The sequence below is a fragment of the Streptomyces sp. NPDC101151 genome (assembly GCF_044768335.1).
Lineage (GTDB): Bacteria > Actinomycetota > Actinomycetes > Streptomycetales > Streptomycetaceae > Streptomyces.
In genome coordinates this window covers 147135-200709 of sequence record NZ_JBIWPP010000018.1, presented here as the reverse complement: position 1 = coordinate 200709, position 53575 = coordinate 147135, and the positions used below count along the sequence as shown (strand labels likewise).

52 protein-coding genes and 3 pseudogenes (1 of these 55 running past the window's edge) are annotated in these 53575 nt (G+C 72.5%); 16 read left to right on the top strand and 39 right to left on the bottom strand.

The genetic code is table 11. The features are described from left to right. Positions 1-66, bottom strand: a pseudogene (locus ACIRU3_RS29310) (superoxide dismutase); the annotation flags it as partial. A gap of 109 nt (positions 67-175) precedes the next feature. Next, complete coding sequence (locus ACIRU3_RS29305; protein ID WP_404062246.1) at positions 176-1144, bottom strand: helix-turn-helix transcriptional regulator; 969 nt, start codon at positions 1142-1144, stop codon at positions 176-178. 40 nt (positions 1145-1184) lie between these two features. On the opposite strand from ACIRU3_RS29305, the gene ACIRU3_RS29300 reads away from it, so the two are divergent. Together ACIRU3_RS29300 and ACIRU3_RS29295 are read left to right on the top strand one after the other, a co-directional pair. Then, positions 1185-1664 carry a hypothetical protein gene (locus ACIRU3_RS29300; RefSeq protein ID WP_404062243.1) on the top strand — a complete coding sequence of 160 codons (480 nt, stop codon included), beginning with the start codon at positions 1185-1187 and terminating at the stop codon, positions 1662-1664. After that, positions 1661-2164: a hypothetical protein gene (locus tag ACIRU3_RS29295; protein WP_404062240.1), complete on the top strand. Its 504-nt coding sequence runs from the start codon at positions 1661-1663 to the stop codon at positions 2162-2164. Before ACIRU3_RS29300 ends, ACIRU3_RS29295 begins: the two co-directional genes overlap by 4 nt. Here ACIRU3_RS29295 and ACIRU3_RS29290 read toward each other — a convergent pair. Genes ACIRU3_RS29290 through ACIRU3_RS29280 form a run of 3 tightly spaced genes read right to left on the bottom strand, consistent with a single transcriptional unit; the run spans position 2142 to position 4338 of the window. Continuing rightward, positions 2142-2891, bottom strand: coding sequence for a class I SAM-dependent methyltransferase (locus ACIRU3_RS29290; RefSeq protein WP_404062237.1), 750 nt, complete (start codon positions 2889-2891; stop codon positions 2142-2144). The genes ACIRU3_RS29295 and ACIRU3_RS29290 overlap by 23 nt on opposite strands. 5 nt (positions 2892-2896) lie before the next feature. Then, positions 2897-3202, bottom strand: a complete 306-nt coding sequence (locus tag ACIRU3_RS29285; protein WP_404062235.1) for a 4a-hydroxytetrahydrobiopterin dehydratase — start codon at positions 3200-3202, stop codon at positions 2897-2899. Between the two features lie 47 nt (positions 3203-3249). Beyond that, complete coding sequence (locus ACIRU3_RS29280; RefSeq protein WP_404062233.1) at positions 3250-4338, bottom strand: ADP-ribosylglycohydrolase family protein; 1089 nt, start codon at positions 4336-4338, stop codon at positions 3250-3252. A gap of 70 nt (positions 4339-4408) precedes the next feature. Between ACIRU3_RS29280 and ACIRU3_RS29275 the strand changes: the two genes are divergently transcribed. The 8 genes and pseudogenes from ACIRU3_RS29275 to ACIRU3_RS29240 form a co-directional block, all read left to right on the top strand. After that, the gene (locus tag ACIRU3_RS29275) at positions 4409-5257 is read left to right on the top strand and encodes a helix-turn-helix domain-containing protein (RefSeq protein ID WP_404062230.1); all 849 of its coding nucleotides are present in this window, start codon (positions 4409-4411) and stop codon (positions 5255-5257) included. Between the two features lie 96 nt (positions 5258-5353). Next, entirely contained in the window at positions 5354-6217 is an 864-nt protein-coding gene (locus ACIRU3_RS29270) for a helix-turn-helix domain-containing protein (RefSeq protein ID WP_404062227.1), read from the top strand. 34 nt (positions 6218-6251) lie between these two features. Then, on the top strand, positions 6252-7064 hold the full coding sequence (locus ACIRU3_RS29265; protein ID WP_404062225.1) for an SAM-dependent methyltransferase: 813 nt from the start codon (positions 6252-6254) through the stop codon (positions 7062-7064). Positions 7065-7142: 78 nt separating this feature from the next. Continuing rightward, positions 7143-10838, top strand: coding sequence for a nitrate reductase subunit alpha (locus ACIRU3_RS29260; RefSeq protein ID WP_404062222.1), 3696 nt, complete (start codon positions 7143-7145; stop codon positions 10836-10838). Beyond that, positions 10838-12442, top strand: coding sequence for a nitrate reductase subunit beta (gene narH, locus ACIRU3_RS29255; RefSeq protein ID WP_404062220.1), 1605 nt, complete (start codon positions 10838-10840; stop codon positions 12440-12442). The genes ACIRU3_RS29260 and narH overlap by 1 nt, the downstream gene beginning before the upstream one ends. Continuing rightward, the gene (narJ, locus tag ACIRU3_RS29250) at positions 12442-12936 is read left to right on the top strand and encodes a nitrate reductase molybdenum cofactor assembly chaperone (protein ID WP_404062217.1); all 495 of its coding nucleotides are present in this window, start codon (positions 12442-12444) and stop codon (positions 12934-12936) included. Before narH ends, narJ begins: the two co-directional genes overlap by 1 nt. Next, entirely contained in the window at positions 12933-13655 is a 723-nt protein-coding gene (gene narI, locus ACIRU3_RS29245; RefSeq protein ID WP_404062215.1) for a respiratory nitrate reductase subunit gamma, read from the top strand. The genes narJ and narI overlap by 4 nt, the downstream gene beginning before the upstream one ends. 23 nt (positions 13656-13678) lie before the next feature. After that, a pseudogene (locus ACIRU3_RS29240) lies at positions 13679-13912 on the top strand (integrase core domain-containing protein); the annotation flags it as partial. Here the strand turns inward: ACIRU3_RS29240 and dnaK are convergent. The 6 genes from dnaK to ACIRU3_RS29210 form a co-directional block, all read right to left on the bottom strand. Beyond that, positions 13909-15774, bottom strand: coding sequence for a molecular chaperone DnaK (gene dnaK / locus ACIRU3_RS29235; protein WP_404062212.1), 1866 nt, complete (start codon positions 15772-15774; stop codon positions 13909-13911). The pseudogene ACIRU3_RS29240 and the gene dnaK sit on opposite strands and share 4 nt — an antisense overlap. A gap of 140 nt (positions 15775-15914) precedes the next feature. Beyond that, positions 15915-16340: an OsmC family protein gene (locus ACIRU3_RS29230; protein WP_404062210.1), complete on the bottom strand. Its 426-nt coding sequence runs from the start codon at positions 16338-16340 to the stop codon at positions 15915-15917. Positions 16341-16407: 67 nt separating this feature from the next. Further along, positions 16408-18219 (bottom strand): hypothetical protein, encoded by a 1812-nt coding sequence (locus tag ACIRU3_RS29225; protein WP_404062207.1) that lies wholly within the window; start codon positions 18217-18219, stop codon positions 16408-16410. Continuing rightward, positions 18216-19277 carry an ATP-binding protein gene (locus ACIRU3_RS29220; protein WP_404062204.1) on the bottom strand — a complete coding sequence of 354 codons (1062 nt, stop codon included), beginning with the start codon at positions 19275-19277 and terminating at the stop codon, positions 18216-18218. The genes ACIRU3_RS29225 and ACIRU3_RS29220 overlap by 4 nt, the downstream gene beginning before the upstream one ends. 102 nt (positions 19278-19379) lie before the next feature. Further along, complete coding sequence (locus ACIRU3_RS29215) at positions 19380-21404, bottom strand: phage holin family protein (protein ID WP_404062201.1); 2025 nt, start codon at positions 21402-21404, stop codon at positions 19380-19382. A 140-nt stretch (positions 21405-21544) separates the two neighbouring features. Next, positions 21545-21976, bottom strand: a complete 432-nt coding sequence (locus ACIRU3_RS29210; protein WP_404062199.1) for a hypothetical protein — start codon at positions 21974-21976, stop codon at positions 21545-21547. A gap of 85 nt (positions 21977-22061) precedes the next feature. Between ACIRU3_RS29210 and ACIRU3_RS29205 the strand changes: the two genes are divergently transcribed. Continuing rightward, positions 22062-22835, top strand: a complete 774-nt coding sequence (locus ACIRU3_RS29205; protein ID WP_404062196.1) for an MBL fold metallo-hydrolase — start codon at positions 22062-22064, stop codon at positions 22833-22835. 20 nt (positions 22836-22855) lie between these two features. Continuing rightward, positions 22856-23476: a DedA family protein gene (locus tag ACIRU3_RS29200; protein ID WP_404062193.1), complete on the top strand. Its 621-nt coding sequence runs from the start codon at positions 22856-22858 to the stop codon at positions 23474-23476. Positions 23477-23587: 111 nt separating this feature from the next. Here ACIRU3_RS29200 and ACIRU3_RS29195 read toward each other — a convergent pair whose 3' ends face one another. From ACIRU3_RS29195 to ACIRU3_RS29185, 3 genes are all read right to left on the bottom strand, one after another. Continuing rightward, positions 23588-24688: an MBL fold metallo-hydrolase gene (locus ACIRU3_RS29195; RefSeq protein ID WP_404062190.1), complete on the bottom strand. Its 1101-nt coding sequence runs from the start codon at positions 24686-24688 to the stop codon at positions 23588-23590. Beyond that, a complete protein-coding gene (locus ACIRU3_RS29190) occupies positions 24685-25941 on the bottom strand; it encodes an aminotransferase class I/II-fold pyridoxal phosphate-dependent enzyme (protein ID WP_404062187.1) in 1257 nt (418 codons plus the stop codon). The genes ACIRU3_RS29195 and ACIRU3_RS29190 overlap by 4 nt, the downstream gene beginning before the upstream one ends. A gap of 216 nt (positions 25942-26157) precedes the next feature. After that, positions 26158-27066 (bottom strand): hypothetical protein, encoded by a 909-nt coding sequence (locus ACIRU3_RS29185; protein ID WP_404062184.1) that lies wholly within the window; start codon positions 27064-27066, stop codon positions 26158-26160. A 353-nt stretch (positions 27067-27419) separates the two neighbouring features. On the opposite strand from ACIRU3_RS29185, the gene ACIRU3_RS29180 reads away from it, so the two are divergent. Continuing rightward, a complete protein-coding gene (locus ACIRU3_RS29180) occupies positions 27420-27797 on the top strand; it encodes a DUF2795 domain-containing protein (RefSeq protein ID WP_404062182.1) in 378 nt (125 codons plus the stop codon). A 136-nt stretch (positions 27798-27933) separates the two neighbouring features. Here the strand turns inward: ACIRU3_RS29180 and ACIRU3_RS29175 are convergent. The 3 genes and pseudogenes from ACIRU3_RS29175 to ACIRU3_RS29165 all read right to left on the bottom strand — a co-directional run bounded on the left by ACIRU3_RS29175 (position 27934) and on the right by ACIRU3_RS29165 (position 30666). Then, a pseudogene (locus ACIRU3_RS29175) lies at positions 27934-28232 on the bottom strand (DUF6158 family protein). Between the two features lie 115 nt (positions 28233-28347). Beyond that, positions 28348-29967: an ABC-F family ATP-binding cassette domain-containing protein gene (locus ACIRU3_RS29170; protein ID WP_404062180.1), complete on the bottom strand. Its 1620-nt coding sequence runs from the start codon at positions 29965-29967 to the stop codon at positions 28348-28350. A gap of 42 nt (positions 29968-30009) precedes the next feature. Continuing rightward, the gene (locus tag ACIRU3_RS29165; protein ID WP_404062177.1) at positions 30010-30666 is read right to left on the bottom strand and encodes a histidine phosphatase family protein; all 657 of its coding nucleotides are present in this window, start codon (positions 30664-30666) and stop codon (positions 30010-30012) included. A 70-nt stretch (positions 30667-30736) separates the two neighbouring features. Between ACIRU3_RS29165 and ACIRU3_RS29160 the strand changes: the two genes are divergently transcribed. Next, a complete protein-coding gene (locus tag ACIRU3_RS29160) occupies positions 30737-32224 on the top strand; it encodes a bifunctional phosphatase PAP2/diacylglycerol kinase family protein (protein ID WP_404062175.1) in 1488 nt (495 codons plus the stop codon). 157 nt (positions 32225-32381) lie between these two features. Further along, the gene (locus ACIRU3_RS29155; RefSeq protein WP_404062172.1) at positions 32382-33203 is read left to right on the top strand and encodes a class I SAM-dependent methyltransferase; all 822 of its coding nucleotides are present in this window, start codon (positions 32382-32384) and stop codon (positions 33201-33203) included. A gap of 41 nt (positions 33204-33244) precedes the next feature. Here the strand turns inward: ACIRU3_RS29155 and ACIRU3_RS29150 are convergent, their stop codons facing one another. The 14 genes from ACIRU3_RS29150 to ACIRU3_RS29085 form a co-directional block, all read right to left on the bottom strand. After that, entirely contained in the window at positions 33245-33526 is a 282-nt protein-coding gene (locus ACIRU3_RS29150; RefSeq protein ID WP_404062170.1) for a gas vesicle protein K, read from the bottom strand. Continuing rightward, a complete protein-coding gene (locus tag ACIRU3_RS29145) occupies positions 33526-33711 on the bottom strand; it encodes a gas vesicle protein (RefSeq protein WP_404062167.1) in 186 nt (61 codons plus the stop codon). The genes ACIRU3_RS29150 and ACIRU3_RS29145 overlap by 1 nt, the downstream gene beginning before the upstream one ends. Beyond that, complete coding sequence (locus ACIRU3_RS29140) at positions 33708-34514, bottom strand: GvpL/GvpF family gas vesicle protein (protein WP_404062164.1); 807 nt, start codon at positions 34512-34514, stop codon at positions 33708-33710. Before ACIRU3_RS29140 ends, ACIRU3_RS29145 begins: the two co-directional genes overlap by 4 nt. Further along, positions 34511-34846, bottom strand: coding sequence for a gas vesicle protein (locus ACIRU3_RS29135; RefSeq protein WP_404062162.1), 336 nt, complete (start codon positions 34844-34846; stop codon positions 34511-34513). The genes ACIRU3_RS29140 and ACIRU3_RS29135 overlap by 4 nt, the downstream gene beginning before the upstream one ends. Next, positions 34843-35964 (bottom strand): SRPBCC family protein, encoded by a 1122-nt coding sequence (locus ACIRU3_RS29130; RefSeq protein ID WP_404062159.1) that lies wholly within the window; start codon positions 35962-35964, stop codon positions 34843-34845. Before ACIRU3_RS29130 ends, ACIRU3_RS29135 begins: the two co-directional genes overlap by 4 nt. Continuing rightward, entirely contained in the window at positions 35961-36575 is a 615-nt protein-coding gene (locus ACIRU3_RS29125) for a DNA primase (RefSeq protein WP_404062156.1), read from the bottom strand. Before ACIRU3_RS29125 ends, ACIRU3_RS29130 begins: the two co-directional genes overlap by 4 nt. Next, positions 36572-36835, bottom strand: a complete 264-nt coding sequence (locus ACIRU3_RS29120) for a gas vesicle protein GvpG (protein WP_404062154.1) — start codon at positions 36833-36835, stop codon at positions 36572-36574. Before ACIRU3_RS29120 ends, ACIRU3_RS29125 begins: the two co-directional genes overlap by 4 nt. A 29-nt stretch (positions 36836-36864) precedes the next feature. Beyond that, the gene (locus tag ACIRU3_RS29115; RefSeq protein WP_404062151.1) at positions 36865-37635 is read right to left on the bottom strand and encodes a GvpL/GvpF family gas vesicle protein; all 771 of its coding nucleotides are present in this window, start codon (positions 37633-37635) and stop codon (positions 36865-36867) included. Continuing rightward, a complete protein-coding gene (locus ACIRU3_RS29110; protein ID WP_404062148.1) occupies positions 37632-38072 on the bottom strand; it encodes a gas vesicle structural protein GvpA in 441 nt (146 codons plus the stop codon). The genes ACIRU3_RS29115 and ACIRU3_RS29110 overlap by 4 nt, the downstream gene beginning before the upstream one ends. A 71-nt stretch (positions 38073-38143) precedes the next feature. After that, positions 38144-38521 carry a gas vesicle protein gene (locus ACIRU3_RS29105; protein ID WP_404062145.1) on the bottom strand — a complete coding sequence of 126 codons (378 nt, stop codon included), beginning with the start codon at positions 38519-38521 and terminating at the stop codon, positions 38144-38146. A gap of 31 nt (positions 38522-38552) precedes the next feature. Beyond that, positions 38553-39299 carry a hypothetical protein gene (locus ACIRU3_RS29100; RefSeq protein WP_404062263.1) on the bottom strand — a complete coding sequence of 249 codons (747 nt, stop codon included), beginning with the start codon at positions 39297-39299 and terminating at the stop codon, positions 38553-38555. 263 nt (positions 39300-39562) lie between these two features. Next, positions 39563-41410: a transketolase gene (locus ACIRU3_RS29095; protein WP_404062144.1), complete on the bottom strand. Its 1848-nt coding sequence runs from the start codon at positions 41408-41410 to the stop codon at positions 39563-39565. Beyond that, positions 41407-42795, bottom strand: a complete 1389-nt coding sequence (locus ACIRU3_RS29090) for an NAD(P)/FAD-dependent oxidoreductase (protein WP_404062142.1) — start codon at positions 42793-42795, stop codon at positions 41407-41409. Before ACIRU3_RS29090 ends, ACIRU3_RS29095 begins: the two co-directional genes overlap by 4 nt. A gap of 90 nt (positions 42796-42885) precedes the next feature. Further along, positions 42886-43314, bottom strand: coding sequence for a phage holin family protein (locus ACIRU3_RS29085; RefSeq protein ID WP_404062139.1), 429 nt, complete (start codon positions 43312-43314; stop codon positions 42886-42888). A gap of 92 nt (positions 43315-43406) precedes the next feature. Here ACIRU3_RS29085 and ACIRU3_RS29080 point away from each other — a divergent pair, with 92 nt between their 5' ends. After that, positions 43407-43754 (top strand): VOC family protein, encoded by a 348-nt coding sequence (locus tag ACIRU3_RS29080; RefSeq protein WP_404062138.1) that lies wholly within the window; start codon positions 43407-43409, stop codon positions 43752-43754. Between the two features lie 8 nt (positions 43755-43762). On the opposite strand, the gene ACIRU3_RS29075 is transcribed toward ACIRU3_RS29080, so the two are convergent. From ACIRU3_RS29075 to ACIRU3_RS29040, 8 genes are all read right to left on the bottom strand, one after another. Next, positions 43763-45757 (bottom strand): DUF5107 domain-containing protein, encoded by a 1995-nt coding sequence (locus tag ACIRU3_RS29075; protein WP_404062136.1) that lies wholly within the window; start codon positions 45755-45757, stop codon positions 43763-43765. Positions 45758-45797: 40 nt separating this feature from the next. Continuing rightward, positions 45798-46697 carry an arginase family protein gene (locus ACIRU3_RS29070; protein WP_404062134.1) on the bottom strand — a complete coding sequence of 300 codons (900 nt, stop codon included), beginning with the start codon at positions 46695-46697 and terminating at the stop codon, positions 45798-45800. Between the two features lie 49 nt (positions 46698-46746). After that, positions 46747-47298 carry a GNAT family N-acetyltransferase gene (locus tag ACIRU3_RS29065; RefSeq protein ID WP_404062132.1) on the bottom strand — a complete coding sequence of 184 codons (552 nt, stop codon included), beginning with the start codon at positions 47296-47298 and terminating at the stop codon, positions 46747-46749. 16 nt (positions 47299-47314) lie between these two features. Then, positions 47315-47560, bottom strand: coding sequence for a LapA family protein (locus tag ACIRU3_RS29060; RefSeq protein WP_404062130.1), 246 nt, complete (start codon positions 47558-47560; stop codon positions 47315-47317). A gap of 59 nt (positions 47561-47619) precedes the next feature. Further along, positions 47620-49401: a CocE/NonD family hydrolase gene (locus ACIRU3_RS29055; protein ID WP_404062127.1), complete on the bottom strand. Its 1782-nt coding sequence runs from the start codon at positions 49399-49401 to the stop codon at positions 47620-47622. A gap of 130 nt (positions 49402-49531) precedes the next feature. Next, positions 49532-50455: an LD-carboxypeptidase gene (locus ACIRU3_RS29050; protein ID WP_404062125.1), complete on the bottom strand. Its 924-nt coding sequence runs from the start codon at positions 50453-50455 to the stop codon at positions 49532-49534. Further along, the gene (locus ACIRU3_RS29045; protein WP_404062122.1) at positions 50452-52416 is read right to left on the bottom strand and encodes a prolyl oligopeptidase family serine peptidase; all 1965 of its coding nucleotides are present in this window, start codon (positions 52414-52416) and stop codon (positions 50452-50454) included. The genes ACIRU3_RS29050 and ACIRU3_RS29045 overlap by 4 nt, the downstream gene beginning before the upstream one ends. Positions 52417-52419: 3 nt before the next feature. Next, positions 52420-53575, bottom strand: the 3' portion of a protein-coding gene (locus tag ACIRU3_RS29040) for a M20/M25/M40 family metallo-hydrolase (RefSeq protein ID WP_404062120.1). Its footprint extends 149 nt past the window's final position; the window shows 1156 of its 1305 coding nt (coding positions 150-1305); its start codon lies off the right edge, out of view — the gene reads right to left on this strand; its stop codon occupies positions 52420-52422.

Here is a 53575-nt window from a genome sequence, read left to right as displayed (position 1 = left end):
GGGGCTGATCACGGGGGCGAGCGCCGAGTAGTCGTACGGAAGTTCCGGGAGCGTGTAAAGCGCCATGTCCAACGTCCTCCGACGTTATTGCCAATAATATGCAGCTGCACGCTAACAGCAGGAACGGTACCTTGCGATCAGGCGTTGGACCTAGGACCCGTCTCGGGACCGGGCGTCAGCCACCGCCGAGCGCACGGGAGTCGCCATATCTGTCGGCCAGCTCGGTCGCGGTGCGGGCGATCCGTTCGCGCAGCTCGGCCGGTGCCAGAACCTCGATGTCCGTGCCGAGGCGCAGGAACTCGGCGTGCGCGTGATCTACGGACTCGACGGGGACGGTGGCCCGGATCCAACCGTCCGCTTCCGGACGCCCGTTGGCGCGTACGGCCTCGCCCGCCGGGCCGGGGAGACGGGCGCCGGGGGCCAGCCGTACGACAGCCTCGTCCCGGTGCAGACGGTCGTGGAAGTCGCGTTGGTACGCCGCCCAGTACGCGGCCAGATCGAAGGTGTCCGGCGGGATGAACTCCCTGTCCGTCACCGTCAGTTCGAGTATCTGGTCCACGCGGAAGGTGCGCGGTCCGGGGCCTGCGACCACGTACCAGCGGCCCGCCTTGAGGACCAGGCCGTACGGCTCAAGGCTGCGCCGGACATCGGTGGGCTCGCGCCAGCGGCGGTAGCGGATGTCTAGGACGCGACTGTTCCAGACGGCGTCGGCGACGGCCGGCAGATGAGGGGTGTCGTCCGGGCCGGCGTACCAGCCGGGAGCGTCGAGGTGGAAGCGGCCGCTGATCCGGTCGGCGTGGCCGCGCAGTTCGGCCGGCAGGGCGGCGCGCACCTTGAGCTGGGCGGCGGCGAGGAACGGGCCGAGTCCGAGGTCGGCGGCGGGGCCGGGGACGCCGGCCAGGAACAGGGCCTCGGCCTCGCCTGCGGTGAGACCCGTCAGACGGGTGCGGTAGCCGTCCAGGAGGCGGTAGCCGCCCGCGTGGCCCGCGTCGCCGTACAGCGGGACGCCTGCCGCGCCCAGCGCCTCGATGTCGCGGTAGACGGTGCGCACGGAGACCTCCAGCTCCCCGGCGAGCTGGGCGGCGGTCATCCGGCCCCGGGTCTGGAGCAGCAGCAGGATCGAGACGAGACGGCTGGACTTCACTGACACAGGATGTCAGTGAAGCGGACCTAGCGTCGCGCTCATGGTCTTCAGGGAGAAACTGCTCACGGTGCCGCCGCCGATCGAGGTGGCCGGGCGGCACGTCAAGCGCTACCACGTCACCGCCGACCCGGCGGGCATCGCGCCCGAGGTCGAGCGGGCGGCCTACGCGATCCTGCCCGAGCTGCTGCCGGAGCCGGACGGTACGCCGCCCGCGACGTTCGTGGTGCTGCACCGCGGCGACGACGACGGCGCCTATCTCAACGCGTACAGCTGGGTGTGGGACAACGTGCTGCACTTCCGGGGCGCCGCGGCGGGCCAGCCGGTGCTCGGCTGCCCGGACCGCGACCCCACCCGCTTCGTCCGGCCGGAGAGGCCGTGGATCGGCTGTGTCTGGGAGCTGCCGCCGATCCTGCACGAACGGGACGCCTGGGTGCGGCATCTGCTGGCCCGCGAAGTCCCCGACCTGGACGCCTACTTGACCGACAGTCTGCCCGAGGGAACGACAGGAGACCGCCCATGAGCAGCCCGCACGACTTCGACTTCTTCCACGGCACGTGGCAGGTCCTCAACCGTCGCCGTACCGACTTCCTCGACCCCGGCAGCGACTGGGAGGAGTTCCCGGCCACGAGCCACTGCCGGCCGCTGTTCGACGGCGCCGCGAACATCGACGAGATCGACATGCCCCGCCTCGGCTCCAAGGGACTCACGCTGCGGCTGTTCGACCGCGAGACCGAACAATGGTCCCTGAACTGGTCCGCCAGCGGCAGCGGCAAGCTCTTCCCGCCCGTCACCGGCCGCTTCGAGAGCGGCCGCGGCGAGTTCTACGGCGAAGACACCATCCCCCGGTCTCGGCCTCGGTCGAGCGGGGGGACCCCCACCGGCACGGACGTGCGGGTGCGGTTCGTCTGGTCGGGTGTCTCCCCGACCGGTGCCCGCTGGGAGCAGGCGTTCTCGGTGGACGGCGGGGAGACCTGGGTGACCAACTGGACGATGGACTTCAGCCGGCCGCCGGCTTCCTGAAGGCGCGCACGCTGAAGACGGGGTCCGGGCGGGGGCGGTCCTGGTCCGGCAGGCCGGCCAGGTGTGCGGCGAACTCCTCGGTGCGCGGATCACCGGGCGGCAGCACGGTGAACCAGCCGCGCCGCAGGTCCGCGACGGTGGAGCGGGGGCTGCGGCCCTGGCCGAGGCCGGGGAAGGAGGCCCGTCCGGCGGGCAGCAGCCCGTGCTCGGCCGTGTGTGCCGCGACGGCGTCGGCGGCGTCCCGGGCGGGCCTGCGCGGGCGCGGGGCGAGGACGGTGTCGATGTCGCTGCCGACGTCGTGCGCGGCGGCCTTGTCGACGGTGGTGACGTAGACCCCGCCGGGCCGCAGCACGCGGGCGCACTCGGTGACGACGGCGCGGACGTCGGCGGGGCCGGACAGCAGGTGCAGCAGCCAGACGCTGGTGACCGCGTCGAAGGTGGCGTCCGCGAACGGCAGGCGGCGACTGTCGGCCAGCAGGACCGCGCCGGGCAGCCGGGCCGCGGCCATGCGGGTCATGCCGGGGGCGAGGTCCGTGCCGGTCACCCGCAGCGCGGGGCGGGCCGCGGCGAGCCGCCGGGTCACGATGCCGGTGCCGCAGGCGAGGTCGAGGAGGCGGCCCGGCCGGTCGGGGATCAGGCCGAGGACGGCCTGTGCGGCCGCTTCGGCGCGCGGCTCGCCGCCGCGCGACGCGTCGTAGGCGTCGGCTTCCTTGTCGTAGTCGAGCACGCCCCTCAGTGTGGTCCGTGACCTGGAGCGATGTCCTCCACCCTACGGGCGAGCGCGAAGTCCTTCTCGGTGACGACTCCGCCCGCGCTGTGCGTGTTCACGCTGAGGGAGACGGTGTTGTAGCCGAGGGTGAGGTCGGAGTGGTGGTCCAGCTCGTCCTGGATCCGTGCGACGTGGACGACCAGGGCCGTCGCGGCGAAGTGCGAGCCGAGCCGGTAGGTGCGGGTGAGGCGGTCCCCGTCCAGCGACCAGCCGGGCAGTTCGGCCAGCCGGTCCTCGATCTCCTTCGGCGACAGCGGTTCGACGGCCATGGCCGGTCTCCCTTCGGGGCGGGCGGGTATGCGTTCAGCCTGCCACGTCAGCCCCGCTCGCACTCCGCCGCGAGGTCGTCCGCCAGTGCGGCGATCCGGGCGCGGCCCTCCACCCGCTCGACCCAGTCGTGGGGCAGGCCGACGTCGCCGTGCCGGGCGCCCAGCAGGTTGCCGCAGATCGAACCGGTGGAGTCGCTGTCACCCGAGTGGTTGACGGAGAGCAGCAGGGCGTCCCTGACGTGGGGTTCGGCCAGCGCGCAGTAGACGCCGATGGCGAGGGCCTCCTCGGCGACCCAGCCCGCGCCCAGGGACTCGACCTTCCGGGCGGTCGGTGATCCCCCGGCGGCCAGGTCGAGGGCCTCGCGCAGGGCGGCCGAGGTCTCGTCGTGCCCGGGGTGGCGCTCCAGCAGGCGCAGGGTGCGCAGCACGGCACCCTCCAGGGAGTCCCCGGAGACGAGGTGCGCCACGACGGCGGCCAGGGCGCCCGCCGCGTAGTAGCCGGTGGGGTGGCCATGGGTGATCTGGGCGCCGCGGGCGGCCATCGCGAAGGCCCCGTCGGCGGAGTTGACGAGACCGAAGGGTGCGGAACGCATCACCGTGCCGCAGCCCTTGGAGTCCGGGTTGACCGGCCCGGGACTGCCGTCGAGCGGGAGCTGGGGGTCGGGGGTGTACATCTGGGCGACCCCGGACAGGCAGGCGTTGCCGGGGGCGCGGCGGGCATAGAGCCAGGCCTCGGTGACCAGGCCGCCCTCGGGAGCGCCGGACTGGGGCGGTGCGGCCTCCTCGGGACCGGACTTCGTCTGGGTCCGCAGCCACCGCTCGTAGGCCCGGCGCAGCAGCAGCGCCCAGCCGCCGCCGATCCCCTTCTCCCGCTCCCGGGCATGGGCCTGGCTCAGAGCCTCGGCGGTGAACAGGGTCATCTGCGTGTCGTCACTGATGAGGCCGACCGCGCCGTGCGCGCCGGGCACGAGGCCGGTCACCCCGCGCTTGCCGTGCAGGGCGCGGATGCGGTCGAGGGAGGCGAACTCGACGGGGTAGCCGAGGGCGTCGCCGACGGCTCCGCCGAGCAGGCAGCCGCGGACCCTGGACCGGTACACGGCCGTGGCCTCCCAGGACGGCTTCCACGGCTGGTTCATGTGTGCGTGCTCCTCGAACGGGGTCGCCGGTTGCGGTGGTCGGGCGGACTCCTCGACTACGGTCGTCCGTATGACCATTGTCGCGACCGGCCTCCACGCATCCGCCGCCACCCCCGCCGACAGGACCGACAAGGCCGACAAGGGCATCGGCCCGCTGCTGCGCGCCTGGCGGGAGCGGCGCAGGGTCTCGCAGCTGGAGCTGGCGCTGCGCGCCGACTCCTCGGCCCGGCACATCAGTTTCATCGAGACCGGCCGGTCCCGGCCCAGCGAGGAGATGGTGCTGCGGCTGGCCGAGCACCTGGACGTGCCGGTGCGTGAGCGCAACGCCCTGCTGCTGGCCGCCGGTTACGCCCCGCACTACCCGGAGACCCCGCTGGACGATCCGGCGCTGGACGCCCTGCGGGACGGCATGGAGCACCTCATCCAGGGTTATGAGCCGTATCCGGCGCTGGTGGTCGACGCCGGATACACCGTCGTCGCCGCCAACCGGGGCATCGCCATGCTGCTGGAGGGTGTCCCCGAGAAGCTGATGACGCCGGCGCCGAACGCGATGCGGCTGACCCTGCATCCGGAGGGGCTGGCGCCGCGCATCCGCAATCTGCGCGAGTGGCGCGGGCATCTGCTGGCGCAGATGGAACGGGAGATCGCCCTGCACCGTTCGGACCAGCTGCGCGCCCTGTACGAGGAGGTGTCCGCGTATCCGGTGCCCGAGGACGCGCCCGGTGAGGAACCGTCCGAACCGGTGCCGTACTTCGCGCTGCCGCTGCGGATCGAGCACGACGGCCGGATCCTGTCCTTCGTGTCGTCGATCTCCACGTTCAACACGCCGATGGACGTCACGGTGGCAGAGCTCGCCATCGAGACGTTCCTGCCCGCGGACCCGGCGACCACCAAGTACCTGCACACACTGGCCGGTTGACGAGCCCTCCGAAGGCGAGTCCGCTCGACCGCGTGTGCGAGACGGCGTCACATGACAGACTGCCCGCGTACTTCGGCGCGTAGGGGAGGGCGTGGCGTGAGTGAGCGGCGGGCTGCGCCCACCGTGGGCCAGGTGGTGCTCGGAAAGCGGCTGCAGGAGCTGCGGGAGGCGGCAGGGCTCAGCCGTGAGGAGGCCGCCCGGGTGCTCCGCGTGGCGTCGGCCACCGTGCGGCGGATGGAGATGGCCGAGGTCTCGCTGAAGATCCCCTACGTGCAGGTGCTGTTGTCCACCTACGGGGTGTCGGACGAGGAGGCGGCCGCTTTCGTGCGGCTGGCCGAGGAGGCGAACCAGCCGGGCTGGTGGCAGCGGTTCCACGACGTGCTGCCGGACTGGTTCAGCCTGTATGTGAGCCTGGAGGGGGCCGCCCGGATCATCCGCTCCTACGAGCCGCACTTCGTACCGGGTCTGCTGCAGACGGAGGCGTACGCGCGCGAGGTGATGGAGGCCGGGACCATAGGGCAGACCGGCGCGGAGACCGTCGATCGGCATGTGTCGCTGCGCATGGAGCGGCAGCGGCTGCTGGAGCGGGACGACCCGCCCCACCTGTGGGTGATCATGGACGAGACGGTGCTGAGGCGTCCGGTGAGCGGCCGGCCCGAGGTGATGCGCGACCAGGTGGACCGGCTGCTGGAGTACGGCGAGCGGGACCGGGTCACGCTGCAGCTCGCCGAGTTCGCGGCCGGCCCGCACCCGGGGACGTACGCGCCCTTCACGCTGTTCCGGTTCGCCGAGCCGGAGCTGCCGGACATGGTGTTCACCGAGTACCTGACCGGCGCCCTGTACCTGGACTCCCGCCCGGAGGTCGCCGCGCATCTGGAGGTGCTGGACCACATGACGGCCCGGGCCGCCTCCGCGCAGCGCACGCTCAAGCTCCTGCGGGACTTCCGCGAGAACCTCTGACCACTCTTGTGACCAGCCAAGGAGCACACACCGCATGACCGGACCGGACGCCGCGCCACCCACCGTGATCGACACCAGCAGGCCGCACCCGGCACGGGTGTACGACTGGTGGCTGGGCGGCAAGGACAACTACCCGGTGGACGAGGAGCTGGCCCGCAGGATCCTGGCCGCGGACGGCACGGCGGTGCGCGGGGCGCGTGCCAACCGCCGGTTCATGCACCGCGCGGTGCGTGCGGCGGCCGAGGCGGGGATACGCCAGTTCCTGGACATCGGCACCGGCATCCCGACCGAGCCCAATCTGCACCAGGTGGCGCAGGGTGCGGCTGCGGAGTCCCGGGTGGTGTACGCGGACAACGACCCGATCGTGCTGCGGCACGCCGAGGCGCTGCTGCACGGCTCCGTGGAGGGCAGCACGCAGTACATCCACGCCGATGTGCGTGACCCCGACACCATCCTGCGGCGGGCCGGGGAGAGCCTCGACCTCGGCCGGCCGGTCGCGCTGTCCCTGGTCGCGCTGACCCACTACCTGGACGACGCGGCCGACGACGTGTACGGCCTGGTCGAGCGCTATGTGGCGCGGCTCGCCCCGGGCAGCTTCCTGATCCTGTCCCAGGTCACGCACGACCTCAGCCCCGAGGGGGTGGCGCGGGCCGCCGAGCTGTTCCGCCGCAGCGGTACGCCGTTCCACCCGCGGACGCTGCCCGAGTTCCGCCGGTTCTTCGACGGCCTCGAACTGCTCGGACCGGGGGTGATCCCCGTGCACGGGTGGCGTCCGGAGCCCGAGGACGTGGCGGCGCAGGCGGAGGGTGTCGTACCCGTGTACGCGGGGGTGGCGCGCAAGCTCTGACCCGTACGGGTGGCCTGAACAGGTGCGTCGCCGTGCCCGCCCCTAGGTTCGAATCACGGGGTGAGCAAGGGAGCGCTCGTGACGGACACACCGACACCACCGAGGGAGCCCGGCGCGGCGCTGCTGAACGCCGGGCGGTTCTTCCGTCCGGGCACCCCCGCACCCGACCTGCACAGCGTGACGCGGACCGGTGGCCGGGAGGGGGACGCGTTCTACCGGGACCGCTGGAGTCACGACAAGGTGGTGCACTCCACCCACGGGGTGAACTGCACCGGATCCTGCCGGTGGAAGGTGTACGTCAAGGACGGGATCATCACCTGGGAGACCCAGGAGACGGACTATCCGTCCGTGGGCCCGGACCGGCCCGAGTACGAGCCGCGCGGCTGCCCGCGCGGCGCCGCGTTCTCCTGGTACACCTACTCCCCCACGCGCGTGCGCTACCCGTATGTCCGGGGCGTGCTGCTGGAGATGTACCGGGAGGCGAAGCAGCGGCTCGGTGATCCGGTACTGGCCTGGGCCGACCTGCAGAACGACCCGGAGCGGCGGCGCCGCTACCAGCAGGCGCGCGGCAAGGGCGGTCTGGTGCGGGCGAGTTGGGACGAGGCGGTGGAACTGGTCGCCGCCGCCCAGGTGCACACCATCAAGACGTACGGCCCCGACCGCATAGCCGGCTTCTCGCCGATCCCGGCGATGTCGATGGTGTCGCACGCGGCCGGCGCCCGGTACCACTCCCTGATCGGCGCGCCGATGCTGTCGTTCTACGACTGGTACGCCGACCTCCCGGTGGCCTCCCCGCAGGTCTTCGGCGACCAGACGGACGTGCCGGAGTCGGGCGACTGGTGGGATGCCGCCTATCTGATGATGTGGGGCTCGAACGTGCCGGTGACGCGCACCCCGGACGCGCACTGGATGGCAGAGGCCCGCTACCGCGGTCAGAAGGTCGTGGTGGTGGCACCGGACTACGCCGACAACGCCAAGTTCGCCGACGAGTGGCTGCACCCGCACCCCGGCACCGACGGCGCGCTGGCGCTCGCCATGGGGCATGTGATCCTCAAGGAGTTCTTCGTCGACCGGGAGACACCGTTCTTCGGGGAGTACGTACGGAAGTTCACCGACCTGCCGTTCCTGGTGACGCTGGGCGAGCGGGACGGGGCGTATGTGCCGGACAAGTTTCTGCGCGCCACCGAGGTCGGGCAGGACGGCGAGGGCGCGGAGTGGAAGACGGTCGTCCTGGACCACGTCACGGGCCGCGCGGTCGTCCCGAACGGCTCCCTCGGCTTCCGCTGGACCGAGTCCGGCCAGGGCAGCTGGAACCTGGAGCTCGGTGAGGTGAAGCCGGAGCTGAGTCTGTACGGCAAGGACGTCGCGACCAATGTGGAGGTGTTGCTGCCGCGGTTCGACACCGAGGGCGGTGAGCACGGACAGGGGCGCGGGGAGATACTCCGGCGCAGTGTGCCGGCGACGCGGCTGGGCGGGGCGGACGGCCCACTGGTGACGACCGTCTTCGATCTGCTGCTGGCGCAGTACGGTGTGTGGCGGCCCGGTATGCCGGGCAAGTGGCCCGCCTCCTACGCCGACGCGCGCTCGCCGGCGACGCCCGCCTGGCAGGAGGAGCACACCTCGGTCCCGGCCGCCAAGTGTGTGAAGATCGCCCGCGAGTTCGCGCGGACCGCCGAGCGCTCCCGGGGCCGCTGCATGATCCTGATGGGCGCCGGCACCAACCACTGGTTCCACTCCGAGACGATCTACCGGGCCTTCCTCGCCGTGCTGCAGCTCACCGGCTGCCAGGGCCGCAACGGCGGCGGCTGGGCACACTACGTCGGCCAGGAGAAATGCCGTCCGGTGACGGGCTGGGCGACGCTGGCCGCCGCCTCCGACTGGGCGCGTCCGCCGCGCCAGATGATCGGCACCGCGTACTGGTTCCTCAACACCGACCAATGGCGCTACGACCGCTTCGGCGCCGATGTGCTGGCCTCGCCGCTCGGTGCGGGCAGGTTCGCTGGGATGACGGGGGCCGACTGTCTCGCCCTGTCGGCCCGCTCGGGCTGGATGCCGTCGTATCCGACCTTCGACCGCAACCCCCTTGAGCTGGGCGAGGCGTTCGGCGATCCGGTGGCGAAGGCGGTGGCCGGACTGAGGACGGGCACCCTGAGGTTCGCGTGCGAGGACCCGGACGCGCCGGAGAACTGGCCGCGCGTGCTGACGCTGTGGCGGGCCAACCTGCTGGGCTCGTCGGCGAAGGGCGCCGAGTACTTCACCCGGCACCTGCTGGGCACCCAGTCCTCCCTGCGTGCCGAGGAGGCCGCGCCCGGCGAACGGCCCCGGGACATCGCCTGGCGGGAGCGCGCACCGGAGGGCAAGCTCGATCTGCTGCTGTCGCTCGACTTCCGGCAGACCTCCTCCACGCTGCTGTCGGACGTCGTGCTGCCCGCGGCCACCTGGTACGAGAAGCACGACCTGTCCTCCACCGACATGCACCCCTATGTGCACTCCTTCACGCCGGCCGTGGACCCGCCCTGGCAGGCCCGCACCGACTTCGAGGCCTTCAAGGTGCTCGCCGAGAAGCTGAGCGAGCTGGCCGTGGACCATCTGGGCGTCCGCAGAGACCTGGTGGCGACCCCGCTCCAGCACGACACCCCGGGCGAGACCGCCCAGCCGGGCGGGGTGGTCCTGGACTGGAAGCGCGGCGAGTGCGACCCCGTGCCCGGGAAGACGCTGCCCCACCTGACCGTGGTGGAACGCGACTACACGGCGATCGGCGCCAAATTCGCCGCGCTCGGCCCGCTGGTGGAGGAACTCGGGCTGCCCGCCAAGGGGATAGCCCTGAGGCCGGACGAAGAGGTCGTACGCCTGCGGGAGTTGAACGGTCCGGTGCGTGGCGGGCCCGCCGACGGGCGTCCGTCCCTGGATACGGCGGTGAAGGCGGCCAACACCGTCCTGGCCCTGTCCGCAACCACCAACGGGCGCCTCGCCACCCAGGGTTTCCGCACCCTGGAGCGGCGCACCGGGCAGAAGATGGCGCATCTGGCCGCCGAGCACGAGGGCAGGCGGATCACGTACGCCGACACTCAGGCGGCGCCGGTGCCGGTGATCACGTCTCCGGAGTGGTCGGGCAGCGAGTCGGGCGGCCGGCGTTACACCGCGTTCACGCTGAACACCGAGCACGCCAAGCCGTGGCACACCCTCACCGGCCGCCAGCACTTCTTCCTCGACCACGACTGGATACACGAACTCGGCGAGGCCCTTCCGGTGTACCGGCCGCCGCTGGACATGCACCGGCTGTTCGGAGAGCCGCGGCTCGGGCCCGACGGACAGCAGGAGGTGACGGTCCGGTATCTCACTCCGCACAACAAGTGGTCGATCCACTCCGAGTACCAGGACAACCTGTTCATGCTGGCCCTGTCCCGTGGCGGTCAGAGCATCTGGATGTCCCCGCAGGACGCGGACGCCATCGGGGTGAAGGACAACGACTGGATCGAGGCGGTCAACCGCAACGGTGTGGTCGTCGCCCGCGCGATCGTCTCGCACCGCATGCCGGCCGGCACCGTCTACATGCACCATGCGCAGGAGCGCACGGTGAACGTCCCGACGACGGAGACGACCGGGATGCGCGGCGGCATCCACAATTCGCTGACCCGGCTGATCCTCAAGCCCTCCCACCTGATCGGCGGCTACGCCCAGCTGTCCTGGGCCTTCAACTACCTGGGCCCGACGGGCAACCAGCGCGACGAGGTGACGGTGATCCGCCGCCGCAGCCAGGAGGTCGAGTACTGATGCGCCCGATGGCCCAGATCGCGATGGTCATGAACCTCGACAAGTGCATCGGCTGTCACACCTGTTCGGTCACCTGCAAGCAGGCGTGGACCAACCGGCGCGGCATGGAGTACGTCTGGTTCAACAACGTCGAGACCCGGCCCGGGCAGGGCTATCCGCGCCGCTACGAGGACCAGGAGAAGTGGCGCGGCGGCTGGGAGCTGAATCGTCGCGGTGCCCTGAGACTGAAGGCGGGCGGCCGGCTGCACAAACTCGCCGGGATCTTCTCCAACCCCAGGCTGCCGGAGATCAAGGACTACTACGAGCCCTGGACGTACGACTACAAGAACCTCACCGACGCCCCCCTCGGCGACGACTATCCGGTCGCGCGGCCGGTGTCGTCCCTCGACGGCAAGCCGATGAAGATCGAGTGGTCCTCGAACTGGGACGACGATCTAGGCGGGGCACCGGCGTACGGCGACCTCGACCCGATGGTCGAACGCACCCGTCAACAGGCCTCGGAGAAGGTGAAGTTCGCGTTCGAGCAGACTTTCATGTTCTATCTGCCGCGCATCTGCGAGCACTGTCTGAACCCCTCGTGCGTGGCCTCCTGTCCGTCGGGGGCGATGTACAAGCGGGCCGAGGACGGCATCGTGCTGGTGGACCAGGACCAGTGCCGGGGCTGGCGGATGTGCGTGACCGGATGCCCGTACAAGAAGGTGTACTTCAACCACGCCACCGGCAAGGCCGAGAAATGCACCCTGTGCTATCCGCGCATCGAGGTCGGTCTGCCGACGGTCTGCTCGGAGACATGCGTGGGCCGGCTGCGCTATCTGGGAGTGATCCTCTACGACGCCGACCGGGTGACCGCTGCCGCGTCCGTGCGGAAGGAAAAGGACCTGTACGAGGCCCAGTTGGGCGTGTTCCTCGACCCGGAGGATCCCGCGGTGCGGCGAGCCTGTCACGGGGCGGGCATTCCGCACGACTGGATCGAGGCCGCCCGCCGTTCCCCCGTGCACGCGCTGATCAGCAGGTACCGGGTGGCGCTGCCGCTGCATCCCGAGTACCGGACGATGCCGATGGTCTGGTACATCCCGCCGCTGTCGCCGGTGGTGGACGCGCTGACCGGGACCGGGCACGACGGGGAGGACGCGCGGAACCTGTTCGGTGCGATCGACACACTGCGGATCCCGCTGGAGTACCTGGCGGAGATGTTCACCGCGGGCGACACCGGGCCGGTGCGGGCCTCGCTGGAGAAGCTCGCCGCGATGCGCTCCCACATGCGGGCGATCAACCTCGGCGAGGACCCCGACGCGGCGACCTCCGCCGCGGTCGGCATGGAGCCGCACGAGATCGAGGAGATGTACCGGCTGCTGGCGATCGCCAAGTACGAGGACCGGTACGTCATCCCGACCGCCGCCGTCGGCGACGCTCGCAGGCTGGAGGAGTCGGCCCTGCCCGACGGATGCAGCCTCGACTACGACGGCGGGCCCGGCATGGGCGGCGACGGCCCGTTCGGGCAGGACTCCGGCCGCAGACTGCTGCCGCTGGTGTCCGTGCAGAACTTCCATCTGCTGCGCAAGCGGCAGACCTCTGACGACGCGGACGAAGCCAAGGAGACCTGATGCCCTCGGACACGGTGCTCTACCAGGCGGCGGCGCTCTGCCTGACCTACCCGGACGACGATTTCTTCGCCCGGCTGCCACTGCTGCGCGAAGCCGCCCCGCAGCTGCGGACGTTCACCGACCACGCGTCCGTCACCGGGCCGCAGGAGCTGGCCGCGCACTATGTGCGGGTCTTCGACTTCAAGAACCGGCACAGCCTCTATCTGAGCTGGTGGCAGGACGGGGACACCCGGCGGCGGGGCATGTCCCTGGTCCGCTTCAAGGACGTCTACCGGCAGCACGGACTGCAGTTCAGCGGCGAGGAGCTGCCCGACTTCCTGCCGGCGGTACTGGAGTTCACCGCCCGCACCGGCAACACCGAACTGCTGACCGAGTACCGCGAGGGCCTGGAGCAGCTGCGTTCCCGGCTGGCCGACCACGGCACACCGTATGCCGTCGTCCTGGAAGCGGTGTGCGCCACACTGCCGGCCGTGAGCATGGGAGTGCGCTCATGAGCACACTCCTGTGGGGCGCCCTGCCCTACGTCGTCTTCGCCCTGCTGGTCGCCGGCCTCGTCTGGCGCTACCGCTACGACAAGTACGGCTGGACCACGCGCTCGTCGCAGGTGTACGAGTCGAAGCTGCTGAACATCGCCTCGCCCGTCTTCCACTACGGCATCCTGTTCGTTCTGGCCGGGCATCTGATCGGGCTGTTCGTGCCCGAGTCCTGGACACACGCGATCGGCGTCGACGAGCACACGTACCACCTGTTCTCGCTGTACGGCGGTACGTTCGCCGGTGCCCTCACGCTCGGCGGTCTTGGCCTTCTCGTCTACCGGCGGCGGACGCGGGCACCGGTGCTCCGGGCCACGACGGTGAACGACAAGGTGATGTACCTCTTCCTGGTCGCCGCCATCGTGCTGGGCATGGTCGCCAAGCTGGCGCACGCGTCGGGCAACGGCTACGACTACCGGCAGACGATCGCTCCCTGGGCCCGCAGTCTGTTCATTCTCCGGCCGAGGACCGGCCTGATGGCGCAGGCACCTGTGCTGTTCCAGGTGCACGCGGTGATCGGCATGGTCCTGATCGCGCTGGTGCCGTACACCCGGCTGGTGCACATGTTCAGCGCACCGGTGCAGTACCTGTTCCGGCCGTATGTCGTCTACCGGACACGGGATCCGAAACAGCTCGGGCCACGCCCGGAGAGACGGGGCTGGGAGCGGACGGGCAGCTAGGGGTGTCGTTCGGATCACACGGAATCGCCCACAAGCGAACCCGGCCCTGTCGGCCGCAGGCGAACGGCAAGGTCGAACGCCTCGACCGCACCCTGCTCGACGGATGGGCCTATGCCCGCCCCTACCGCTCAGAGGCCGAACGACGAGAAGCATTCCCGCAATGGCTGCACACCTACGATCACCACCGCGGACACACCGCGCTCAAGGGCAAACCACCCGCCAGCCGCGTCACCAACCTCACAGGGCAATACACCTAGGCCGCGCCGCCCTTCGTGTCCCGTTCGTCGTCGACGATCTCCGCGTCCACCACGCCCTCCTCGTCGGCCGGGGTGCTCTGTTCCTCGGCGGAACCACCGGAGGCCGACGGCTGGGCCTGGGCGTACATCGCCTGGCCCATCTTCTGGCTGACGGTGGCGAGTTTCTCGACTCCGGTGCGCAGGGCGGCGACGTCGGCGTTCTGCTCCAGCAGGGTCTTCAGCTCCGTGGCCGCCGCCTCGACCTCGGTGCGGGTCTCGGCGGGCACACGGTCCTCGTTGTCCCGGAGGAACTTCTCGGTCTGGTAGACGAGTTGCTCGGCCTGGTTGCGGGTCTCGGCGGCCTCCCGGCGTTTGCGGTCCTCCTCGGCGTACTGCTCGGCCTCTCGCATCATGCGGTCGATGTCGTTCTTGGGCAGGGCGGAGCCGCCGGTGACGGTCATCTTCTGTTCGCGGCCGGTGGCGAGGTCCTTGGCGGACACGTGCATGATGCCGTTGGCGTCGATGTCGAAGGCCACCTCGATCTGCGGGACCCCGCGCGGGGCGGGCGGCAGCCCGGTGAGGTCGAAGACGCCGAGCTTCTTGTTGTAGGCGGCGATCTCGCGTTCGCCCTGGTAGACCTGGATGCCGACCGAGGGCTGGTTGTCGGTGGCGGTGGTGAAGATCTCCGAACGGCGGGTGGGGATCGTGGTGTTGCGTTCGATCAGCTTGGTCATGATGCCGCCCTTGGTCTCGATGCCCAGGGACAGCGGGGTGACGTCGAGCAGCAGAACGTCCTTGACGTCGCCGCGGAGCACGCCGGCCTGGAGGGCCGCGCCGACCGCGACCACCTCGTCGGGGTTGACACCCTTGTGCGGGTCCTTGCCGGTGAGGTCCTTGACCAGGTCGGTGACGGCGGGCATACGGGTCGAGCCGCCGACCAGGATGACGTGGTCGATCGCGGACAGCTGCACCCCCGCATCGCTGACCGCCTGGTGGAAGGGCTTCTTGCAGCGGTCCAGCAGGTCCGCGGTCAGCTCCTGGAACTGGGCGCGCGTCAGCTTCTCCTCCAGGTGCAGCGGGCCTTCGGCGGAGGCGGTGATGTAGGGCAGGTTGATCGAGGCCTCCGAGGAGGAGGACAGCTCGATCTTTGCCTTCTCGGCGGCCTCCCGCAGCCGCTGCACCGCCATCTTGTCGGCGCCGAGGTCGACGCCGTACTGCCCCTTGAACCGTTTGACCAGGTGCTCGACGACCCGCTGGTCCCAGTCGTCGCCGCCGAGGTGGGTGTCGCCGTTGGTGGCCTTCACCTCGATGACGCCGTCGCCGATCTCCAGCAGGGACACGTCGAAGGTGCCGCCGCCCAGGTCGAAGACTAGGACCGTCTGCTCCTCCCCGCGGTCCAGGCCATAGGCGAGGGCGGCCGACGTGGGCTCGTTGATGATCCTCAGCACCTTCAGGCCGGCGATCTCCCCGGCCTCCTTGGTCGCCTGCCGCTGGGCGTCGTCGAAGTACGCCGGAACGGTGATCACCGCGTCCGTGACGTCCTCGCCGAGGTAGGCCTCGGCGTCCCGCTTCAGTTTCTGCAGCACCCGCGCCGACAGCTCCTGTGCGCGCAGCCGGCTGCCGTCGACCGATCCCTGCTCGGGGAAGCGCCAGTCCGCATCGCCCATGTGCCGTTTCATCGAGCGCGCGGTGCGCTCCACGTTCGTCACGGCCTGCCGCTTGGCAACCTCGCCGACCAGCACCTCGCCGTTCTTCGCGAACGCCACCACGGAGGGGGTGGTCCGCGCACCCTCCGCGTTGGCGACGACGGTGGGCTCGCCGCCCTCCAGAACGGCCACCACCGAGTTCGTCGTCCCGAGATCGATCCCGACCGCACGTGCCATGGTCCGTCCCCTTCCGCCCGGGGCGCCTCGCGCCCTTCCAGCACAGGACGTCCGTACGGCGCTGTCAATGCAAGGGTGCCCGGAAACGGGGCTGCCGCACCCCCTCGCGGGAGCGCGGCAGCGTCGGGGTGGTACCGCGGTCAGGCCAGCTCGGCCGTCAGGGAGATGGTCGTACCGGTCAGGGCCTGGCTGACCGGGCAGTTCTTCTTGGCGTCCTCGGCGGCCGAGGCGAAGCCGTCCGCGTCCAGACCCGGTACCTCGCCGCGGACGGTGAGGTGGATGCCGGTGATGCCCTCACCGGGCTGGAAGGTGACGTCGGCCTTGGTCTCCAGGCGGGTGGGCGGGGTGCCCGCGCCGGCCAGGGCGTGCGAGAGAGCCATGGAGAAGCAGCTGGAGTGGGCGGCCGCGATCAGCTCCTCCGGGCTCGTCTTGCCGTTCGCGTCCTGGGCGCGCGAGGCCCACGTGACCGGCTGCCGCTCGATGCCGGAGGAGTCGAAGCTGACGACGCCGTTGCCCTCTAGCAGGTTGCCTTCCCAGACGGTGTGTGCGGTGCGCGTGGTGGCCACGGTGGTTCCTTTCGCGTGTGGGTCCCGTGTGCGGGTTCCTGCGTTTCCCATCCGATCACATCCGCGCTCACTGCACCCTGAAGACCGGGCCACGCGGGGTGAACGGAAGGCGACCGCCCGGCGGGAGCAGATAGGCGTGCTCGCGGCGCACCCGCAGTGTGTCGCACCAGCCGTCGGTGATGATCAGGACCGGTGCGCCCGGCGGGAAGTCCGGTGCTCGGTGCAGCAGGTCGATGCCCGGCTGCAGGACCGTGCCGCCGCGCCCGTGCACCCGCACCCGGTCGCCGATCTCGGTGACCGGCACATAGCCGGCGTCGTGCGGGGCCGCGTCGCAGAACACCACGCGGGCGGCCGGTACGTCGCGGGCCCCGGCGTAGGAGGCGATCGCGCCGAGGGCCTTGCCGAGCAGGGAGCGGTTCATCGACCCGGAGGTGTCGAGGACGACGCCGAAGGTGCAGCGGGAGATCTCCTCGGGCGGGAAGTGGCGGCCGGCACGCGGGATGTCGGGGGTGGCGGACTGCCGGCGCGAGGGGCGGGCGTAGGACCGTACCGACCGGGGGCTCGGCACGAACTCGTCGAACCAGTGGGCCAGTCGGGCGTCCCAGGGCAGCGGCGGGTGGCTGAGCGCGCGGATCTCCTCGACCAGTCCGCCGGGCAGGAAGCCGCGCTGCTGCCCCTGGTGCAGGTCCAGGCCCCGCACGAGGCCGCGGCGGTAGAACTCGTCCAGGTCCACGGAGGTGCGGGGCGGGCCGATCGGGGCGCCGAGGACGTCGCCGACGCCCTTGCCGCGCAGGGTGCCGAGGCGGCGCATGCGGCGCAGGTCGCCCGCGATGCGGTCGTAGACCTCCTCGGCGGACAGGCCCGTCAGCCCCGGGTCGTGCAGCAGTCCGTCCGGCATGGTGCCGACCTGCATCTCGCTGAGCCAGCCGTTGATGACGTAGTCGCAGGCGACATTGAAGAGGTAGGGGTCGCGGGTGCCGCAGCGGTCACCGTGGCGCAGGGCGGCGTGCAGCATCTCGTGGGCGAGGATGAACCGCCACTCCTCGTCCTCGAAGGTACGCAGCGGGTTGATGTAGATCTCGCCGGCCTCGGCGTTGACGGCGGCGACGGCGATGCCGTGGGCGCGGGCGAGTTCGACGTCGGCGACCAGTTCGATACCGGCCGCGATGCCGCCGAGCAGCGGATAGGACGAGACGAACCAGCTCAGGGCCCGCTCCCAGGGGCGCAGCCGGGTGGGTCCGCCGGTCATCGAGTCGCGGCGGCCGCCGGCCAGGTCCATGGCGGTGGCCATGGTGCGGGTGAGGCCGTGGGCGAAGGCGAGCTGCCAGTCGGGGGGCTGCTGCAGGTATCCGTGCCAGGGCACGAGCAGCTGGTCGGGTTCGCTGCCGGCCGTGCCGCAGCGCTCGTACACGGCGGGGATGTGCTCGTCGCGGCGCCAGCGGGCGGCGATCTGCTCCTCGTCGCCGTCGGGGTAGGAGGCCGGCAGCTCCTCGGGTGTGCGGCCGACGGGGAAGCTGAGCAGGAAGCGGTTGACGACGGCGCAGCGCGCGGCGAGGTCGTAGCGGTCCGGCTGTACGCGTTCGCCGAGCGCGGCGGGGACGTGCCCGAAGCCGAGGTGGATCAGGCCGTGGGCGACGGCCCAGGCCCATTCGGCGGGTTCCGCCCGGCGGGTGAGGTGGAGGTGGACGTGGCCGCCGGAGTCGATGCGGACCAGGCCCTGGCGGGGCGAGTCGGGGCAGTCCTCGCGGCGGCACATCTCGGCCTCGATCGCGGCGAGCGCCGGGTTGGCCCACACCAGCTGGATGCCCTTGGCGCAGTCCTCGGCGGCCGGATCCGGCTTCTTCTTGTTCTTGGCGGCGTTCTTCCCGGCGCGGCTCATCGCCGGGCCTCGACCAGCCGGGGCATGTCCCGGGCGGCCTCGATGAGGAACCAGGCGGGCAGGACGGGGTTGCCGTCGGCGTCGGAGGCGATGACGCTCTGCGCGACCTCGACGGAGATCTCGGCGAGCTGCACCAGCAGTGACTTGGCGCGGTAGGCGGTCTGCCGGCCGTTCGCCGACATGTGCTCCTTGCTGACCGGCAGCTCCTTGACCAGGCGGCCGCGGAACGACTCGGCGAGGTAGTAGAGCAGGTCGCGGTCCTCCGGGCGGTGCGGCCAGCGGGCGTCGCCCTTGAGGATCGCCTCGATACCGAACCGGCTTCGGACGATCTTGACGTAGCCGCAGAAGGCCGTGGCGTGCGCGGGGGTGAGGGTGCCGTGCGCGAGGACGGTCAGCGTGGGCTCGTCGAGGTCGGGGCCGAAGGAGTGCAGGGCGTCGGAGAGGATGTGCCAGGAGCGGGGCGTGGAGAAGGGCTGCTCGGTCTTGGGCGGCTTGGACCACAGATGGTCGGGCCGGTCGGTGAGGTGGTCCAGGACCCACGGGTGGATGCCGTTGCCCGCGGCCCAGCCGAGCCAGTCCTTCGCCGAGGCCTCCAGGTGGACATGGGCGAGCCGGTTGACCAGGGCGGAGGCGATGGGCCGGGCGAGGGCGTTGTCGGTGGCGCGGTTGCCGGCGCCGATGACGATGGACCCCGCGGGCAGCTCGTAGCTGCCGATACGGCGGTCGAGGATGAGCGAGTAGAACGCCTTCTGTACGTCCGGGGTGGCCGCGTTCAGCTCGTCCAGGAACAGGCAGTACGGCTCGTCCCGGGCGATCGTCTCCGGCGGGCAGAACACGGAGCGCCCGTCGCGGATCTGCGGCACGCCGATCAGGTCCTCGGGGGCGAGCTGGGTGCCGAGCAGGCTCACGCAGTCCAGGCCGAGCGAGGCGGCGAACTCCCGCACCAGGGAGGACTTTCCGATACCGGGTGCGCCCCAGACGAAGACCGGCCGGACGGTGGCGAGGCCGAGCAGCAGCTCGGGGAGGCGGGCGGGAGTGACCGTGACGGCAGCCTGCAAAGCAGAGGCTCCTTGGGGATGTTCGAGGATGTGCGACTCGACCAGTGTGGGTGTACGTCCCCGCGGGCGCAGCCGATTTTCGGGCGGCCCGGTGCCGCCCGATCAGGCTGCCCGCTCCTCCTCGGCCTCCGTGGTGAGCGGCACCTGGGGGCCGTTCGCCTCGTGGAGCCAGCGGCGCAGTACGCGGTGCACGTGCTCGGCGCCGGTCAGCTTCTCGCCCTCCTCGGCCGGGGCGGACAGGGCGAGCGGGGAGAGCAGGAAGGGGTGCGACTGGGCGCCGCCGAGGCCTCCGTGGGAGCCGATCTGCTCCTCGAAGGCGAGGACTTCGCCGTCGGCGGGGTCGTGGGAGGAGTTGACCATGATGTCGGCTGTGTGCGGGAAGGAGTGGGTGCGGCGGACGGCGTCGGCGGCGCCGGGGCCGAACCGGGCCAGCGGGCCGGAGTCCTCGTCCAGCTCGGCCAGCGGGATCTCGGTGCCGCAGGGGCCGAGCAGTACACCGTCGTGGGCCTCGCTGCGCACCAGCAGGAAGCCGATGCCGGGATGGTTGGCGAGGGTGGTGAGCAGGGCGGGGTGGCGGGCCTCGATCTCCTCCTTGGTCATGCGGTGGGAGACGTCCGGGAACGAGACCAGGCCGAGGTTGCCGGAGGCCAGCACGACGGGTTCCGAGCCGCGGGTCCGGCGGTGCCGTTCGCCCTTGCCCTCCTCGGGGCGGCCCAGGGCGGCGCGCACTGCGGTGCGGGCCTCGGCACCGCTGCGGGTGCCATCGGCCCGGCGGGGCACGGGCAGTCCGCAGCCGGCGCGGACGAGGTCGGCGAGGGTGAGGCCGTAGCGCGCGCGGAAGGTCTCGCCCGGGCTCTGGCCGTGGTCGGACAGGACGACGATCCGGTAGGGACGCGGTGCGTGTTCGGCGGCCCTCTCGATGAGCGCGAGGGAGCGGTCGAGGCGCTGCAGGACCTGCTCGGCGTCCCGGCTGTGCGGTCCGGAGTGGTGGGCCACCTCGTCGTAGGCGACGAGGTCGGCGTAGACGGCGGTGCGGCCGGCGAGCAGATCGCCCATCACGGCGGCGACCACGACGTCCCGTTCGACGACGGTGGCGAAGGCGCGTACGAGGGGGTAGAGGCCGCCGCGGCTCACGCGGGGCCGCTGTCTGCGGAAGCGGGCCCGGGTCGACTGGCCGATCTCGCGGGCGACCTCGGCGACGAAGGACAGGGCGGTGCGCACCGCGTTGGCGGGATCGGAGAAGTAGGCGAAGTAGCCGGCCCGGGAACGGGTGTCCCGGCCTCGGCGGCGGGTGGCGATGGACAGCACGAGGGCCTGCTCGCCGGCGCCGCCGCTGAACAGGTTGCCGCGGCTGGCGCCGTCCACGGTGAGCAGTCCGCCGTCGCCCGTATGCACGACGGCGCGGCGTTGCAGTTCGACGGCGCTGGTCGGGCGGTTGCACACCATCACCTCGCCGCGGTCCTTCTCGTACCAGCGGAAGGCCGGCACGTCGAAGGTGCTGCCGTGCAGGATGCCGAGCTGGCTGGCGCCGGTCTGGCTGGACCAGTCGGTCCGCCAGGGGGTGAGCCGATGGGTCGGCCGCACGCCGTCGCCCGTCGACAGCCAGCGGGCCACGGTCGGCACGAGTCCCTTGCGGACGGCGTCCGTGAGCACGTCGTGGCCGACGCCGTCGAGCTGGACGCAGACCAGTCCGGGCGTGACGGAGCAGGGCGGTCCGGCTCTGCGACGGCGGTCGGCCAGGCGCAGGAGGCGGCGGCGGTAGGCGTCGTCGTCGCGTACGGCGAGGGCGGCGCCGGTGGCCGAGGCGACCGCGGACATCACCGCGGCCACGATGACGGCGGTCTCCGGGGCGACCTCGCCCCGCCCCGAGGGGTTGATGCGCAGGGCGAGGAGCAGCAGGGAGCCATTGAGGAAGAAGACCAGCAGGCCGAGGACCAGGGCGGGCACGAGCAGCAGCAGCCGTACCAGGAGCGGCCACACCACCGCCGAGAGCACACCGAAGGCGCCGGCGCCGCACCCGGCGGTGATCGCTATCCGTGTGGCGCTGTCACCGTCGGCGGACTGGAGCCTGAAGTCGGGCAGAAGGCCGGCGAGCACGAGCATGGTGACCGTGGAGACCGCCCACACCGTGGCGCTCCGCCCGACCTGACTGGCAACCCGCCGCCACCGCACGCCCCGAACACCTCACGTCCCGGCCCGCCCGGTCACCGGGCCTGACTCCACCTTGTCATACGGGTCGGGGCCGGGCCCGGCGGGCTGCCGGGCCGTCACCGCCCGTCGTAGCCCGCCGTGGGCATCGACAGCCGGCGGTGCACCCGTGCCTTCATCTGCGCGTCGTACGACGGCTCGGCCCGCCCCACCGTCTCCACGCGCACCCCGCGCCGCGCGCACTCGGCAGTGAACTCCTCCACCGAGGACAGGGCGCGCGCCAGCACCCGCCTGCTGGGTGCGACGAACACGTCCACGCCCGGCCGGACACCGTCCCACAGGGCGCAATGGTCGAAACGCAGTCCGCCGACGAGAAGTTCCCGCACGACCACGTAGCCGCGTTCCGCCGCCCACCGGGCGCACATGGCGTGCTGGCTGCGGGAGTCCACCAGGAAGGGGTCGGCCTCCAGCTCCTCCAGAGGTGTCAGGCTCGCGATGGCGGTGACCCGCACCGGCGCGAGCCCGCCGGAGGCACCCCGCAGCTGTCCCATGGCGTCCCCCTCACCTCCGGGTTTCGCCGCCGACCCTACTCCTGCCCGTAGGCTTCGGGGGAGTCGCGCGAAGGAGGCGAAGAAGGTGCCGGTGGAGATCACCTGGTGGGGTCACGCCACCTGCACGCTCGAAGACTCGAACATACGAGTGCTCACCGATCCCCTGTTCGCGGGCCGGCTCGCGCATCTGCGGCGCCGCCGGGGCGTGGTGCCCCCCGCGGAGGCCCACCGCGCGGACGTGGCGCTCGTCTCCCATCTGCACGCCGACCATCTGCACGTGCCCTCGCTGGCCTCTCTCCCCCCGGGCACGCGCCTGCTCGTGCCCCGGGGCGCACCACGGGCGGTGCCCGGACTGCACCGGCTGCGGCACCTGCGGATCACCGAGGTGGCCCCGGGGGACGAGGTCCGGGTCGGGGACCTGGTCGTCCGGGCGGTGCCCGCGCGGCACGACGGGCGCCGGCTGCCGGTCGGCCCGCACCGCTCCCCCGCGCTCGGCTACGTCGTCGAGGGCGAGGCACGGACCTACTTCGCCGGGGACACGGGGCTGTTCGACACCATGGCCGAGCAGGTCGGGCCGGTGGACGTGACCCTGCTGCCGGTGGGCGGCTGGGGGCCCTACCTCGGCGAGGGGCACCTGGACGCGGGGCGGGCGGCGCGGGCGGTGGCCCGGCTGGCGCCGCGTGTGGCGGTGCCGGTGCACTACGGGACGTACTGGCCGATCGGCATGGACGGCGTGCGTCCGCACGAATTCCATGCGCCCGGTGACGAGTTCGTACGCCTGGCCGCCGCGGCCGCGCCGCAGGTGGCCGTGCACAAGCTCGGGCACGGGGAGAGCGTGCGCCTGGAGGTCGCGCGGTGAGAGGGCCGATCCTGGCCGTGATGCTCGCCGCCGCCTCGACGTCGACGGCGCCTCCCGAGTCGACGCAGCAGGCGCTCGGCTATCCCTCGCTGTTCCTGCTGGTGCTGATCGGCGCGCTGGTGCCGGTGGTGCCGACCGGTGCGCTGGTGAGTTCGGCGGCGGTGGTGGCGTTCCATCAGACGGCGCCGTTCTCGCTGGCGCTGGTGTTCGTCACGGCGTCGCTGGCGGCCTTCCTCGGGGATGCCACGCTGTACTGGCTGGGGCGGCGCGGGATGGGGTCGAGGAACGGCTCGCGCTGGCTGGAGGAGATTCGTTCACGGGCGCCGGAGGAGCGGCTGGCGCAGGCACAGGAGAAGCTGGCCGACCATGGGGTGGCGGTGCTGGTGCTGTCCCGGCTGGTGCCCGCCGGCCGGCTGCCGGTGATGCTGGCCTGTCTGCTGGCCGAGTGGCCCTTGCGGCGCTTCAGCCGCGGGAACCTGCCTGCCTGTCTGGCGTGGGCGTTGACCTATCAGGTGATCGGGATTCTGGGGGGTTCGCTGTTCGAGCAGCCCTGGGAAGGTGTCGTGGCGGCCATCGCGTTGACCGTGGTGATCAGTGCGATGCCGGCCTTGGTGCGGCGCGTTCGGGGGGCTGTGCGGTAGCGCCGTCGGGGGTGCGGCCGTCTGCGGAGTGCGGGCGTGCGGCGGGCTGCCGCGCGGATCTCGCGTCTCACCAGGAGTTCCTCGTGTCCCTCGGGGAGTTCTCCGCGCCCCTCAGGGGGTGCGGTCCAGGACTCTCGAGCCCCCGACCGGCATGTCCCACAGGTCCTCCCGGTCCAGGCCCGCATTCTCCCAGGCCGCCCGCACCCGCGTCAGCGGTTCCAGGACCGGCTCGGCGGAGAGGATGAACGTGCCCCAGTGCATCGGGGACATGCTCCGGGCGCCGAGGTCCAGGGTGGCCTGTACCGCCTCCTCCGGGTCGCAGTGGACGTCGCTGAGCCACCAGCGGGGGTCGTAGGCGCCGATCGGCATGAGAGCGAGGTCGATTCCGGGGTAGCGGCGGCCGATGCGGGAGAACCAGTGACCGTATCCGGTGTCGCCGGCGAAGTAGAGGCGCTGTCCGTCGGCGTCGGTGAGGATCCAGCCGCCCCAGAGGCTGTGACAGGTGTCCGTGAGGGTGCGCTTGGACCAGTGGTGGGCGGGCACGAAGTCGAAGCGGACGCCGGACAGTTCGGCGCCCTCCCACCAGTCCAGCTCGGTGACGCGGGTGAAGCGGCGCCGTCGGAACCAGCGGCCGAGGCCGGCGGGGACGAACACCGGTGTGGCGCGCGGGAGTCGGCGCAGCGTGGGGGCGTCCAGGTGGTCGTAGTGGTTGTGGCTGATGACGACCGCGTCGACGCTCGGCAGGTCGTCCCAGGTGACGCCGACGGGGGTGATGCGGGCCGGGGTGCCGATGATGCGGCGGGACCAGACGGGGTCGGTGAGGACGGTGAGCCCGCCGACGCGCACGATCCAACTGGCGTGTCCCGCCCAGGTGACGGCCAGCGTGCGGGTGCCCGTGCGAGGCAGCGGGCCGGGTTCGTAGGGGAGCCCGGGGATGTCGGCGAGGCCCTCGGGTCGGGGGCGTACGGCGCCCTCGCGGGCGAAGCGGGCCAGGGCCCTGAGGCCGGGCAGGGGCGCGGTGAGCCGGTCGTGGAACGTCCGCGGCCACACCCGGTGTTCGCCCAGCGGGCGGGGCTCGGCCAGCGGCGGGAACGGGGGCGCGAGGGGGGCCCGGGCCGCGGGGGCGCCGGCTTCGTCGCCGGTTGTGGTCGTGGTGTTGGTCCTGGTCGTGGTCGTGGTGACGGACTCGGGCTCATGCGTCTGCTGCGTCATCGAGGAGGCTCCCGTCGCTGAGCGTCGTCGCGGAGATCGCCGAAGGCCGACCCCAAGGACATCAACGCGCGTTGCACGTGTGGCAGTTCCAACGGTGAGGGTGACGTGAGGCATTCCGTGCGTTCCTCGTCCGTGCCGCCCAGCAGGGGCCCGGTGGCGAGCCGTACCCGCAGCGCTCCGAGGTCGTCGCCGAAGCGGTGGCCGCCGGGCGCGGGCATGCCGAGCCGGGCGGTGAGGAAGTCCTCCAGTTCCTGGGCGTCGCCGACGCCCTGCTCGGCGAGCGCCTCGCGCAGCGGGCCGAGGTCGGTGTACAGGTGGCGGCCGGCCTGCGGCGGCCGGGCCAGGGCGCCGGCCGCGACGACCATGCCGTGCGCGGCGGCGGCCACGCGCGCGTGCAGGCGTACGGCGGCCTCGCGGCGCTCGGTGACGGGTGCGGGTTCGTCGAGGGCGTAGCCGGCCGCGGCGGCGACCGGGGCGGCGATCCGGGCGCCGAGCGCGGTGAGAATGTCGAGCACGCGCGCGTGGAGCCGCTCCCCCGGCTCTCCTTCGGGGAAGCGGGCGACGGCGGCGGGCCAGCCGGACGGCAGCAGGGCGCCGGCCAGGTCGGTGAAGACGGTGACCCCTTCGTGCAGCATCTCGGCTGGGCTGAGCAGGACGGTCTCGCGCGGGGCGTGCAGCGTGTCGCGCCAGGTCTCGTCGCTGACCAGGTGCAGCCCCTCGGCGGCCGCCGCCTCGACGGTCTCGTGCAGCAGTTCGGGCGGGGCGACGGTGGCGGTGGGGTCGTCGGCGACGGACAGCACCAGCAGCCGGGGATCACCGCCCTCGGCACGCACCCGGCGGACGGTCTCCAGCAGGGCGTACGGGTCGGGTACACCACCGCTCTCGGCCGGGGTCGGCACATGGAAGACGGGTCTGCCGAGCAGCCGGGCGTACGGGGCCCACCAGGCGGCGCACGGGCGTGGCACGAGCACGTCACCGGTGTCGCCGATGATCGCGGCGGTCAGGGCGAGCAGCAGCGTGGGGGCGCCGGGGCCTGCGGCCACCCGGTCGGGGGCGCAGGTCAGTCCGCGCCGGGTCCAGTAGCCGCAGGCCGCCTCCAGCAGGGCGGGGGCGCCGCCGACGGGGTGGGCCTCGGCGCGGCCGGCCGCGGCGGCGAGGACGGCGGCGAGTTCCGGGAGGACGGGCAGGCCGTCGGCGGGCAGGGGCGGCCCGTAGCGGACGGGGCCGTGGCCCTCCGGGTCCGTCCGCCGCATGTCCGCCTCCGCGCAGTGGGTGGTGCCGTGTGGTGTTCCGTCCGGGCCGTGCTCTCCTCGTCGGCCGCTCCTGCGGCTGCTCCTGTGGTGCCGGCTGCGTGGCTGGTGAGTACGGTGCCTGCTGGTGTTGCCCTCGGAGAGGTGTGTACCCGGCGTGCGGTCCTCCATGGCCGGTTGCCGGAAGTCGTCCCGGTCCGCACCGGCACGGGCCCCGGGTCAGCCGGCGGCGGCTCTCCTGCGGCCGCTCAGCCGGTAGACGGCTCCTGCGCAGGCCGCGGCGATCAGCGCACCGCCGGCGACCAGCGCCGGAACCGAGTCGCCGAAGGTGCCGCCCTGCCCGGCCTCGACCCCGTGCCCCACGGTCGCCGGACCGCAGTCGGCATCGTCGCCGGGCTCGCGGCAGCCGTGTCCGCCGGTGCAGGAGCGTCCCGCCGCGCAGTCCTGTCCGTCGCCGTGGCACTGCCCGGGCTCGCTGCACGGGGCGGCCCCGTCGGCACAGGTACGCGCACCGTCCTCGCACTCCCGCCCCTGGTCCGGCCGCTGCCCCTGTGCCTGGCCCTGCGTCTGTCCCTGCCCCTGGGCCTGCGTCTGTCCCTGCGCCTGTCCTGGCGCCTGGCCCTGCGTCTGTCCCTGCCCCTGTGCCGGTGCCTGCCCCTCTCCGGGTTCCTGCGTCGGCCCCGACTCCTGCCGCTGCCCCTGTGTCGGACCGGGCACCAGGTCCGGAGCCGGCTCGGGTTCCGGAGCCGGAGCCGGCTCCGGCGCCAACGCCGGCTCCGACACCAGTCCCGGGTCCGACGCCAGTCCCGGGTCCGACGCCAGTCCCGGGTCCTCCTTGGACTCCTCCCCCGGCGCCTGGCCCTCGTCGAGCTGCTCCCCCGGCCCCTGCCCCTCGTCGAGTTCCTCCCCCGGCACCTGCCTCTCGTCGCACGGCGAGACGGTGTCGAGGGTGTCCGGTGCCGGTTCGGTGAGTGCCTCGCAGGACGCGGGCACGGTGAGCGTGCCGTCGGGCCGGACGGTGCCGGGGCTCGCCTCGGCCGCGGGGTCCGCGGACGCGGTGGGCCCCGTTATGAAGAGCGCGGCGCCGGTCAGGGCGGCGACGGACAGGGCACGGGCGGTGCGGCGCATGGGGCGGGCTCCTCGGCGAAACAGCGGGACGGGAGGACGGCGGCCTGCGGTACGGCCAGGGACACGGCTGACGTGTCCTCGCTGCCATCACAGCCCGCCGGACGCCGCACCGCGCGCGGCCGGACCCCATTCGCGGGACGCGAACGGCCTAACGGGTGACCCCACGGCACCGACGGCGAGAGCCCCGGGACCGACGCCCGCCCACCGGTTCGCCAGAGGTTTTCCGGATCCCGTGCAGGTGACTCGGTAGGTGCCGACCGGATCGGAGCGGCCGGTTTCCGACCGTCGGATCCGGTGTCGGGCCCGAGCCCCCGGGTACGCGGGTGCGGACTTTCGACCCCTTGGAGGCAGACATGCAGCGAGGCAGTGACCGGCTGAACGTCCACCGGGACGACGAGATGAAGCACGAGCTGCGGGACCTGCTCAGGTCCGGGCACCCGACGCGCACCGAGGAGTGGCACGACCCGGAGCCGGCCGCGGACGACGACCCGGAGGTGTGGAGCGGGCCGGTGGCTCCCGGTCAGGCCGGTGCGTCGCTGGCGACGGTACGGCTGGAGCTGGCCCGGAATCTGGGCAGGCACGCCTTCCCGGCCGACGCCCACGAGCTGACCAGGGCCCTGCGCCGGGGCAACGCGCCAGGCGCGCTGATCGACGCGGTGGCCCGGATGCCGCGGTCGCGGCGGTACTCCAATGTGCAGCAGCTGGCCGAGGCGCTGGTGAGCGGGGGATGAACCGGGACCGGGGCGCCGACCAGGGGCGCTCCGGCGGACGAGAGGTGATGATCTGCGACAGCGTCCCCGGTGGGACGGACCGACCGCCGGGGCCGGCCCGCACCGCTGCGGGCCGGCCCTTTCGCAAGGGGCCGTCTCAGGTGCCGCACGTGCCCGGAGTCGCCGCTTCGCCGCAGCCGCGCTCACGTGCGCCCTCGCGCGTGCGGCCCGCGCTGACCAGGCGGCGCGGGTTGCGGCGCAGGTACTCGCCCTCGAGCTGCGCCATCCGCTCGTTGTGGGCCCGCAGCGCGTCGTTCGAGCCGTACAGAAGGGTGTCGTGGCGCGTGCGGTGGATCGTCTCCAGCTCTTTCATGAGCTGCTGGTCGTCCAGTCGGCTGGGGTCGACTCCGGTCATGTTGTGCCCCGCTCGTCGTGTCGTTCGTCCGGTCCGGACACCCGCCCGGCGGGCACTGCCTCCGAGCGTTCCGGGAGGGAGCGTGGAGCTCGCGTTCCTGAGTCCACTGTACGAACATCCGGGTGTCCGGGCCCGCCGATGCGACACGGGGCGGGACTACCGGGCCCGTTCCACCCGGCGTTCGTCCCAGACGGGCTCGGCGGTCTCGCGGACGCGGCCGTCGCTGCCGAAGACCAGGAAGCGGTCGAAGGAGCGGGCGAACCAGCGGTCGTGGGTGACCGCGAGCACCGTGCCGTCGAAGGCCTCCAGGCCCTCCTGAAGGGCCTCGGCGGACTCCAGGTCGAGGTTGTCGGTCGGCTCGTCCAGCAGCAGCGCGGTGACTCCCTGGAGTTCCAGCAGGAGGATCTGGAAGCGGGCCTGCTGGCCGCCGGAGAGCCGGTCGAAGGTCTGTTCGGCCTGCCCGGTCAGCTCGTAACGGCGCAGCCGGGACATGGCCGCGCCCCGGTCCTGGGCGTGCTCCTTCCACAGGATGTCGAGCAGGGTGCGACCCTGCAGCTCGGGGTGGGCGTGGGTCTGGGCGAAGTGGCCGGGGACGACCCGTGCGCCGAGCTTCCACTGCCCCGTGTGCGTCACGCCCTCGCCGGCCAGGAGTCGCAGGAAGTGCGACTTGCCGGAGCCGTTGGAGCCGAGTACGGCGACCCGCTCACCGTAGAAGACCTCCAGGTCGAAGGGGTTCATCAGGCCGGTCAGCTCGAGCTGCTCGCAGGTGACGGCCCGCACGCCGGTACGGCCGCCCTTCAGACGCATGGTGATGTCCTGCTCGCGCGGCGGCTCGGGCGGCGGGCCCGCCTCCTCGAACTTGCGCAGACGGGTCTGCGCGGCCTGGTAGCGGGAGGCCATCTCGTGGCTGACGGCGGCGGCCTGCCGGAGGTTGAGGACGAGCTTCTTCAGCTGGGCGTGCTTCTCGTCCCAGCGGCGGCGCAACTCCTCGAAGCGGGCGAAGCGTTCACGCCGGGCCTCGTGGTAGGTGGCGAAGCCTCCGCCGTGCACCCAGGCGTCGGCGCCGGCCGGGCCGGGTTCCACGGAGACGATCTTCTCGGCGGCTCGGCTGAGGAGTTCGCGGTCGTGGGAGACGAACAGGACCGTCTTGCGTGTCTCCTTCAGCTGCTGTTCCAGCCATCGCTTGCCCGGGACGTCCAGGTAGTTGTCCGGCTCGTCCAGCAGGAGCACCTCGTCGGTGCCGCGCAGCAGCGCCTCCAGGACGAGGCGTTTCTGCTCGCCGCCGGAGAGAGTGCCCACCTGCCGCCACTGGGCCCGCTCGTACGGCATGCCGAGTGCGGCGGTGGTGCACATGTCCCACAGGGTCTCGTGCTCGTAGCCGCGTGCCTCGGCCCAGTCGGCGAGGGCCTGCGCGTAGGTGAGCTGGGCGGCCTCGTCGTCGACGGTCATGATGGCGTGCTCGGCGCGGTCCACGGCCTGTGCCGCCTGGCGGATGCGGGGCGGAGCGACGGACACGAGCAGGTCGCGTACGGTCGTCTCGTCCCGCACGGAGCCCACGAACTGGCGCATCACACCGAGGCCGCCACTGACGGTGACCGTGCCGCCGTGCGGTTTCAGCTCGCCCGAGATCAGCCGGAGCAGGGTCGTCTTGCCGGCGCCGTTCGGGCCGACCAGGGCGACGGCGGCGCCTTCGCCGACCCGGAAGGAGACGTCGCCGAGCAGCGCTCTCCCGTCCGGGAGGTAGTACTCGAGGTGCGCGGCTTCCAGATGTCCCATGAGGAGGCATTCTGTGGGGCACCGCCGACCTGGGGCAAACCGTTATCCTGCCGCGTCCAGGGACCGACCGGTGGGCCCGCCCTCGCCGGCGGGGGCCACGACCGCGCCGGCCCACGACAGGGCCTTCCAGCCGTCGGACGGCGAACCCTCCAGGACCACCACGCCCGTGTTGGCGAGCGGGCGGGCGGCGGCGAAGGGCACGTCGACGTTGTCGGCGCGGGCGGCCGTCCACATCCGGATCGCCGCGCCGTGGCTGACCATGGCGACGGCCGGCACGCCGCTGTCCGCGGCCTCCGCCACCACGGCGTCGAACCGCGCCAGCGCCCGAGCGCCGCTCTCCCCGCCCGGGATCCGCAGCCCGGTGTCCCCGGCCGCCCAGGCGAAGACCGTCTTCATGTAGAGCCGGCCCTGTTCGGAGTCGCCGGGCAGCATCTCCAGGTCGCCGGCGGACACCTCCCTGATGCCGTCCCGGACGATCACGTCGAGGCCGCGGGCGGCGGCCAGCGGTGCGGCCGTGAGCTGCGTGCGCACCAGGGTGGAGGCATAGACGGCCTCGACGACCTCGCCCGCGAGCGCCTCGGGCAGGGCGGCGGCCTGCCGCTCCCCGAGAGGGGTCAGACCGGGCCCGGGTACGGCGGTGTCCAGCAGGTAGTCGACGTTGGACGGGGTCTGGCCGTGGCGGACGAGGAGCAGGCGCATTCGAGGTTCCTCTCACTCGTTCGCACCGCCGGCGCACAAGAAACGGCCGCTTCAGGGTACCCGCCCCGGCATGAGCCCAGATGTCGACCTCACTGTCCCGGTACCCGGGCGGCACGTCCTGCGCGATCGGCTGCTCGGCCTCGACGGCCGCCTCTTCGAGAGGGCCGCCGAGTGGCACTGGCCGGGTGCCGAGCGCGTGCTGCCGCGGCTGAGCCGGGGGGCGAACCACGGGGTGCTGTGGTTCGCGGCGGCCGCCGGGATCGCGGCGAGCCGTACGCCGCGGGCCCGCCGGGCCGCCGTCCGCGGGATCGCCTCCCTGAGCCTGGCCTCCCTGACCATCAACACCCTCGGCAAGCGGTCGGTGCGCCGCGCGCGGCCCGTGCTGGACCCGGTGCCGCTGGTCCGGCAGCTGAAGCGGCAGCCGATCACCACCTCCTTCCCGTCCGGTCACGCCGCGTCGGCCGCCGCCTTCGCGACCGGCGTGGCCCTCGAATCGCCCGCGTGGGGGGCGGTGGTGGCGCCGGTGGCGTTCTCCGTGGCCATGTCGCGGGTCTACACGGGCGTGCACTTCCCGAGCGACGTGCTCGCGGGGGCGGCGCTGGGCGCGGCCGCCGCGTTCGCCGTACGGGGCCTGGTGCCGACCCGCGCCCAGGTCGCGCCGCCGGCGCGGCCGCGGGCCGCGGCGCCGGCCCTTCCCGAGGGCGACGGCCTCGTGGTCGTCGCCAACCGCGCCTCGGGGACGTCCGACCGGGCGCGCGTCCTGCGGGAGGCGCTGCCGAAGGCGGAGATCCTGGAGTGCGAACCCCAGGACGTGGAGACCGAGTTGGAGAAGGCGGCCGCGTGGGCGCGGGCGATCGGGGTGTGCGGGGGCGACGGGACGGTGAACGCGGCGGCCGCGGTCGCCCTGCGGCACGGCCTGCCCCTCGCGGTGCTGCCCGGGGGCACGCTCAACCACTTCGCCTACGACCTGGGCGTGGAGGACGAGCGCACGGCGGCCGACGCCGTCCGGCGGGGCGAGGCGGTCCGGGTGGACGTCGGCCGGTTCGTCGCCGGTGACCACGAGGGCATCTTCCTCAACACACTCAGTCTGGGGGTCTATCCGGACCTGGTGCGTGAGCGGGAGCGCTGGTCGCACCGGATCGGCGGCTGGCCGGCCGGGGTGCTCGCAGCGGTGCGGGTGCTGCGCGCCCACCGGCATCCGCTGCAGGTCGAACTCGGCGGACAGCGCGCCCCGTTGTGGCTGTTGTTCGTGGGCAACGGCGTCTACCACCGGATGGGTCTCGCGTCCGGCCGCCGCACCGACCTGGCGGACGGGCTGCTGGACGTGCGGGTGGTGCACGGCGGGCGCAGGCCGGCGCTGCGGCTGCTGGCCGCCGCGGCGGCCGGTCCGCTCACTCGTTCCCGGGCCCATGCGGCGGAGCAGGTGAGCCGGCTGCGGCTGTCCGGTTTCGCGCCCGGCACCCCGCTGGCCTACGACGGCGAGGTCACCGAGGTCGGTGGCGAGGTACTGGTGGAGAAGCTGCCGGAGGCACTGCGGGTGTACCGGCCCCTCTCCTGAGCGAGCCTGCCGCACTGATGTCCACGCCGCGTGCTGTCCACATGATGGTACGTGGGTCTCATCATTCGGCATGGCCGCGTACCGTTCGCTGCACCGGCGTCAGGAGGCCGCAGGGCCTCCTGACCGTTGCGTCGACGAGGGGCGAAGGGGCACAGCCATGCCGAAAGCGCAGGAGACCGCCGTCTACACACACGGGCACCACGAGTCGGTGCTGCGGTCGCACACCTGGCGGACCGCCGCCAACTCGGCGGCCTATCTGCTCGGTGCGCTGAACCCCCACATGAAGATCCTGGACATCGGCTGCGGCCCGGGCACCATCACCGCCGACCTGGCGGAACTGGTCCCCGACGGCCATGTCACCGGCGTCGACCACGCGCCCGGCATCCTGGGGCAGGCCCGGGACACCGCCGCCGGGCGCGGCCTGTCCAACGTGGACTTCGCGATCGCCGACGTGCACGCCCTGGACTTCCCCGACGACACCTTCTGCGTGGTCCACGCCCACCAGGTGCTCCAGCACGTCGGCGACCCGGTGCAGGCGCTGCGCGAGATGCACCGGGTGACGAAACCGGGCGGGTTCATCGCCGTGCGCGACGCCGACTACGCGGCGATGACCTGGTATCCGGCGGTGCCGGGTCTGGACGACTGGCTGGACCTGTACGAGCGGGTCGCCCGGGCCAACGGCGGGGAGCCCGACGCCGGACGCCGGCTGAAGGCCTGGGCGCTGGCCGCGGGCCTGACGGACATCACGGCCACCTCGGGGACCTGGACGTACGCCACGCCGGAGGAGCGGGCCTGGTGGAGCGGGCTGTGGGCGGACCGCACCCTCGCCTCGGCCTACGCCGAGCGAGCCACGGAAGGCGGCCACGCGACCCCTGAGCGGCTGCGGGCGGTGTCGGAGGCGTGGCGCGAGTGGGGCCGGCGGGAGGACGGCTGGTTCGCCGTGCTGCACGGGGAGATCCTGTGCCGTAAGGCGGCCTGAACCGCCGGTGCCGGAGCCGAGTGCGGTCCGCCGCACGCGGCTCAATGCCGGGGCAGCAGCGGTCCGAGCGGCCCGAGGTCCAGATTCAGGTCCTCGGGACGCAGGCCGTAGCGCTCCCGCAGCTCGGCCATCCGCTCCTCCAGGAGCATCAGGGTGAGCCCGATCCGTTCCTCCTGCTCCTCGGTCAGCTCACCGGTGTCGAAGCGGCGCACCGCCTGCCGTTCCATCAGCTGACGCAGCAGCTCCACCACGGTCAGCACAAGTTTCACCAGGTCACGCTCGACCGTGTCGGGTTCCAGGTCGAGCCGCTCACGTGCCGTCATCAGGGCTCCTCGAAGGGTGAGCGGACCGACTCGTTCACCGAGCTGATCAGCGCGTTCAGGTCGATGCGCACGAGGTCGACGTCCGCGATCCGCAGGGTTACGTCGCCGGTGATGACGACGCCGCCGGCCAGCAGCCGGTCGAGCAGGTCGACCAGGGCGATCTCACGGCGCTCGACGACGGTCACCGTTGCTCCCCTCCGAACTCACCGGAGAACGAGTAGGCGGCCCAGGGCCCGGTGAGTTCCACCCGCATGCCCGGCGCCTCGTCCTTCGTACGGTCCACCAGTTCCACGAACCCCTCGGATCCCGCCCGGCACACGAGGTAGGCCGCATTGAGCACGTTCCGGCCCGACACCCCGGAGAGCGCCGGGTTCTGCGGAGGGTGCAGTCGGGAGTCCTCGGCGTGCCGGCACAGCCGCTCGTGCAGGGTCCGGGCGAATGTCTCGGCCCTGCGCCACGCCTCCTCGTGCGCGTGCGTGCTCTCCCGCCGCCGGCGCAGATAGTCCCGCCCACTGGACGGTCTCGCCGCGGCGGAGACGGCGGGTTCGGCAGACTCCGCAGTCTCTTCCGACTCGGCAGGGTCGTCGGCGGCGCTCTCCATGTACACCTTGACGCCCCACTCCACCCGGCCGTCCAGCCGGTCGAGAATGCGCCGGAAGTCCTCCTCACGGGCCTCGATCATCGTGCGTACGCCGCTGTCGTCCCGGAACACGGTCGCGAGCCGGAGCGGCAGCGGCGTGGTGACGGTGGTGAGCGCGTCGATCACGCCCTGGTGGGCCCGGGCGGTCGCGGCCAGCCAGTCGAGGTCCTCCAGGCGGGCCCGCAGCGCCTCCTCGTTGAAGTCGCCCTCCGGGACCGTGCTGACGACCGCCACCAGCCCGTGGTGGTGCAGCAGGGCCGGCGGGGCGCCGCCGATGCCCGTCAGCTGGGCCTGCAGGGGCGCGCCGAGGGGGCGGCTGACGGCGTAGACGTAGCGCAGTCCGGTCATCGGGACTCCTTCGGCGCACGGCCGATTTCCAGCTCCTCGAGGCGGGCCAGCCGTTCCCTGAGCTCGGCGTTCTCACGTGCGAGTTCGTCCCGGCGGGCGCGGGAGGAGAGCGCGGGGTCGGTCTCCCACCAGTCAATGCCCATCTCCTTGGCCTTGTCGACCGAGGCCACGATCAGCCGGAGTTTGACGGTCAGGAGTTCGATGTCGAGCAGGTTGATCCTGATGTCGCCCGCGATGACGATGCCCTTGTCGAGCACGCGCTCCAGGATGTCCGCGAGGTTGGCCCCACTGCCCTGGCCGTAGGGTTCGGGGAGCCGGCCGGCCATCGTCATCGATGGCTCCCGCTCTCGGCGTACTCGGGTTCCTCTTCCTCCTCGTACTCCTCCTCGTCCTCGGGCTCCTCCTCTCCGCGCGGCTCCTCCTCATCGCGGGGCTCCTCCTCGTCCTCGGGCTCCTCCTCTCCGTCCTCGTACTCGTCCGTCTCTTCTTCCTCGCCCTCGTACGGCTCCTCGTCCGCGCCTGGCTCCTCCTCGGCCTCCTCTTCGGACGCCTGGGACTCCTCCTCCTCGGCGACCGCGTCCTCGTGGCTGCGGACCACCTCGCCGTCGCGGATCTCACCGCGCCAGCCGTCCTCCGCCTCTCCCTTGAGGGTGATGAAGCGGGCGTAGTTCTTCAGGTCCAGCCTGGCCCGGCGGCCCTGGGCGCGCCAGATGTTGCCGGTCTTCTCGAACAGGCCGCTCGGGTAGTACTCCATGACCAGCAGGACGCGGGTGAGGTTGTCCCCGAGCGAATGGAAGGAGACGACACCCTTCGCGGTGCCCTTGGCACCCTCCGACGTCCACTGGATGCGGTAGTCGGGGATCTGCTCGGTGGTGTGCGCCTTCCAGCTGCGGTTGGACCAGAACACCTTCAGCTGCCAGTCGGACTTGGTGTCGTCGGCACGGTTGGCGCTCTTGACGCCCTTGGCGAAGGTGCTGAAATCCTGGTACTGGGTCCACTGGTCGTAGGCCGTGCGAAGCGGTACGCCGACGTCGATGGACTCCATGATCACCATGGGCTTGTTGCCGCCGCCGCCCTTGCGCTTGCCCTTGCCGCCCCCGATGTTCTTCACCGCCTCCATCACGTTCTCCTTGACCCGGGAGGCGCCGAGTTCCAGGGCGGAGCGCAGCGGTCCCTTGCCCTCGGCGAACTTGCGGCCGCCTTCGAGTGCCAGCTTCGCGAAGCCCGGGCTGTTGCCCTCGGCTATGTCGTTGAGCTTGACCGTGGTCTCACCGAGCTTGCGGCCGAGACCGGCCAGCAGCTTCTCGGCCTGCGCGGACAGGTACTCCTGCGTCTCCGCCTTCAGCCGGTCGGCGGCCTCGCTGTGGGCGAGATCGGTCAGCGGATTGTCCTTGGCGGCGCCCTTGGCCTTGCCGGCCGCGGAGGTCGCCGATCCGAGGGTCTCGGTCATCGGTCATCGCCGCCCTTCGACTGCCGGGACCGGCCGCCGCGCACCGCGCCACCGGCCGAGGCCGTCCTCTTCGAGCCCGGCTTGCGGGCCGGGCCCGTCTTCTTGCCCGCCGCCTTCTTGGCCGGAGCCTTCGCCTCGGCCTTCTTGGCGGGTGCCCTCTTCTGCGAGGGCTTCTCGGCCGCCTTCTTGCGTCGCGGCGCCTGCCGGGACTCACGGGCGTCCTCCTCGTGCCCGCTCTCCTTCCTCGGCTCTTCCTCGTCGTCGTCTTCTTCGTCGGAGCCGATCTCCGGCACTGCCCCGGAGAGCTGGTCGCGCACGCTGGAGGTACGGTCGTGCAGCCGGTCGGCGAGCGCGCTCATCTGCCGCTCGGCCATGGCCCCGGTGGCGGCCTTGCCGACGCCCCGGAGGTCCTCGCGCAGCTGGTCCCCGATCTCCTTGAACTGCGGGTTGTCGCGCAGCTGCTGCTGCACCAGCTCCGCGAGCCCCCGCGGTCCGAGGTTCAGCTTCTTCCCGGCCACCAGGGAGCCGACTGCCAGGGCCATTTTCATCTTCTTCGTGCGTCCCAGCAGATATCCGGCCCCTATGGCGAGGCCGAGTGCCGTCCGATTCATGATGTCGTCCCGTCGCCTGTGGTTTCGCCGGAGCGCAGGGCGATCTCCAGCCGGTCGAGCAGTTCGTCCTCACACCGGTCGAACTCCTCCTCGGTGATCTCGCCCGCCTCCAGTTGCTCTTCGAGCCGGGCGAGTTCGGCCCGTACGGTGGCGGGGTCGTAGTAGATCCGCTCCGCCTCGCGGAGCACCTGCTGGATCACCCAGAAACTCCCGCGCACCGGCGCGAACGGCAGCAGTACCACTTCGCCGATCAGTCCCACGGTGTTCTCCTTCCGTGCGGGTCCGGCCGCTACGGCGCGCCGGTGCCGGCGCCCGCCGTGCTCTCCGCGGGCTCGGCGGGACCGGGCTCGACGAAGCTGTACGGCGGCAGCGGTCCGTTGACGCGCAGCTCCAGGTGGGCGTAGCCGGTACGGACCTGTTCGACGGCGGCCAGAAAGTACTCGGCCGTGCTCCGGTCGACGAGGTAGGACACGTTGAGGATCCAGCCGGTGGAGTCCGGGCCCACGCTCACCGCTGCGGCCGCCGGCTCCAGCAGGCTCCGTACCTTTGCGGCGTCCTCGGCCTCCCTGGCCTTGACGGCCGCCGCAACCATCTCGCCGAGGCGGATCCTGTCCTCGTAACTGCCGCCGTCCGCGAGCCGGTTGGCCTCGGCGAGGGAGCGGATCTCCGCGTACTCGGCCATCACGAGGTGCAGGACGGCATCCTCGATGTGGCTGGCCTTGACGTTGTACTCGACCTTGCCCTCCAGCTCCCGCAGCCGCTCCCGGTAGTGTTCCGCCCGCTCGGTGAGCACCTGGGTGACGGCGTCGTCGTCGAGTGCGACGGCGCCGAACCGCATGGGCAGCACGCAGCCGGCCGCGCCGGCCTCGGCGAGCACGTTCTGGTGGGCGAGCAGGTCCTTGCGCTTGGGCCGCAGGCCTTCGGGGGCCTCACTGACCAGGGCGGCCACATCGCCGGCCGTGAGGACGCGCACCGGGCGGGGCGGCTCGCCCACGCCGGCCATGTCCTCGGGGAGCGCCGGGTGCGACCGTGCCGTGATCCCGTAGACGTAGGTACTCACTCCTGCTCCTCCTTCCGGCGCGCCGTGGTCCTGCGGGCGCGCGGCCGGGGCTCGGCCTCGCCCTCCTCACGGCCCTGCTTGCCCTCACGGGCCTGCTTGAAGGCGTCGGACACGGTCTCCGCGGCGCCGGAGAGGGCGCCCTTGGACTTGCCGCGGGCGCCGGACTCGGTGATCTCACCGACCAGGTCGGGCAGCCCGGGGCTCTTCCTCGGGCCCGCTTCCAGGTCGAGCCGGTTGCACGCCTCGGCGAAGCGGAGATAGGTGTCGACGCTGGCGACGACGACCCGGACATCGATCTTCAGGATCTCGATGCCGACCAGGGAGACACGAACGAAGGCGTCGATCACGAGGCCTCGGTCGAGGACCAGCTCGAGTACGTCGTAGAGACTGCTGCCGCCGCCTCCGCCGCCGGTCTGCTGTGCAGGTACAACGGTCATGCCTGCCGTTCCCTCCTCGTGGGTGGTCGGATGCGCGGTGCGACCCGGGACGCGGGACCCGGGCGGGCGGCCTAGCGGCCGCCGGGCCTGCGAGTATCGGCCCGCCCTCGTTCGTAGCGGCGTACGCGCCGATAGCCGGTGAGCTGTCCCCGTGGGTCGAGGTCGACCCGGTAACTCGCCATCAGGCTCATCGTGTCCGGCACCCTCGGCAGTTCGAGGACCTCCACATCGAGCGCCCAGCCGTCCTCGGTCTGCTCGAAGGAGGACACCGACTCCGATGCGAATCCGGTGAGTTCGGCGAGTTGGGCGCGCGCCTGGCGCAGCACCTCCATGGGCGCCGGCCGGTCGTCCACCGCATCCGACTGTGAGTTTGCTTGCTTTCTGTGTGAATTCTGGGCTTCTTGTGAACTTTGTGACTGGGGTGTGTTCTTTGTGTTCAACGTGGCCACCTCACTCTGCGAGTGGCCCCTCCTCCCCCGGTCAAACCTTCGGGCACGATCGGCCACCACCGGCGACGGTCGGCGACGTCGGACCGCGATCAGCCCTGCAGGTCCGCGAGCCCGCGCCGGGCGGGTCCGCGGGCGCGGCCTCGGCTCGGCGGATCGGCCCACCGGCCGGTGCGGGTCTGGTAGACGGCGTCGGCGAGGGTCCAGCGGCGGGCGTGGACGCCGGTATCGTCCACCTGCTCCCAGGTGAGCGGCACGGCGACGGGGCACCGGGCAGGGCGCGGACGGCGTAGGGGGCGACGGCCGTCTGCTCTTGGGCGTCGCGCCGCACGTCGAGGCAGAGGCGGTCGCCGCGCTCCCGCTTGCGGGCAGCGGTGGTGAGCCGGTCCGGGTGCGCGGCCTGCGCGAACTCGGCGACGTCGTGGGCGAATCGGCGCACCTCGTCGAAGTCGAGGCGTCCGTCGAGGGGGACCACGGGGTGGAGTCCGCGCGAGCCGGCCGTCATCGGCGCGGCGGGCAGGCCAAGTTGGTCCAGCAGCTCGTGGAGCCATCCGGCGGCCTGCCGGACGGCGGCGAAGTCGTCTCCGGGAGGGGCGAGGTCGAAGACCAGCCGGTCGGGATGGCCGAGGCCGCCGGCCCGGCCGGTGCGCGAGAGCCGGCGGTGCGGGGTGAGGCAGGCCTGGTCGGCGAGAGGGAGCAGGGCGGCGGTGTCGTCGCCCACGACGTGCCACCGTGCCGCCCTCCTTGGCGACCTCGGCCCGGGTGATCCGGCCCGGGTGATCCGGCCCGGGTAGTGGTCCCGGGATGTTCTTCTGCATGAAGCGGGGGCCGTCGAGGCCGTCCGGGTGGCGCTCCGGCATCAGCGGACGGCCCCGCGGATGCGGCAGCATGTACCGGGCCACGGACCGGTAGCAGTCGGCTGGGTCGCCCTTGGTGCACTCCTTCGCCTCCCCGAGCCCGGGAAGAGGATATTCCCGGGCCGCTGGCTGGCCACCGTACGGTGGCCCGCCCGTATCGTCCGCACCCCGTCGCCGGGGTCCTGGCTCATCGCACGACCGCCTCCTCGACCAGCAGCTTCGCCGCGGCCGCGATGCCCGCGGCGTCGATGCCGGCCGCGTGCAGCTGTTCGTCGGGCGCGGCCGAGCCGGGCATGGTGCGCACCGCGAGCCGGACCAGCCGGGGCACGGGCCGCCCGTCGCCGAACGCCTCCGCGACGGCGTCGCCGAGGCCGCCCTCCTGGTGGTGGTCCTCGACGGTCACCAGACAGCCGGTCTCCTCGGCGGCCCGGCGCAGGGTCTCCCCGTCGACGGGCTTGACCGAGTACAGGTCGATCACCCGCACCTGGATGCCGTCCGCGGCGAGCCGGTCGGCGGCGGCGAGCGCCTCGTGCACGGTGACCCCGGCCGCGACGATCGTCAGCCGGTCCCGGTCGCTCGAGCGCAGCACCTTGCTGCCGCCGACCGGGAACTCTTCCTCCGGGCCGTAGATGACCGGGCTCTTGCCGCGCGAGGTGCGCAGATAGCGGATGCCGTCGAGGCCGGCCATCTCCACGACCAGCCTGGCGGTCTGGTTGGCGTCGCACGGGTACAGCACGGTCGCGCCGTACAGGGCCCGGAACATCGCCAGGTCCTCCAGGCCCATCTGCGAGGGCCCGTCCTGCCCGATCGCCACACCCGCGTGCGAGCCGACCAGGTTGATCCCGGAGCCGCTGATCGAGGCCATGCGCACGAAGTCGTGGGCGCGGGTGAGGAACGCGGCGAACGTGGCGGCGAACGGCACCCAGCCGCGTGCCGCCATACCGACGGCCGAGGCGACGAGCTGCTGCTCGGCGATGTAGCACTCGAAGAAGCGGTCGGGGTGCTCCTTGGCGAACGCCTCGGTACGGGTGGAGTCGCCGACCTCGCCGTCCAGGGCGACGACGTCGCCGCGGGCGGTGCCGAGCGCGGCGAGGGCCTTGCCGAAGGCGTCCCGGGTGGCGACCTCGTCCCCCTTGTCGTAGTGCGGCAGTCGGAGGACCTCGGTGGTCAGCGAGCGGAGCATCGCGGCGGCGGGCGGCTCGCCGACGCGGACGTGCAGCTCGCGCGGTCCACCGAGTTCGGCGATGGCCTCCTCGGGCTCGGGCAGCGGCTTGCCGTGCATGCCCTCCCGGTCCTCGACCGAGGCGACGCCCTTGCCCTTGAGGGTACGGGCCAGGATCACCGTGGGCTGCCCGGTCGTCGACAGCGCCTCCCCGTACGCCCGGTCGATCTCCTCCACGTCGTGTCCGTCGATCGCGATCGCGTGCCAGCCGAAGGCCCGGAAGCGGCGGGCGTAGGCGTCCAGATCGTGGCCGTGCCGGGTCGGGCCGCGCTGGCCGAGCCGGTTGACGTCCACGATCGCCGTGAGGTTGTCCAGGTGCTCGTACGCGGCGTGTTCGGCGGCCTCCCACACCGACCCCTCGGCCAGCTCGCTGTCCCCGCACAGCACCCACACGCGGTAGTCGACGCGGTCCAGGCGCTTTCCGGCGAGCGCGATGCCGACGCCGACCGGCAGGCCCTGGCCGAGCGAGCCGGTGGCCGTCTCGACCCAGGGCAGGCGGCGCGGGGTCGGGTGCCCTTCGAGGCGGCTGCCGAGCTTGCGGAAGGTGAGCAGTTCCCCGTCCTCGATGACACCGGCCGCCTTGTAGGCGGCGTAGAGCAGGGGTGAGGCGTGTCCCTTGGACAGGACGAAGCGGTCGTTGGCGGGGTGCTCGGGGCGCTCGAAGTCGTAGCGGAGACGGCCGGCGAGCAGAACGGCCATCAGGTCGGCGGCGGACATCGAGGAGGTGGGATGCCCGGAGCCGGCCGCGGCGGCGGCCCGCACGCTGTCCACGCGCAGCTGCTGGCCGAGTTCGGCGAGTTCGGCGGTGTTCATGAGTCTCCTTCGGGGGGTTTGCGGGGAGAGGTCTGCTGCTTGCCGGGCTGCCGCTCGGCGGGCTCGGCCGTGCCCTCGGGGCCGCCCGGCGCCCGGGCCGGCTCCGGCGAAGCCTCGTCCAGGGGGACCGCCCAGGACCGCACGAGGCCCAGCTGGACGGCCTGGCGCGGGAGGACGGCCTCCAGGAGCCAGTCGGCGGCGACGCGGACCCGGTTCCCGGGCAGTGCGGCCAGGTGGTAGCCGCGGGTGACGGCACCGGCCGGCAGGCCGGACAGCGGGACACCGAGCGGGTTGGCGGCGGCCCGGACGCCTCCGAGGTCGACGGCGAATCCCAGGTCACGGTGGCGGTAGGCGCGCCGGCGCCGGCCGAGACCGAGCGAGGCGGCCACGTTCTCTCCGGCCACCCGGCCCTGTCGCCAGGCGTGCTGGGCCGTCATCGGCGTGAACCTGCCGGGACGGTCCAGATCGGGTACCGCCGCCGCGTCGCCGCAGGCGAACACGTCGGCGCGGCCCGGCACCTGGAGGTAGGGGTCGACGATCACCCGGCCCTGCTCCAGCGGCAGCCCGACGGCCTCGACCAGCGGATCCGGCCGGACCCCGACGCACCACACCAGAGTCCGCGTCTCGACGAACTCGCCGTCGGTCAGCAGCACCCCGTCATGAGTGGCCGCCTTCACGGAGGTCCCCGTCCGGACGTCGACGCCCCGCGACCGCAGCACTTTGCCGGCCGTGCGGGAGAGCCGCTCGTCCAGCTCCGGCAGCACCCGCGGTGCGACATCCAGCAGCATCCAGCGCGGCCGCCCGGCCCCCGCCGGATCCCGGCGCACGAGGCTGTCGGTGAGCATCTGCATCTGTGCGGCCACCTCGGTGCCGGTGTATCCGGCGCCGACCACGACGAACGTGCGCCGGGCGGCGCGGTCGCGCGCGTCCTCGGCGGTGGCGGCGAGTTCCACCTGCCGGGTGACGTGGTCGCGCAGATACAGCGCCTCGGGCAGCGTGCGGAACCCGTGCGCGTGCTCGGCCACACCGGGGATCGGCAACAGCTTGTTGACGCTGCCGACGGCCAGCACCAGCCGCTCGTAGCCGAGGGACGCGGTGGTGCCCTCGGGGTCCGTGTAGTGGACGGAGCGGCCGTCGAGGTCGATGCGGCCCGCCTCGCCGAGCACCAGCCGCACCCCGCGCAGGGTGCCGGGCAGCGACACGGTGACCCTGCGGGCCTCCAGGATCCCGGCGGCCACCTGGGGCAGCAGGGGCAGATACAGGAAGTAGTCGGTCGGGTTGAGCAGCGTGATACGGGCACGGCCCCGGGTCACACGGGCGAGGGTGCGTGCGGCCCGGTACCCGGCGAAACCGGCGCCGACGATCACGACGCGTGGTCGACTCACGGTGTGCCTCCGGCGGTGTGGCTCCTCCGAGGCATTCCGCGTAACCGGGGCCGGGCCACCCAAACGCCGCTCACCTCACCCGGACGCCGGTCAGGCCCGGTGGTGCGGGCCCCCGGGGTCGAGGTCCGGTCGGACCGGGGGCTCGGACGGCATCGGCGGGTAGGGCATGCCGAGTCCGCCGGGCGGGGCGCCGCCCGCGACATGACCCGCGGCGGAGTCATGGGGATGCTTCGGGTGGGCGGCGCCGCGCAGCAGGTAGGCGAGGACGCCCAGGATCGCCGCGGTGATCAGCGCGGCGGCCCAGCCGGGCAGGGCGGCCGCCAGGCCGAGGCCCAGGGCGAGGGCGAGCGCGCCGCCCGCGTACAGGGCGACGGCACCCGAGGCGGCGTAGAGCATGGCCGTGCGGCGCTGCTTGCGGGACTGCTCGCGCAGTTCGTCGCGCACCGTCTCGCGTGCCACCTGTGCCAGCTCTTCGACGAGGTGCTTGTCCAGATGTTCCAGGTGATCCATGCGGTCCATGGACTCCGGGTACCCGACGGACACGATGCGTAACGGCGTCGGCCAGGGCCATGGCATGTGCGGGCCCGGCGGCCCCAACTAGGCTCGTCCGCATGGACATCCTGGGCGCCTCACTGCGTATTTGTGTCGACGACCTCGAAGCCGCGGTCACCTTCTACGAGCAGCTCGCGGGCGGCAGAGCGCTCCGGTTCGAACGCGGCGGCGTCCAGGTGGCCGCGATCGGCTCCTTCCTGCTGATGAGCGGCCCCGAGGCCGAGCTGGATCTGCTGCGCAAGGTTACGGCCACGATCGCCGTGCAGGACGTGGACGAGGCCCATCGGCTGCTCACGGACCTGGGCGCCCGGATCATCGCGGGCCCGGTGCCGACGCCGGCGGGCCGGAACCTGCTCGCGATGCACCCGGACGGTTCGGTCTTCGAGTACGCCGACCAGAACGGCTGAGCTGCCGCTCAGGGCGTCTCCGGGCGCATCCGGAAGTCGTAGCGCGCGGGCAGGGGATCGTCGGTCAGCCGGGCCCACAGCCGGCCGATGACCTCCGTGCCCTCCCGCAGGTCCGCGACCTCGAAGCCGGCGTCGAAGACGGCCCGGGCCGCGGCGCCCCTCCCCTCGGCGAGCAACAGCTCGGCCTCCAGCAGCCGGAACCGGCCCCGCAGGCGGACGGCGGGCAGCAACCCGTCCCACACGGCTCGCGCGTCCGCCGTCCGCCGGGCCCTGAGCAGCGCCTCCAGGGCCTCCCGGCCGAGCGCGGCCACGGCGGCCGTCCAGGACTCGCCGTCGTCGCGCCGTTCGCCGCACAGGTCCTCGAAGGCCTCGGCGTACCGTTCGGCGGCCCGCTCGTGGTGACCGGACTCCTGGTCGGCGACGGCCAGGCAGCGCAGCAGGGGCCACAGGGACGGGGCGAGCGGGAGGGCACGTTCCCAGCTGCGGACGGCCTGGGCGCGGTCGCCGGCGTGCCACTGGGCGACGCCGAGGTGGTACTCGGTGTGCGGCGTGGCGGGCGCGGTCTCCAGCATGTCCCGCCAGTGCGGGGCGACCAGGGTCTCGCCGGGCGGGCGGACCCGGCGCGGCTCCGGCAGGGAGCCGGTGCGCACCAGCTCCAGCCAGGGCGCCTGGGCCTCGCCGAGGGTGGACTCGGCGAACGGTGTGCCGGGCAGCTTCCAGTCGGCGCGCAGTGCTTCGAGCGCGCCCCAGCCGGAGCCGGCGGCGAGGATCTCGACAGGTTCGGTGTCGGCGTACGGCCTCCAGGCCGCGTGCGCTTCCTCGACACGGGCGCGCGGCAGCACCGCGTCGAGCCGCTCCTCGGCGCTCTGGACGAGCGCCGTCCACTCCCCCTCGCCGGGTGCGTCGAGCGGGCCGTACGCCTCCAGCCAGGAGACCTCGCTCCCCGGGTCCAGCCGGACGTGCTCCAGCTGGGTGCGGGCGAGTCCCGCCTGGATCTCGCAGTAGCCGCCGGTGCCGGGCTCGGTCAGCCACTGCTGCCAGCGCCGGCCGCCGGGCCCGCTGCCCCACACGAACAGCTTGCGGCCGCGCAGCACGTCGGTGGAGGTCTGCACCAGGCCGTGCCCGTCCGCGTCCAGCGCGGCGATCCAGCGGCGCCGGCCGTCGGGCACCTCGTAGAAGTAGTCGGCGGCGTAGGCGCTGTTGAGGGGGCGGGTGCGGTCGATGCCGTCGTACGAGGGCACGGGCACCTGGCGCAGGCGGCGCTCGTGGCCGAACTGCCAGGCCTCCCCTGCGGGGGCGAGGATCCGGCGGTCCTCGGGTACGGCGATGTTGGACCACCAGTAGGTGGGCACCGGGCGCTCGTGCGGGTTGCGGATCCGGACACCGACGTGGAGGAAGTCGGAGCCCTCCGGGAGCCACAGGTCGACCTGGAAGGGCAGGTCGCGCAGCCGCTCCCATTCCCACAGGCGCAGCATCTCTCCGCCGTCGGGGGCGGGGACGCGGGCCGCGTGCAGGGGTGCGCAGGAGAGGGTGGTGTGGCCGGTGGCGCCGATGTTCCATTCGATGCCGCCGGAGTACCAGGCGCCGTTGAGGGCGAAGTCGGCGGGCTGGAACACCGGGTTGCGGTAGAGGAGTTCGCGTCCCGTGGGCAAGTGGACCAGGGACGCGATCCGGCCGCCGAGGCCGGGCAGGACGGTGGCGCGCAGCCGGTCGTTCTCGATCACCAGCGTGTCGAGGGTGCCGGGCTCGCGGTCTCTGCCGTATCCGTCACGCACCCGCACCGGGAGCAGGCTGCGCAGCGGCTCGTACCCGAGCTGGCGGGCCATGTCCCGGGGCATCTCGTCGCGTTCCCGGTCGTCGATGCGGTGGTCCCCCACTGCCTCAAGAACGTGGGCGGTACCCCCATCGTCGAGCGGGCGGAGCGGGGGCAGCGGGTTGTCGGGTCCCAACTGCGCGGCGGGCAGGGTCAGTACCTCACGTCGGATCCTGGTCACGATGGCCATGGAACCCGGCGTGCGGTGACTCGGCCAGGGGCGCTGCCGGTCAGGATTGCGCAAAGGCGTCCACGACCACGTCGGCGAGCAGCGCGCCGGCGGTGCCGTCCGGGTCGAGGTCGGGGTCGTAGATGGTGACGTTGAACCCGGCGCAGCGCTCCGAGGCGAGCAACGGGCGCAGCAGCTCGACCAGTTCGGCGGGGTGCAGGCCGTCCGGGTCGGGGCTGTCGACCGCGGGCATGACGGACGGGTCGAGGACGTCCGCGTCCAGGTGCACCCAGAAGCCGTCGGTGCCGGGCGCCTCGAAGGTCTGTGCGGTGGCGCGGGCGAGGGCGTCGGCGCCCTGTTCGCGGATGTCCCCGACGGTGACCACGGGCATCTTCAGCGCGGCGAGTTCGGCCCGGTCCTCCTCGAAGCAGTCGCGGATGCCGAAGAACCGCACGTCCTCGTCGCGCAGGTAGGGCCGGAGCCCCTCCAGGTCGGTCAGGTCGCGCTGCCCGCGCCCGGTGGCCAGCGCGACCTCCTCGCCGCCCGCCGCGCCGATCCGGTCGGAGTTGCCCGCGTGCCGGAAGTCGTGCGACGCGTCGATCGCGGCCAGCCCGTACCGGCCGAGGCGGCGCAGGGCGAGCGAGGCTCCGAGCTGGATGGAGCAGTCGCCGCCGAGGACGACGGGGAAGTCACCGGCGCGGACGTGGTGTTCGATGCGGTCGGCGAGTTTGCCGGTGTAGGCGGCGAGCGCTGCGGCGTTGAAGACGCCGTCGCCCTCCTGCCAGTCGCCCAGGTCGTAGCGCGGGGGCACGACCACTCCGCCCTCCCGGGCCCGCAGCCGCTCCACTATGCCCTGTTCACGCAGGGCTCCGGCCAGCTTGTAGCAGCCGGGTACGGTGCCCGGGGCGGGCGGGCGCAGGCCCAGGTTGGAGGGGGCATCGAGTACGACGAGAGTCCGCATGCCGTCCATCCTCACCGAAGAAACGATCATCTGGAAGGACCGGGAAGGATCAGCCGCCGGAGCGCATCTCCACGGTCAGCGCCCAGCGTTCGTGGTCGCGCCAGGCGCCGTCGATGAAGATCATTGCGGGCGAGAAACCCTCCAGCCGGAAACCGGCGCCCCGCGCCATCGCGACGGAAGGGACGTTGTCGGGCTGTGCGTTGATCTCCAGCCGGTGCAGTCCCAGCGGCCCGAACGCGTACCGGATCACCAGCTCCAGGCCCTCGCGCATCAGTCCCCGGCCGGCCGCGTGCACGAAGGCGCCGTAGCCGAGCGCGCCGCACTGGAAGCCGCCCCGGACGATGTTGTTGATGTTGATGAACCCGGCGATCTCCCCGGAGGCCTTCTCGCACACGAGGAACCCGGCCCTGGCCGGATCCTCTATGAGCGGCCCGGCGTAGGCGGCGTAGCCCTCGTCGGTGTCCGGCGGGAACAGCCACGGCCGGTGCAGATCCTTGCTCTCCCTGGCCCGGGCGGTGAACTCGGGACCGTCCTCGAGGGTGAAGGGACGGATCCCCGCGCGGGGGCCTTCGGCGAGGAAGCGGGATGCGGTGTTCGGCATCCGGCCAGCGTACGCGTCACCGGTCGCGGCGCTTCATGGCCCAGGCCCCGCACAGCGCCCCGATGAGTCCGGTGGCGAGCAGGGCCGTCCACAGCGGCATGGTGACCTCGGGGCCCAGCAGGCGGATCCTGGTGGCGCGGGTGTTCTCGAAGACGAGGACCAGCGCGAGGAGGGCGAGGGCCGGCACGGCGATCCGGGCGGGGATCGTCAGCCCGCCCTTGCCGCCGGTGGCGGGGTCGCCGTCCGAGGTCTTCGGGCTCATGCGACCAGGCTGGGGCCGGGGGCGCCGGCCCGCACGGCGGGTGGCGCCCTCCGGGTGACTCATCCGCCGAGCACCGGCAGCTCCAGCACGCCCGTGTCGCCGGGCGCGCTGACCACGGTGACCGGTTTGATCCCCCGGTTGCCGTAGTACGCGTCGTCGCTCGCCGCGATCACGAACCGCAGCCGGTGCCCCTTGTCGTACCGGTGCACGATGCCCGGCAGGGTCACGGTGAAGCCCTTGGTCACATCGGGTACGCGGACCGGCGCGACCAGCCGGTGCACCAGCGTCCTGGTGCCGTCGGGCGCGATGTCGTACAGCTTGGCGAACAGGACGAGCTTGTCGGCCGCGTCGCCGGAGTTCTGGGTCCGCTCGGCCGTAGGCGAGACGACCTGCAGGGTGGCCCGGGGAGCACCGACGACATCCGTGGTGCGAGCCAGGGGCTCGCTGGTCCAGCCCAGAAAGGTGCCGTCCATGTCGTACGGCGCCGGGTCCGGCAGCCCGATGACCCCGGTGAGGGAGCTCTCCGAATGGCTGGTGGAGACCGGCCCGTTGCGGTAGGTACGGCTGCCCCGCGCGACCTTCTTGCGGTTGTCGACGAGCTTGCCGTCGCCGGAGAGGTAGAGCTTCTCGGTGAGGGCGGGAAGGCGGCCCGCCGTGGCGTAGGCGCTGTCGGGGCCGGTGATCCAGTCGCGGTAGTAGGCGAAGGCCGGTCCGGTGTCGACGTCCTGGCGCCCCCGGAGGTAGCGGTCGAACCAGGCGAGGATCCGCTTCCCCACGTAGCTGGTCTCCAGGTTGCCCTGAGCGAGATCGAGTTCACCGGCGGCCGGGTCGGTGATGCCGCCGCTGTGGCCCCAGGACTGCCAGATCATCTTGGTGGTCGTGCCCCGGTCCTTGAGCGTCTTGTACGTCGCCGTCGCCTCGTTGAGGTTGAAGAGACTGTCGGCCTGCCCCTGGACCAGCAGGGTCGGCGCCTCGACCCGGCTCAGATACGAGACCGGGGAGACGCTGCGCGCGTAGGCGAGCAGCTCGGCGGTGGCGTCGGCCGGGAAGCTGCCGGAGTTGAGGGTGCGGACGGTGTCGCAGGCCTTGGCGACGAAGTGCAGGCAGGCGAGGGAATTGATCCGGGACGGGTCGAGGTTCGGTACGGTCAGCGGCTGGCTCTCGCCCATGAGGTAGAAGCCGTTGGCCCACTGCCACTTGAAGGCGCCCGGGACGGTCCCGGCGGTGTTGTTCGGGTCCAGCGAGTAGACCAGGTCGTTCCAGGTGATCAAGGGCACGAGCGCGTCGACGCGGTGGTCGACAGCGGCCGTCGCCAGCTGGATCGCACCTCCGTAGGATCCGCCCACCATGCCCACGCGTGGGTCGCCGGCGGAGTCGAGGGTGACGAAGTCGGCCCTGGTCCCGTCGTCGGCGGCCCGCTTTCCGCCCAGGAAGTCGATGAGCCGGGAGGCGGCCCTGCCGTCGATGGCCGGATCGTCGAGCGAGATGAGGCAGCCGGACTTGCCGAAGCCCAGTCCGGAGTAGATGAGGGAGACGTAGCCGCGCTCGGCGAAAGCCTTGCCGATGGCGTCGGTCGAACCGTCGGACTTGCTCCCGCCGAAGCCGTTCGTGGCCAGCACGGCGGGCGCGGGGCGGGAACTGTCCACGCCCCCGGGGCGGTACAGGTCGGCATCGACCGTGCAGGTGCGACCGCCCGCCTGGACGGTGAACCTCAGCGCGGTGACGCTGTACGGGCCGCTCGCGGCCGCGGGAGCGGCGAGCGCGAGGGGTGCGGTGAGTGCGAGGGGTGCGGTGAGCGCGGCACCCAGGGCGAGAGCGAGCGTGGCTCGGGATCGGGACACGGAGACCTCCACACTGAGGCAACGCGAATACCGGCCGGTAGGTACCGGCCGGCCCTCATGTTGTGACACGTGTCAGATCACGGTCAATCCAGCTGCGTGTGCTTTCTTGACGGAGATTCAGCAGGGAACGTCAGCGCAGGGCGGGCTCGTCCAGGGTCAACGTGCCCGCGTCCGCGTCGAGTTCGGCCGCGACTCCGAAGGGGATGGTCAACGCGCCCTCGCAGTGTCCGAACCCGAACTCCCCGGCGACGGGTACACCGAGCGCACCGAGGCGGTCGGCGAGCATGGACCGCACCCGTTCGTAGGGATCGCACTGCTGCCAGGAGCCGAGCAGCACCCCGCGCACCCCCTCCAGCCAGCCCGCTCGCAGCAGTTGGGTGAGGTAGCGGTCCAGCCGGTACGTCTCCTCGCCCACGTCCTCCAGACACAGCAGTCCGCCGCTCGCCGAGGGGCGGGCGTGCGGGGCGCCGCGCTCCGTGGCGAGCAGGCTCAGACAGCCGCCGAGGGTGACGCCTCGTGCCCGGCCGGGCACCAGGGCGGTGCCGCCGGAGGCGATGGTGCGGACGGTCTCCGGGGCGAAGAGCGTCGCCCTCAGGTGCTCCTGGGCCCGTTCGTTCTTGATGAAGTCGATGCCGGCCGCCATCGGCCCGTGCAGGGTGGCGAGCCCGAGGCGGGTGGCGAAGGCCTCGTGCAGGACCGTGAGGTCGCTGAAGCCGACGAACACCTTCGGCCCGGCCGCGCGCATCGCCTCCCAGTCGAGCAGGTCGATCATCCGCTGCACGCCGTAGCCGCCGCGGGCGCACAGGACCGCGTCCACCGCCGGGTCGCACCAGGCGTCGTGGAAGTCGGCGGCGCGGTCGGCGTCCGCGCCCGCCAGGTAGGGGAACTCCCCGTGCCGGTCCAGCACATGGGGTGCCACCACCGGGTCGAGGTCCCAGCCGCGCAGCACGTCGAGTCCCGCCCGCAGTCGTTCCTCGGGCACCGGCCCGCTGGTGGCCACCACGGCCACGCGCGCCCCGGGGGTCAGCCGGGCCGGTCGTACCAGTTCTCTCACGTGCGCAACTCCAGCTCCGGGACACCGGAGGCGTCCAACTCGAACACCTGGGCGTACAGGGACAGCTCGGCCTCCAGGGCGCGCACCATGGTCTCGGCGCGCCGGAATCCGTGTCCCTCCCCCGCGAAGGTGAGGTAGGCGTGCGGCACGCCCCGGCCGTCGACCCGGGCGAGGAAGCGTTCGCACTGGGCGGGCGGGCAGATCACGTCGTCCAGGCCCTGGAGCAGCAGGAAGGGCGCGGTGAGCCGGTCGGCGTGCATGGTGGGCGACCGCTCGGCGTACCGGGCGGGTGCCTCGGCGGGCGGGCCGACCAGCGAGTGCAGATAGTGCGACTCGAAGTCGTGGGTCTCCCCCGGGCCCCAGGTGCCCAGGTCGAGGACGGGGTAGATGATCGTGCCGCAGGCGTAGACATCGGTCGTGGTCAGGGAGGCGGCGGTGGTCCAGCCGCCCGCGCTGCCGCCACGGATGGCGAGCCGGTTCCGGTCGGCGGTGCCCTCCTCGGCGAGCGCGAGGGCGACGGCCGCGCAGTCCTCGACGTCGACCACGCCCCACTGCTCGCGCAGCCGTTCGCGGTAGGCGCGGCCGTACCCGGTGGAGCCCCCGTAGTTGACCTCGGCGACCCCGATGCCGCGCGAGGTGAAGTAGGCGATCTCCAGGTCCAGCACCAGCGGCACCCGGCCGGTGGGCCCGCCGTGCGCCCAGATGACGTACGGCGGCAGCTCGCCGTCGAGGGCGGTGCGGCCGGGACTGTGCGGCGGGTAGACGTAGGCGTGCACCTCGCGGCCGGCGGGGCCGGTGAAGGTGCGGATCTGCGGCTCGGGGTAGTAGGCCGGGTCGACGGGATCCCGGTGCCGGGCGCCGATCGCCCGGGCACGTCCGCTCCTGGTGTCCAGCTCGACCACCTCGTACGCGGTGCGCGGGCCGGCGCCGACCGAGACGACCCGTTCGCCGTGTGCGGCGAGGCTGGGCGCGAACTCGGTCCACGGCCCGGCGGCGTCGACGACCTCGCCGGATTCCGGATCCAGTATGCCGAGCACGGCCGACCCGCGACCGTGCAGCACCGCGATCAGCCCGTTGTCCAGCGGCGCGAACCAGCGCAGGCCGACCTTCCACAGCGGTCCGGCGAACTCCTCCTCGCGGGGGCACAGGGGGGTGCCGTCCCGGTAGAGGTTCCACCAGCCGGTGCGGTCGCTCGCGTACAGCAGACGGCCGTCCGTGGACCACTCCACCTGCGCGACGGACTCCTCGGGACCGCCGGCGACCGTGTGGACCGCGTGCAGTACGCCGTCGTCACCGATCTCGCCGACCAGCAGCTCGGTGCCCTCCCACGGCATCCGCGGATGGTCCCAGGTGAGCCAGGCCGCCCGGCGGCCGTCGGGGTCGAGGCGGGGGCCGGTGACGAACCGGTGCCGGTCGTCGGTGAGTTCGCGTACGGCGGCCCGGTCCTCGGCGGCCGAGCCGTCCAGCGGTACGGCGGCCAGAACGCGCCGCACGTCGCCCAGTCCGTCCCCGGTGAACTCCTCCAGTACGCACCACACTTCACCGCGGGCGAGGTCCACCTGCGGTTCGGCCCAGCGCAGCCCGCCACCCACCGGGGAGACGGGGGTCAGCGGGCGCGGCTCGCCGCCGGGCTCGTACCGGTACAGCCGCTGGTCGGCGAAGTGCGTGAACACCACCAGGGGGCCGCCGTCCCGCATCACCCCGGTCCAGGGCCGGCCGCCGTACTCGACGACCCGGCTGCGCACGTTCCACGGTGCGGGCAGCACCGGCTCCTCCGTGCCGTCGGCCGACCGCCGTACCAGCGCCCGGCGGCCGCCCTCGGCGGGCCGGGGCTCGGTCCACCAGACCTCGTCCCCGACGAACCCCACCCATTCCGGCTGCCCGTCGTGCGCGGCGGCCAGTGCCGCGTCGACCGGCGAGGGCCAGGAGCCGTACGCCTGCTTCAGCACTTCCTCCCCCATCGCCTAGGCCGTCCGCAGGAAACGGTCGAGCACCCGGACGCCGAAGTGGAGCGCCTCGACCGGGACACGCTCGTCCACGCCGTGGAACAGCGCCTGGTAGTCGAGGTCCTCGGGCAGCTTCAGCGGCGCGAAGCCGTAGCCGGTGATGCCGAGCCGCGAGAACTGCTTGGCGTCGGTGCCGCCGGACATGCAGTACGGCACCACGTGCCCCTCGGGCGCGAACTCCTGTACGGCCGCGCTCATCTTCGCGAAGGTCGGCGAGTCCACGGGCGCCTGCAGGGCGACCTCCCGGTGGTGGAACTCCCAGTCCACGTCCGGCCCGGTGAGCCGGTCGAGGGTGGTGCGGAACTCTTCCTCGCCGCCCGGCAGATAGCGTCCGTCCACATAGGCGACCGCCTCGCCGGGGATCACGTTCAGCTTGTAGCCGGCGTCCAGCATGGTCGGGTTGGCGCTGTTGCGTACGGTCGCCTCGACCAGCTTGGCGGCCGGGCCGAGCTTCTCCAGCAGCCCGTCCACATCCGAGAAGTCCGGTTCGACGCCGTACAGGGCGGCGAGATCGGCGAGCGCGGCCCGTACGGTCGGGGTGAGCCTGAGCGGCCACTCGTGCTCGCCGATGCGGGTGACGGCGGCGGCCAGCCGGGTCACCGCGTTCTCCTTGTTCACCTTGGAGCCGTGTCCGGCCCGGCCGCGCGCGGTGAGCTTCAGCCAGCCGGTGCCGCGCTCCCCCGCGGCGATCGGGTAGATCTGCCGCCCGGTGCCGTCGTGGAAGGTGAAGGCACCGGACTCGCTGACGCCCTCCGTGCAGCCCTCGAACAGCTCCGGATGCCGGTCGGCCAGGAACCCGGAGCCGTCCTCGGCGCTGGCCTCCTCGTCGGCGGTGAACGCGATCACGAGATCGCGGCGGGGCCGCACGCCCTGCCGGGCCCAGGAGCGGACGACCGCGAGGATCATCGCGTCCATGTTCTTCATGTCGACGGCGCCGCGTCCCCACACGATGCCGTCGCGGATCTCACCGGAGAACGGGTGCACGGTCCAGTCGGCGGCCTCGGCCGGCACCACGTCCAGGTGGCCGTGCACGAGCAGGGCGTCGGCGGAGGGGTCGGTGCCGGCGATCCGGGCGACGACGTTGGTCCGCCCCGGCGTCCGCTCCAGCAGCAGG

Bases quoted from the DNA above. Each gene is read 5' to 3' on its own strand.
- ACIRU3_RS29185 (WP_404062184.1), bottom strand. From the start codon at position 27,066: ATGCGCCGCACCGCCCGTGCCCTGTCCGTCGCCGCCCTGACCGGCGCC.
- ACIRU3_RS29190 (WP_404062187.1), bottom strand. From the start codon at position 25,941: ATGCGGCGGACGGACCCGGAGGGCCACGGCCCCGTCCGCTACGGGCCG.
- ACIRU3_RS29070 (WP_404062134.1), bottom strand. From the start codon at position 46,697: ATGCGGACTCTCGTCGTACTCGATGCCCCCTCCAACCTGGGCCTGCGC.
- ACIRU3_RS29125 (WP_404062156.1), bottom strand. From the start codon at position 36,575: ATGAATCGGACGGCACTCGGCCTCGCCATAGGGGCCGGATATCTGCTG.
- ACIRU3_RS29280 (WP_404062233.1), bottom strand. From the start codon at position 4,338: ATGAACCAGCCGTGGAAGCCGTCCTGGGAGGCCACGGCCGTGTACCGG.
- ACIRU3_RS29135 (WP_404062162.1), bottom strand. From the start codon at position 34,846: ATGACGATGGCCGGCCGGCTCCCCGAACCCTACGGCCAGGGCAGTGGG.
- ACIRU3_RS29300 (WP_404062243.1), top strand. From the start codon at position 1,185: ATGGTCTTCAGGGAGAAACTGCTCACGGTGCCGCCGCCGATCGAGGTG.
- ACIRU3_RS29150 (WP_404062170.1), bottom strand. From the start codon at position 33,526: ATGACGGCACGTGAGCGGCTCGACCTGGAACCCGACACGGTCGAGCGT.
- ACIRU3_RS29095 (WP_404062144.1), bottom strand. From the start codon at position 41,410: ATGAACACCGCCGAACTCGCCGAACTCGGCCAGCAGCTGCGCGTGGAC.
- ACIRU3_RS29155 (WP_404062172.1), top strand. From the start codon at position 32,382: ATGCCGAAAGCGCAGGAGACCGCCGTCTACACACACGGGCACCACGAG.
- ACIRU3_RS29060 (WP_404062130.1), bottom strand. From the start codon at position 47,560: ATGAGCCCGAAGACCTCGGACGGCGACCCCGCCACCGGCGGCAAGGGC.
- ACIRU3_RS29210 (WP_404062199.1), bottom strand. From the start codon at position 21,976: ATGGGACAGCTGCGGGGTGCCTCCGGCGGGCTCGCGCCGGTGCGGGTC.
- ACIRU3_RS29295 (WP_404062240.1), top strand. From the start codon at position 1,661: ATGAGCAGCCCGCACGACTTCGACTTCTTCCACGGCACGTGGCAGGTC.
- ACIRU3_RS29075 (WP_404062136.1), bottom strand. From the start codon at position 45,757: ATGGCCATCGTGACCAGGATCCGACGTGAGGTACTGACCCTGCCCGCC.
- ACIRU3_RS29160 (WP_404062175.1), top strand. From the start codon at position 30,737: ATGAGCCCAGATGTCGACCTCACTGTCCCGGTACCCGGGCGGCACGTC.
- ACIRU3_RS29195 (WP_404062190.1), bottom strand. From the start codon at position 24,688: ATGACGCAGCAGACGCATGAGCCCGAGTCCGTCACCACGACCACGACC.
- ACIRU3_RS29130 (WP_404062159.1), bottom strand. From the start codon at position 35,964: ATGACCGAGACCCTCGGATCGGCGACCTCCGCGGCCGGCAAGGCCAAG.
- ACIRU3_RS29110 (WP_404062148.1), bottom strand. From the start codon at position 38,072: ATGACCGTTGTACCTGCACAGCAGACCGGCGGCGGAGGCGGCGGCAGC.
- ACIRU3_RS29085 (WP_404062139.1), bottom strand. From the start codon at position 43,314: ATGGACCGCATGGATCACCTGGAACATCTGGACAAGCACCTCGTCGAA.
- ACIRU3_RS29165 (WP_404062177.1), bottom strand. From the start codon at position 30,666: ATGCGCCTGCTCCTCGTCCGCCACGGCCAGACCCCGTCCAACGTCGAC.
- ACIRU3_RS29065 (WP_404062132.1), bottom strand. From the start codon at position 47,298: ATGCCGAACACCGCATCCCGCTTCCTCGCCGAAGGCCCCCGCGCGGGG.
- ACIRU3_RS29180 (WP_404062182.1), top strand. From the start codon at position 27,420: ATGCAGCGAGGCAGTGACCGGCTGAACGTCCACCGGGACGACGAGATG.
- narI (WP_404062215.1), top strand. From the start codon at position 12,933: ATGAGCACACTCCTGTGGGGCGCCCTGCCCTACGTCGTCTTCGCCCTG.
- narH (WP_404062220.1), top strand. From the start codon at position 10,838: ATGCGCCCGATGGCCCAGATCGCGATGGTCATGAACCTCGACAAGTGC.
- ACIRU3_RS29080 (WP_404062138.1), top strand. From the start codon at position 43,407: ATGGACATCCTGGGCGCCTCACTGCGTATTTGTGTCGACGACCTCGAA.
- ACIRU3_RS29265 (WP_404062225.1), top strand. From the start codon at position 6,252: ATGACCGGACCGGACGCCGCGCCACCCACCGTGATCGACACCAGCAGG.
- ACIRU3_RS29045 (WP_404062122.1), bottom strand. From the start codon at position 52,416: ATGGGGGAGGAAGTGCTGAAGCAGGCGTACGGCTCCTGGCCCTCGCCG.
- ACIRU3_RS29200 (WP_404062193.1), top strand. From the start codon at position 22,856: ATGCTCGCCGCCGCCTCGACGTCGACGGCGCCTCCCGAGTCGACGCAG.
- ACIRU3_RS29140 (WP_404062164.1), bottom strand. From the start codon at position 34,514: ATGACCGGACTGCGCTACGTCTACGCCGTCAGCCGCCCCCTCGGCGCG.
- ACIRU3_RS29170 (WP_404062180.1), bottom strand. From the start codon at position 29,967: ATGGGACATCTGGAAGCCGCGCACCTCGAGTACTACCTCCCGGACGGG.
- ACIRU3_RS29225 (WP_404062207.1), bottom strand. From the start codon at position 18,219: ATGAGCCGCGCCGGGAAGAACGCCGCCAAGAACAAGAAGAAGCCGGAT.
- dnaK (WP_404062212.1), bottom strand. From the start codon at position 15,774: ATGGCACGTGCGGTCGGGATCGATCTCGGGACGACGAACTCGGTGGTG.
- ACIRU3_RS29275 (WP_404062230.1), top strand. From the start codon at position 4,409: ATGACCATTGTCGCGACCGGCCTCCACGCATCCGCCGCCACCCCCGCC.
- narJ (WP_404062217.1), top strand. From the start codon at position 12,442: ATGCCCTCGGACACGGTGCTCTACCAGGCGGCGGCGCTCTGCCTGACC.
- ACIRU3_RS29285 (WP_404062235.1), bottom strand. From the start codon at position 3,202: ATGGCCGTCGAACCGCTGTCGCCGAAGGAGATCGAGGACCGGCTGGCC.